The 40,926-nt window shown below is 64.1% G+C and carries 37 protein-coding genes and 2 pseudogenes; 13 read left to right on the top strand and 26 right to left on the bottom strand.

The window, feature by feature from the left end; translation table 11 throughout:
• Positions 1-190: 190 nt before the first annotated feature.
• From DER72_RS13545 to cadR, 3 genes and pseudogenes are all read right to left on the bottom strand, one after another.
• Entirely contained in the window at positions 191-520 is a 330-nt protein-coding gene (locus tag DER72_RS13545; RefSeq protein WP_110070514.1) for a hypothetical protein, read from the bottom strand.
• Between the two features lie 148 nt (positions 521-668).
• Positions 669-932: pseudogene (locus DER72_RS13540) on the bottom strand (GFA family protein); the annotation flags it as partial.
• Between the two features lie 98 nt (positions 933-1,030).
• Complete coding sequence (cadR, locus tag DER72_RS13535) at positions 1,031-1,438, bottom strand: Cd(II)/Pb(II)-responsive transcriptional regulator (protein WP_092593991.1); 408 nt, start codon at positions 1,436-1,438, stop codon at positions 1,031-1,033.
• A gap of 95 nt (positions 1,439-1,533) precedes the next feature.
• Between cadR and DER72_RS13530 the strand changes: the two genes are divergently transcribed.
• From DER72_RS13530 to DER72_RS13520, 3 genes are read left to right on the top strand one after another with little or no spacing between them, the layout of a single operon-like run.
• The gene (locus DER72_RS13530; RefSeq protein WP_110070512.1) at positions 1,534-2,430 is read left to right on the top strand and encodes a cation transporter; all 897 of its coding nucleotides are present in this window, start codon (positions 1,534-1,536) and stop codon (positions 2,428-2,430) included.
• 3 nt (positions 2,431-2,433) lie between these two features.
• Positions 2,434-2,946, top strand: a complete 513-nt coding sequence (lspA, locus tag DER72_RS13525) for a signal peptidase II (protein ID WP_004863699.1) — start codon at positions 2,434-2,436, stop codon at positions 2,944-2,946.
• 21 nt (positions 2,947-2,967) lie between these two features.
• Positions 2,968-4,257, top strand: a complete 1,290-nt coding sequence (locus tag DER72_RS13520; protein WP_110070511.1) for an ISL3-like element ISPpu12 family transposase — start codon at positions 2,968-2,970, stop codon at positions 4,255-4,257.
• Between the two features lie 316 nt (positions 4,258-4,573).
• Here the strand turns inward: DER72_RS13520 and DER72_RS13510 are convergent, their stop codons facing one another.
• The 4 genes from DER72_RS13510 to DER72_RS13500 form a co-directional block, all read right to left on the bottom strand.
• Positions 4,574-6,475 (bottom strand): UvrD-helicase domain-containing protein, encoded by a 1,902-nt coding sequence (locus DER72_RS13510; RefSeq protein WP_110070515.1) that lies wholly within the window; start codon positions 6,473-6,475, stop codon positions 4,574-4,576.
• Complete coding sequence (locus tag DER72_RS13505) at positions 6,457-8,604, bottom strand: ATP-dependent endonuclease (RefSeq protein ID WP_110070516.1); 2,148 nt, start codon at positions 8,602-8,604, stop codon at positions 6,457-6,459. The genes DER72_RS13510 and DER72_RS13505 overlap by 19 nt, the downstream gene beginning before the upstream one ends.
• 137 nt (positions 8,605-8,741) lie before the next feature.
• A complete protein-coding gene (locus DER72_RS16055; RefSeq protein ID WP_146209064.1) occupies positions 8,742-9,212 on the bottom strand; it encodes a hypothetical protein in 471 nt (156 codons plus the stop codon).
• Between the two features lie 3 nt (positions 9,213-9,215).
• Complete coding sequence (locus DER72_RS13500; protein ID WP_219983298.1) at positions 9,216-9,674, bottom strand: SHOCT domain-containing protein; 459 nt, start codon at positions 9,672-9,674, stop codon at positions 9,216-9,218.
• 354 nt (positions 9,675-10,028) lie between these two features.
• On the opposite strand from DER72_RS13500, the gene DER72_RS13495 reads away from it, so the two are divergent.
• A complete protein-coding gene (locus DER72_RS13495; protein ID WP_110070510.1) occupies positions 10,029-10,994 on the top strand; it encodes an integron integrase in 966 nt (321 codons plus the stop codon).
• Positions 10,995-11,138: 144 nt separating this feature from the next.
• Here the strand turns inward: DER72_RS13495 and DER72_RS13490 are convergent, their stop codons facing one another.
• The 4 genes and pseudogenes from DER72_RS13490 to DER72_RS13475 all read right to left on the bottom strand — a co-directional run bounded on the left by DER72_RS13490 (position 11,139) and on the right by DER72_RS13475 (position 15,780).
• Complete coding sequence (locus DER72_RS13490; protein ID WP_110070509.1) at positions 11,139-11,339, bottom strand: hypothetical protein; 201 nt, start codon at positions 11,337-11,339, stop codon at positions 11,139-11,141.
• Positions 11,340-11,411: 72 nt separating this feature from the next.
• Positions 11,412-11,609, bottom strand: a pseudogene (locus DER72_RS13485) (ABC transporter ATP-binding protein); the annotation flags it as partial.
• A 150-nt stretch (positions 11,610-11,759) separates the two neighbouring features.
• A complete protein-coding gene (locus DER72_RS13480; RefSeq protein WP_110070508.1) occupies positions 11,760-13,967 on the bottom strand; it encodes an OsmC domain/YcaO domain-containing protein in 2,208 nt (735 codons plus the stop codon).
• Positions 13,968-14,226: 259 nt separating this feature from the next.
• The gene (locus DER72_RS13475) at positions 14,227-15,780 is read right to left on the bottom strand and encodes a glutamate synthase-related protein (RefSeq protein ID WP_110070507.1); all 1,554 of its coding nucleotides are present in this window, start codon (positions 15,778-15,780) and stop codon (positions 14,227-14,229) included.
• 324 nt (positions 15,781-16,104) lie between these two features.
• On the opposite strand from DER72_RS13475, the gene DER72_RS13470 reads away from it, so the two are divergent.
• On the top strand, positions 16,105-17,010 hold the full coding sequence (locus tag DER72_RS13470) for a cation diffusion facilitator family transporter (RefSeq protein ID WP_110070506.1): 906 nt from the start codon (positions 16,105-16,107) through the stop codon (positions 17,008-17,010).
• A 33-nt stretch (positions 17,011-17,043) separates the two neighbouring features.
• Here DER72_RS13470 and DER72_RS16500 read toward each other — a convergent pair whose 3' ends face one another.
• The 8 genes from DER72_RS16500 to DER72_RS13430 form a co-directional block, all read right to left on the bottom strand.
• Positions 17,044-18,264, bottom strand: a complete 1,221-nt coding sequence (locus tag DER72_RS16500; RefSeq protein WP_258306307.1) for an MBL fold metallo-hydrolase — start codon at positions 18,262-18,264, stop codon at positions 17,044-17,046.
• A gap of 172 nt (positions 18,265-18,436) precedes the next feature.
• Positions 18,437-19,357: a metal ABC transporter permease gene (locus DER72_RS13460; protein ID WP_110070504.1), complete on the bottom strand. Its 921-nt coding sequence runs from the start codon at positions 19,355-19,357 to the stop codon at positions 18,437-18,439.
• Positions 19,354-20,565: a metal ABC transporter permease gene (locus DER72_RS13455; protein ID WP_110070503.1), complete on the bottom strand. Its 1,212-nt coding sequence runs from the start codon at positions 20,563-20,565 to the stop codon at positions 19,354-19,356. The genes DER72_RS13460 and DER72_RS13455 overlap by 4 nt, the downstream gene beginning before the upstream one ends.
• Positions 20,565-21,362 (bottom strand): metal ABC transporter ATP-binding protein, encoded by a 798-nt coding sequence (locus DER72_RS13450; protein WP_110070502.1) that lies wholly within the window; start codon positions 21,360-21,362, stop codon positions 20,565-20,567. Before DER72_RS13450 ends, DER72_RS13455 begins: the two co-directional genes overlap by 1 nt.
• Positions 21,362-22,360: a metal ABC transporter solute-binding protein, Zn/Mn family gene (locus DER72_RS13445; protein WP_219983296.1), complete on the bottom strand. Its 999-nt coding sequence runs from the start codon at positions 22,358-22,360 to the stop codon at positions 21,362-21,364. The genes DER72_RS13450 and DER72_RS13445 overlap by 1 nt, the downstream gene beginning before the upstream one ends.
• Positions 22,361-22,496: 136 nt before the next feature.
• The gene (locus tag DER72_RS13440) at positions 22,497-23,558 is read right to left on the bottom strand and encodes a serine hydrolase (RefSeq protein ID WP_110070500.1); all 1,062 of its coding nucleotides are present in this window, start codon (positions 23,556-23,558) and stop codon (positions 22,497-22,499) included.
• Positions 23,555-24,688 (bottom strand): acyltransferase family protein, encoded by a 1,134-nt coding sequence (locus tag DER72_RS13435; protein WP_110070499.1) that lies wholly within the window; start codon positions 24,686-24,688, stop codon positions 23,555-23,557. Before DER72_RS13435 ends, DER72_RS13440 begins: the two co-directional genes overlap by 4 nt.
• Positions 24,689-24,737: 49 nt before the next feature.
• Complete coding sequence (locus DER72_RS13430) at positions 24,738-25,085, bottom strand: hypothetical protein (RefSeq protein ID WP_110070498.1); 348 nt, start codon at positions 25,083-25,085, stop codon at positions 24,738-24,740.
• A gap of 206 nt (positions 25,086-25,291) precedes the next feature.
• Between DER72_RS13430 and DER72_RS13425 the strand changes: the two genes are divergently transcribed.
• The 4 genes from DER72_RS13425 (at position 25,292) to DER72_RS13410 (ending at position 29,506) form a co-directional block, all read left to right on the top strand.
• Positions 25,292-25,762, top strand: coding sequence for an aminoacyl-tRNA deacylase (locus DER72_RS13425; RefSeq protein WP_110070497.1), 471 nt, complete (start codon positions 25,292-25,294; stop codon positions 25,760-25,762).
• A gap of 126 nt (positions 25,763-25,888) precedes the next feature.
• A complete protein-coding gene (locus tag DER72_RS13420) occupies positions 25,889-27,049 on the top strand; it encodes a ChaN family lipoprotein (protein ID WP_110070496.1) in 1,161 nt (386 codons plus the stop codon).
• 4 nt (positions 27,050-27,053) lie between these two features.
• On the top strand, positions 27,054-29,033 hold the full coding sequence (locus DER72_RS13415) for a M1 family metallopeptidase (protein WP_110070495.1): 1,980 nt from the start codon (positions 27,054-27,056) through the stop codon (positions 29,031-29,033).
• Between the two features lie 80 nt (positions 29,034-29,113).
• On the top strand, positions 29,114-29,506 hold the full coding sequence (locus DER72_RS13410) for a glutaredoxin (RefSeq protein WP_110070494.1): 393 nt from the start codon (positions 29,114-29,116) through the stop codon (positions 29,504-29,506).
• Positions 29,507-29,564: 58 nt separating this feature from the next.
• Here DER72_RS13410 and DER72_RS13405 read toward each other — a convergent pair whose 3' ends face one another.
• From DER72_RS13405 to DER72_RS13380, 7 genes are all read right to left on the bottom strand, one after another.
• On the bottom strand, positions 29,565-30,587 hold the full coding sequence (locus DER72_RS13405) for an ABC transporter ATP-binding protein (RefSeq protein ID WP_110070493.1): 1,023 nt from the start codon (positions 30,585-30,587) through the stop codon (positions 29,565-29,567).
• Entirely contained in the window at positions 30,580-31,614 is a 1,035-nt protein-coding gene (locus DER72_RS13400) for an ABC transporter ATP-binding protein (protein WP_110070492.1), read from the bottom strand. The genes DER72_RS13405 and DER72_RS13400 overlap by 8 nt, the downstream gene beginning before the upstream one ends.
• Complete coding sequence (locus DER72_RS13395) at positions 31,614-32,954, bottom strand: ABC transporter permease (protein ID WP_110070491.1); 1,341 nt, start codon at positions 32,952-32,954, stop codon at positions 31,614-31,616. The genes DER72_RS13400 and DER72_RS13395 overlap by 1 nt, the downstream gene beginning before the upstream one ends.
• The gene (locus DER72_RS16495; protein WP_258306308.1) at positions 32,951-33,691 is read right to left on the bottom strand and encodes an ABC transporter permease; all 741 of its coding nucleotides are present in this window, start codon (positions 33,689-33,691) and stop codon (positions 32,951-32,953) included. Before DER72_RS16495 ends, DER72_RS13395 begins: the two co-directional genes overlap by 4 nt.
• A 38-nt stretch (positions 33,692-33,729) precedes the next feature.
• Positions 33,730-36,351: an ABC transporter substrate-binding protein gene (locus tag DER72_RS13390; protein ID WP_219983294.1), complete on the bottom strand. Its 2,622-nt coding sequence runs from the start codon at positions 36,349-36,351 to the stop codon at positions 33,730-33,732.
• A gap of 88 nt (positions 36,352-36,439) precedes the next feature.
• The gene (locus DER72_RS13385) at positions 36,440-37,645 is read right to left on the bottom strand and encodes a methyltransferase (protein WP_249322295.1); all 1,206 of its coding nucleotides are present in this window, start codon (positions 37,643-37,645) and stop codon (positions 36,440-36,442) included.
• A 10-nt stretch (positions 37,646-37,655) separates the two neighbouring features.
• Positions 37,656-38,624, bottom strand: a complete 969-nt coding sequence (locus DER72_RS13380) for a DUF523 and DUF1722 domain-containing protein (RefSeq protein WP_110070489.1) — start codon at positions 38,622-38,624, stop codon at positions 37,656-37,658.
• Positions 38,625-38,770: 146 nt separating this feature from the next.
• Here DER72_RS13380 and DER72_RS13375 point away from each other — a divergent pair, with 146 nt between their 5' ends.
• From DER72_RS13375 to DER72_RS13360, 4 genes are all read left to right on the top strand, one after another.
• On the top strand, positions 38,771-39,094 hold the full coding sequence (locus DER72_RS13375; RefSeq protein ID WP_110070488.1) for a hypothetical protein: 324 nt from the start codon (positions 38,771-38,773) through the stop codon (positions 39,092-39,094).
• 101 nt (positions 39,095-39,195) lie between these two features.
• Positions 39,196-39,474: a peptidylprolyl isomerase gene (locus tag DER72_RS13370; protein WP_110070487.1), complete on the top strand. Its 279-nt coding sequence runs from the start codon at positions 39,196-39,198 to the stop codon at positions 39,472-39,474.
• Between the two features lie 129 nt (positions 39,475-39,603).
• On the top strand, positions 39,604-40,545 hold the full coding sequence (locus tag DER72_RS13365; protein ID WP_110070486.1) for an ABC transporter ATP-binding protein: 942 nt from the start codon (positions 39,604-39,606) through the stop codon (positions 40,543-40,545).
• A partial coding sequence (locus DER72_RS13360; RefSeq protein WP_258306306.1) for an ABC transporter permease occupies positions 40,542-40,926 on the top strand: 385 nt, incomplete at its 3' end. The genes DER72_RS13365 and DER72_RS13360, both read left to right, overlap by 4 nt.

The following is a 40,926-nucleotide window of genomic DNA, read 5'->3' as shown; positions in this document are numbered from 1 at the left end:
TCTGGGTGCCGTCCATGCCATGCCTCCTGTCGTCGTGGAGGCCATATCCTGGCCCAGCTCAGGGGGCGAATTCCACACCCAACGACGAAGAGCCGTAAAAACACACCTGAGTATTTGTCCTCTTCAAGGTTGAACGAGCTAATCTTAAGATCACTCAATATCGTTGCGTAATCATTAAACAATGCATCCATTAAGAAAGCTCCGTAGAGCCATCAGGAAGCCACTCAATATTCAAGCTACCATCACCAAAACGAACGACACCTTCCTTCTTCGGTAGCTCATTACACCGCCCCCGATACTCAATAAAATTATCAAGCAATTCAATCAGGTGTACTTTAAATCCCGATTCAGTTGCCTGCTCAAAAATGCTATCTTCAACTTTCCAACGCGTACCGCTCAAACGATCTTCATTATCTTCCGCACAAAAAATCACTTCACCAGTTGCCTTCACAATCTCAGGGTATTGCTTGGCAAGCATAGTAAGGCGAGTTACTTCAAAGTTTTGATCAAAATTTGGCATATTTTTTCCTTTTGCTCGCTATTCTCTCAGCTTACGAAATCTGAGCGACAGACTGCGTCGTAGACGCGCATAACGCCCTGGCTTTGCGGCTGGCCGGAGCGCCAGCGAAGGTGCGTCCGCCAACAGCCACTGGTTATGTGATCTTAGCCTACTCTGGCAGGCCCTCGAACTCTGGCACGTCACCAATCGCCGCGTCCCAAACCGCTCTGCTCGATGTGAAGATGTGCGCAGTTGGCACCACAGAGACTTCAGTATCCAAACACCCTGCGGGAACAACGAGCAGGTCTGTAAGTTGGGTGCTTGGTAATGCTGAACCACACGATCTACAGAAGCTTTTATTGTGGCGAGTACCTGGAAGCGTAAAGGAAGTCACAGCATCTACACCCGCCAGCCAGGTCAGTTTAGTTGACTGCGAAAATAAATGGGTAAGCGGATTAAATGGTTGATCTTACCTTTGCATGAGAGTGAGACAGACCGGCATCTCATCGGATTATCTGGTTGATGCTTCACCTACTGCTGGTGCATGTTTCCTTCGCTAATTCCAGCAAGAACCCCACACGCCTCAACTTCCCGGTCATCGTTGCAACTCGCTCTCAGTGAAACGAGTTGTTTCTCAAGCGCTTGCAGAGCGGTTATCTGCGACCGCACATGAGAGATGTGATCATCGAGCAAGGCGTTGACGGCGGTACAAGGCTGATGAGGGTCGTCCTGATAGCTCTGTAGTTCGTGAATCTCAGCCAGTGACAGGCCCAGGATTCTGCAGCGACGGATGAAGGCCAGCCCCTCAACGTGTTTCTCGGTATAGACACGGTAACCGTTGTCCTGCCGATCAGGCGGCGGCAACAAGCCCTGCTGTTCATAGAAGCGGATCGTCTGTGTTTCGACCCCTACCAACTGCGCCAACTGACCAATGCGCATCAGCCTCCTCCCCAACGGATTCTTTACTCTATTGACCTTATAGTAGCTTTATAGTTTTAAATGGTACCACAACATTGTTCAAGTGGAGTCGTATCATGAGCAAATCCTGTGGTGGCGCCTGTGGCGGTGATGCAACGTCCGCAGCGGATACCGATATACAGGCCTCCTCCGAGGCGCCAGGGAGATGGGTCAGTGTTTATGCCGTGCCGAAGATGGACTGTCCATCAGAAGAACGAATGATTCGCCTAGCCCTGAACGGCTTTGAGGAGATTCGGGCGCTGTCCTTCGACTTGTCGAACCGCCGGCTGAAGGTCGTGCATGACGGCGAGGTCGAGCCCGTCACCTCGAAACTGAAGACCTTGGGGCTAGGCGCCTCGCTTCAGGAAACCGTCGCTGCAAATCCGGAGACCATCAAGGCCGCCGAGTTTTCGGCAGCTTCTGCTAAGCAAGAATCCGGGACCCTGCGCTGGTTGCTCGGCATCAATGCACTTCTGTTCGTGGTGGAAATGACTGCCGGTCTGATCGCCCAGTCCACCGGCCTGATTGGAGAATCCCTGGACAATTTTGCCGATGCGGCGGTGTACGGGCTTGCCCTTTATGCGGTTGGACATAGCGTGAAAAGGCAGGTACGTGCCGCGCATCTTGCTGGTGTACTGCAACTGATCTTGGCTGTGGGCGTGCTCGTAGAGGTGGTGAGACGCTTTGTATTCGGTAGTGAGCCTGAATCGCTGGTGATGATGGCTATCGCATTCGTCGCATTGATTGCCAATACCAGTTGTCTGCTGCTCATATCCAAACATCGGGAAGGCGGGGCGCACATGAAGGCAAGCTGGATATTTTCGGCCAACGACGTGGTGATCAACCTGGGGGTCATCACCGCCGGCGCCCTGGTCGCGTGGACCGGGTCCAATTATCCGGATCTGATTATCGGCACCATCGCGGGGGGCATTGTACTTAACGGTGCCAGACGCATTCTGGCGTTGAAGGGTTAAATAATGCTCATTATTGGCAAAAAGCTCTCGCCGTATGCCCTATTGTCCATATCGGGCCTGCTGGCAGCGTCTGATCAGGCTGTAAAGTGGCTGGTGCAGCAATCAATGGCCTATGGCGAGTATGTTTCGGTGACCCCGTTCTTTAACTGGGTGCACCTATGGAACACCGGTGCCGCATTCAGTCTTTTTGCGAATGGTGGAGGCTGGCAGCGCTACTTTTTTATCGGAATCGCGGTAGTGGTCTCGATTTTTCTGATCAAGCTGATCCTTGAAAATCGTCATAAAGGAGAAGCCATCGCTTACAGTCTTATCCTCGGTGGCGCCATGGGCAACCTGATTGACCGGGTCTTTCGCGGCTATGTTGTGGATTCCTTTGATTTCTATTGGCGAGACTGGCATTGGCCGGCCTTCAACCTGGCTGATATTGCAATTGTCCTCGGTGCCTTACTTTTCGTTTCCAGCAGCTTGTTGGGTAAAAAAGCAAACACCAATGCCGAGCCGGATGGATCTGACTGACACCTACGCCTATACAACACCATGACCGAACTTCCCGACAACATCCTTCACCTGCCGCAATACCAAGTACTGGGCTGCAAATCAACCGACGACGAAATGCACTTCCAGGTGGACGTGCCCGATCCCATCGCCTGCGAGGAATGCGGCGTGCAGGGTGAGTTCGTACGGTTCGGCAAGCGTGACGTTCCCTATCGTGATCTGCCCATCCACGGCAAGCGGGTCACTCTCTGGGTGGTCCGCCGCCGATACACCTGCCGGGCCTGCAAGACAACATTCAGGCCCCAGCTACCGGAGATGGTGGACGGATTCCGTATGACACTGCGGCTGCATGAGTACGTGGAGAAGGAATCCTTCAACCACCCCTACACCTTTGTGGCGGCACAGACCGGCCTGGACGAGAAGACGGTGCGCGACATCTTCAACGCCCGCGCCGAGTTCCTGGGGCGCTGGCACCGCTTCGAGACGCCCCGCATCCTGGGCATTGACGAGCTATACCTGAACAAGCGCTACCGCTGCATTCTGACCAACATTGAGGAGCGAACCCTGCTCGACCTGCTGGCCACCCGCCGCCAGGACGTGGTGACCAACTACCTGATGAAGCTGAAAGACCGGCAGAAGGTCGAGATCGTCAGCATGGACATGTGGAACCCCTACCGGGCAGCGGTCAAGGCTGTGCTGCCCCAGGCCCGTATCGTGGTCGATAAGTTCCATGTGGTGCGCATGGCCAACGATGCCCTAGAGAGAGTGCGCAAGGGCCTCAGAAAGGAGCCGAAACCGTCCCAGAGCCGGACTCTCAAGGGAGACCGGAAAATCCTGCTGAAACGCGCTCACGAAGTCTCAGACCGGGAGCGCCTCATCATGGAGACCTGGACAGGCGCGTTCCCGCAACTGCTGGCCGCCTACGAGCACAAGGAGCGCTTCTACGGCATCTGGGACGCCACCACACGGCTCCAGGCAGAAGCCGCCCTGGACGAGTGGATAGCCACCATCCCGAAGGGCCAAAAGGAAGTCTGGAGCGATCTGGTCAGGGCAGTGGGAAACTGGCGCGAAGAGACCATGACCTACTTCGAGACGGACATGCCCGTCACCAACGCTTACACGGAGTCCATCAACCGACTGGCCAAGGACAAGAACCGTGAAGGGCGCGGTTACTCCTTCGAGGTGATGCGGGCACGAATGCTCTACACCACGAAGCACAAGAAGAAGGCACCGACTGCGAAGGTCTCTCCTTTCTACAAGAAAACCATCGGTTACGGACTGCCGGACTTCGCAGAGGAACTCAACTACGGAGTCGATCTATCAACCATCTGAGGGTGGTATCAGATTGATGGGGTGAAGGTGCCCCATCAACCATTAAATCCGTATACCCAAATAAATTTGCCGCATGAGCAGATCCCGTATCTTTTTGGCAATACTCACAATGGCACAGATAAAAGCTGTCGAAGTCACCATGGACCTCAAATCTCACTGTGCCACACAGGCAAGAACCAACATGCTTAGTCATAGGATTCCCATCCATGGCCTGCAGGTGACGCACACATAACGCTTCGCTCTGCGGCAAACTTGGAGCGCAGCGGAAAGTTTGTCCGACAGCAGCGCCTTGTTAAATGCAAGCTTACTAAACCTTTCAAGCATCCAAATTAACTACATTATCCTCACCAAACCAACTAAGCGCTGTTTGAATGACTTGAGCACTTGGATTTGGAAAGAATACAGCCAACCTTTCTTTCGCACGAGTACAACACACATAAAATATTTTCTCTGACCTCTGGCGAACACTATCGGTGCCGTTTCGCTCAAACAGATAATTAAAGTTATATTGGTTCCACTTGCCATTATCCAGAACTACCAAAACATCAGGAAATTCGGCACCTTTAGTTTTATGCTGTGTCGAGAATGGCAAGTACCCTTCGAGATATTCAAAGACATTTCGGAACTCTTGATAATTGACTTCACACACCTGCTTGTATAAATAATATTTATCTTCTATGTATCTTGCCAGATTGTCATCCTTGACAACTAAACCTAACTCATGAGCGAGGTCAATAACCTCACCTATCTTAATGCCCACCTGTATTTCAAAAGACTGAATGGCTTTATTCAGCCTGATTTTATCTTGAACAGAAGTAAGGGAGTAATCAGTCGCTTTAATGAACTGATTGAATTTTTTAGATTGATAGAGTCGTATGCAATTTTCTATTTTAAACAGATGCTTGACTAAATCATCTCTATTAGATCCAGGTTTACTTTCATCACCAACGTTATTTTTCTTATCATCAAGCAGTTGTTCTTTGTCAACGTATAGCTTTGATATCTTATCGTAAGGCTGTTTTTTGGCTAAATCAAAATATCTTGGATGATTATCAATGTAATTACTCTGTGCAGGTGTTGGATCTGGATTTCCAACATGATCAATTACTTGAGCAAGTGTTTTTCCTGTAGAATCGTATTCTGGCTCATCTCTTTCAAGAGATTTTCTTATTTTAGTTCTAATATAATCAAGGATTTTATCTTTATCATAAATACGCATCAATTCAGGAAAATTAGCCTTATCTGCAATAAGGCTGTGAGTAAGATTAAGTTCCTTAACTAATTCATTATTATCGAATTCCCATCCAAGATGTTGCCTGACTGAGTCCAGACTATCGTTAGATGAGTATAAAAATTCAACAAGACCTTGCTTGACGTTGCCGTCCTCATCCATATTCGGAGCAGTTCTATCTCTCGAAGGCTCCTGAATAAGCCCATCAACTCTAAGCTGATTTGCCAAGTTGATTATTTTTAAAGGATTACGCCGGTTTTGCTTCTTGAATACCTCAATTACTTTTGGCGTTTCAGTTCTCGTATACTTATCTAAATTACCAACACTACCATCATAAATCGATTGCATTGCATCACCAAAAAAGCCAACAACATTGTCCTTGGTTGACTTTTCAAGATGCTCTAGCAATATATCTATAACTAAAGGATCAGTATCCTGATATTCGTCTACAAAAATAAACGGATATTTATCCTTTGTTATCGAGCATAGCTTTTCGTACTTTTCAAACATCTTAGAAGCCAAGACTATGACCTCATCGTGTGATATTATGCCTTTTGCTAGTTTTAAGTATTCTTTATATTGAATCGAGTCGCAGTCATAAAAAAAATCCTGAGAAACAACCTCATTATCTGGATGTTTGATTTTAGTTTGCTCAGGGTCATTTATAAGTTCAATCAACGTCTCCTTAATCTCCGATTGAAAACATTTAATATTTCCCCATAAGAAATCATGTATAGTCGAGACGTATAAATTTTCGTGTGAAATTCGATCTTCAATTTCATTAACTGCAGCATTGGTGTATGTAATGCACCCGATATTTAGTGAAGGGCTATCGCTAACTACAGCTTTTAACACTTCCACTAATGAATATGTTTTACCACTACCTGCACCGCCACTAAGTAGGAAGTGCTTTTTACTCTTGATCAAGTCAATGACATGCCTTGATTCCTCAGAAAGGTTTTCTAGGTCTAGTTTTTTTGAAGCCATAACAATCCTTCCTTGATATAGAGGGGGACGTGCCAGTTTGAAAACTCAACTCCTTCTTCTGTCGTCTCGCTATTAAGTAATATTTCAATGGCAAGAGATGGCTTACTATTAACTGCTTTTTCGGAAAATTCGAAAACATCAATATCGTTTGACAGATACAAATCTAAATATTTTTTTGTTAACGATGGGAATGCGCTATATCCGGCATTAAGCAGATCTTTATTTATACTGAAAAATGCGTCCTCATAGCTTCTACCATGATATCCATGCTCTGCTACCTGATATACAATCTTAAGAAATCCATTAGGATCTTGTTGCCAGGTTTCGCTTCCTGATGGTTTGGTTAAGCTCTTATTTTCAAAGTCTAAGCCTTTGTAGAATCCTAACTCTTCTTGTTGAAAGAAAAATTTTAGAGATGAGTTAGATGACTTTGAACCATTAGGATCTAAAGGAGTACATTGAACTTCTTCTATTTTATTTTTGCCATTCTTATACTTTTGCGGCGTTACTCCATCATCTTCGTATACGATCTTTTCGTAGTAGCTATCAATGTCAGTAATAATTAGTGACTTAAGTCCTACAAAATCAATGAATTTCTCAAATGTTTGAGAATGAGCTCCAACCTCTACTATTGAAATATTCTGCGACAACAACGGTTTTTCGTCCGGATTCTGAGCATCTTGGTCAATTTTCTTCATCATTGATGGCAAGATAATCCGCTCTGTATCACCTTCGATGAATATCGCTTTATCAGCAAAAAACAACTCCGCTCGATTTAGGGTTAAGTATTGCTTTAGAAATCGATACGCTTTTTTTAGCTCTTCGTCTTTTTCTGGATCTTCACTAGAAGCGTAGGCATGCTCTAAATCTTTTAGGTTTTTCGCCTGTACTTGATGATCTTGAGCGGATTTCTTAAGGTATTTAATATCCTCAAAACTGCTTTCTGATACTATGTGCGATGAATGCGTAGTAATAACTGATTGGAGGTGAATGACCACCCCATCTTCCCTTAAGCGGTTTTGCCTTAATAGCTCTTTGATATTTTTTATAAATACATATTGCATTTGCGGGTGAGTATGTGCTTCAGGCTCTTCAATAAATAGCAAGTTAATTGCCGCTGGCTTTTCCTTTATTGACCGTCTCAACCTACTCATTAGCATTTCAATTTCAAAAATCATACTAATTAAGTTCATATACCCTAAACCATTATAATGTTCGGGTAAGTCGTGACTCTGATGCGCATACATTACAGTAGTGTTGCCTTCTAAAAGCTCCCGATGCTGCAACGTAGACGTAATTTTGATATCCGTTTCATCTGGATTTATACCACCGAATTTGTTCACCTTTTCGATGATACCCTTAAACATGCTCTGATAGATGCCACTCAACCTATCATCGGTTTTACGCAGTTCTTTTTTAAATTCGTCAGACGCTTCTTCTTGTTCATCTGACTCATCAACTTGCCTGTACAAGCTTGACGTTTGATTAGACAAGGTTTTATCGTTTTTCTTATTAGTGACGCTTCGCTTCGCATTAATGAACTGAATTCCTAAGATATCTTTAAGGTTTATCCTTTCCTTGTGCAAATCCAAAAATTGATTCTCGTCATCATGCAAAAGACTCTTTTTAATAATTGGACCGAAATAATCAGACAACTTTTCCTTGAGGAAAAGATGGGGTCTATTATCAAACTTATTAGATTCTTCGATATAATTTAATTTAAGCTCATTTAGCTTGTCGAATGGGATTTTATATTCAAAAGAAAGAACTACGTTATCATCATCAGGATCTAAACTCATTATCAATGGACTGATCATAGAAAGATCGTCTGATTCACTGTATTTAATAAAAAGCTTTAGTTGAATTCCTAAAGGAACATATTGTTCGTGAGCACCTATCTCTTGGTCACCTAGAAGAATTTTCTCTAATGAAGACCTCAGTTCAATATTAAAGTCTTCATAGGACACTGCGTTTCTTTCCGATTGGACTACTAGTTTGTCTAGGCAAGCTAAAACAGATGTTTTACCAGTGTTATTTTTTCCTATAAGTAGAGATAGCTCATCTTCCAAATCTAAGACGAAGTTTTTTAGTAATCTGAAATTTGAAATTTCAATCCGTGCCAATTTCATGCTCTTCTTTTTACCTTTTTCTTGACCGACAGATATGGACTAACTCTACAAGCGACCCACCAGCATTTAACGCCTTGCTCACCGGAAAATTAGGAGCGCAGCGAGTAATTTTCCCAGGTGCAGCAACTTGTTATATTTCAATTGTAATGTTCCATGAATGAATCAGAGAAACGACGCCAAAGTGGCATTATTTTTTCTAAGTCTAACTTGTCATCTAAGAGGCTGGATTGATTCTTCCAGTGTTCCTTTAAATGTTCAGGCTTTTTCGGTGTTGGGTACCGCCCATCCCAAATAACATATTCAGATAGAACCTTTAGTATTTTATTTTCGTCTTTTGATGTAGATAAGCTTGCGGTGTTCGCCAATGCAACCAAATCATGAGTAGAGTTAAACCCTGTACCCGAACCAATGCAATGTGCCTTAAAAAGCAGTTCGAAAGACATACCCAAGAGCATCTTGTAGGTTGCCCAGCAATTAATTTCTAACTCTTTTTCGCTTTGCATTGCCTTCCATAAAGTGCGAGCAGACACCAAAAGATCATGTGATTTATTATGCCAATACGCTGGTGTTTCTTGACGTAGTTCGAATTTCTTGTTGTAAAGATCCATTTTTCAGTTTCGCTTCAGAAGCTTGATTCTGGCCTCGTTAAATTCCTCTTCAGAGATGTGACCATCTTCCTTTAGCTTTGCCCATTTTATTAGTTCGTCAGCTACAGAATATTGCTTTAACTTTTCTCCTTTGATTATGTCTACCTCTGACTGATTTACTGAGCTTTTGTCTGATTTTGGCTTTGTTGAAAATATTCCATTAACCTCTACCCACTCTCTGTGCCTGTTCATAGGAGAGTAAAATAACACCTGAACTACAATCAAATAAGCAAAAGCAATTCCAGCGAATATTAACGAAGCAAAGAACTCATCGTCGTAATACCAACCATCCTCTTCACTAAAATATTTATTGCCCCAATAGAGAGAGCTTAGGGCACAGCCAATGAGCGCTAGCCATGTATAGCCCTTAAAGTTTTTAACAGCAGTATCAATGCTGGAGAAGTCTTGATTCTTCTTCATCATATATATGCCAAAACCCAAAAATATGGCTGGGATTACACCGAATAGAAAATTATCGATGGAGCCATCAAGAGCGAGAAAATTAGCAGCTTACCTTGGTCGCCACTATTCATAGGTTAATTTTGCAATGTACTCTCCTTTTGAAATATAACAGGTATTAGATAGCGCGCTCGTTTATTGACTTGAACAAGCATGCGCGTTCAACAATCTTATCAGCGCACCCTTTCCTAAGCTAACCCTGTGATTTCATTAAAACCAAAGAAAACCTTGGCCACCTACCACAAAATTCGCGCGCTTGCGCGTTTTGCCAGTACCAATAATACTGTATGCACATCCATGCATCGGGAGGACGGGAGTATGGATACGCACAGCAAACCGCCGAAGCTGATGGACCGGGTCAGGGCCACCCTGCGGGTGAAACGCTACAGCCCGCGTACCGAAAAGACCTACTGCTACTGGATACGCTACTTCATTCGCTTCCACGGGGTCCGACATCCCGCCGACATGGGCGGCGCGGAGGTACGCGCCTTCCTGGAGCATTTGGCGGTGGAGCGCCGAGTGGCGGCGGCCACGCAGAATCAGGCGCTGAATGCGCTCGTGTTCCTCTATCGGCACGTACTCGACCAGCCCTTGGGAGATATCGGAGAATTCTCGCGTGCCAAGCGCCCACGCCGGCTTCCGATAGTGCTTTCTCACGAGGATGTCATGCGCGTGTTGAGCCATCTGTCCGGCCCCATGCACCTGATGGCCACCCTGATGTATGGCTCAGGGCTGCGGCTCCTCGAGACGTGCCGATTACGTGTCCGCGATATCGACCTCGACCGCCAGATCATCACAGTGAGAGCCGGCAAGGGCGACAAGGACAGAACTACTCTCCTCCCGGCGATCAGCATTCCCGCCCTACAGCAAAGTATCACCGTGGCCAAACATCAGCTTGACGATCGGCTGCAGCATGGCGTTGTGCCGGTAACACTGCCCCACGCACTCGATCGCAAGTACCCCAATGCCGGTATCTCGCTGTCCTGGCAATGGCTCTTTCCCGCCAGCCGACCTTGCTTCGATGATACCGGCAAGGTCGTGCTACATCATATCCATCCATCAGCGGTGCAAAGAGCGGTCAGACACGCCATGCGTGCTGCTTCGCTCACCCGTCCAGGCTCTTGCCATACCCTGCGGCACAGCTTCGCCACTCAGCTGCTGAACCAGGGCACGGATATCCGCACGGTACAGGAGTTGCTGGGCCATAAGAGCGTGGAAACGACACAGATCTATACCCATGTATTGGGCAAGGGCTTTGCAGGAGTCCGTAGCCCCCTCGGGTGAGCGGGGCTGTCTCAGTTTCCAAAGTCATCGAGCACGCTACCGCCCCTACCTGAGCATGTGCACGACCTGCAGCCATCCATGCGGTAGTCCTTGCGTGTCGCGCTGTGCCTTCCTGGCTTCCTGCTGGAGATTCATTAGCAGAGCCTATGTGAGCCAGTGCGGGGTTGCAAAGTAGAAGTTGGTCGCAAGGGCCGCTTCCACCACCTGTTCGTCGTGGATGGCAGTGGTGACAAAGAGGGGCACGTCCGTGTCGTCGGACTGGATCAGCAGCCCGCTCTCCGTGCAGCCGAGGATGACGCCCTGCCCGGCCAGCGAGGCCACGATCTCGAAGGCCGAGCACCGCAACCACTACCTCGACATCGCCGCGAGCAGGCCCCCGCGGACAGCCGCGCGCGGCACGCGTCTTGACCCGCCTGGTCAGATCGACTCGGCCTCGCCTTCCACGTCCACCCCGATAAAGCCACCGGACTGGCGCCGCCACAGGGCCGCGTAGAGGCCGTCTCGCGCCAGCAGCTCCTGGTGGGTGCCACTCTCGACGATCTGGCCTTCGTCGATCACCACCAGGCGGTCGAGCATGGCGATGGTGGAGAGCCGGTGGGCGATGGCCGCGACGCTGCCCAGCAGCAGGGAGTTGAGCAGGGTCACGGTGAGGCCGGTAGCCAGGCGCATCTGGCGGTGCACCGTGCCCATGAAGCCCTCCATGGCGTCCCGGGCGTAGGCCTCGGCGGGTGTTGGCCCAAGGTGGCGGCGCAACGCCGCCGTCGCTCAGGCCGCGCGCATCCCTGCCCGGCGGGCCCGGGCGGCGTGGAGCTTCCTGTAGCTCTCGATCAGGCGCTGGTGCTTTTCCAGCCCCTCCAGCGCCATGCTGGTGGGCGTCAGGCCGTGGAAGCGCACCCTGCCCAGCACCGAGCCGATCACCGCCTCGATGGTCGCCTCACCGAACATGCGGCCGAGGTTGTGGCGGAAGTCGTCGAGTTCGAGCTCGTCATCCAGGACGATCTCCAGCACCGCCTGCACCGCGCGGTAGAAGAGGTTGCGCTCGACGGTGTTGTCGTTGAACTGCAGGAACATCTCGACCCGCTCCAGGGCCTCCTCGTGCTGGCCCAGCGCCAGGTTGATCAAGAGCTTCAGCTCGAGGATGGTCAGCTGACCCCACTCGGTGTTCTCGTCGAACTCGATGCCGATCAGGGTGATGATTTCCATGTGCTCGTCGAGCTGGCTCTCCTCCAGGCGCTCGAGCAGGTCGGCAAGCCGCTCATCCTCCAGGCGGTGCAGGTTGAGGATCTCCTCACGGTACTGCAGCGCCACGTTGGTGTTGTCCCACACCAGATCCTCTACCGGGTAGACCTCGGAGAAGCCGGGCACCAGGATGCGGCAGGTCGGTGCGCCGAGCTCGTCGCGCACGGCCACATAGGCCTCGAGCTCCAGCTCCTCGAGGATGCCGAACAGGGTCGCCGCCTCCTGCTCGTTGCTGTTGGCGCCGCTGCCGGAGAAGTCCCAGTCGCAGAAATCGATATCCGAGCGGGCGCTGAAGAAGCGCCAGGAGATAACCCCGGAGGAGTCGATGAAGTGCTCGACGTAGTTGTTGGGCTCGGTCACCGCCATGGAGTTGAAGGTGGGCGGCAGAAAGTCGTTGAAGCCCTCGATGCTGCGCCCCTGCAGCAGCTCGGTGAAGGTGCGCTCCAGGGCCACGTGGAAGCTCGGGTGGGCGCCGAAAGAGGCGAAGACGCCGCCGGTCTTGGGGTTCATCAGGGTGACGCACATCACCGGGAACTGGCCGCCGAGCGAGGCATCCTTGACCAGCACCGGGAAGCCCTGGGCCTCCAGCGCCTCGATGCCCTCGACGATCTCCGGATAGCGCGCCAGCACCTCGGCCGGCACGTCGGGCAGCGCCAGCTCCTCCTCGATGATCTTGCGCTTCACCGCCCGCTCGAAGATCTCCGAGAGACACTGCACCTGGGCCTCGGCCAGGGTGTTCCCCGCGCTCATGCCGTTGCTGAGGTAGAGGTTCTCGATCAGGTTCGAGGGGAAGTAGACCGTCTCGCCGTCGGAGTGGCGCACGAAGGGCAGCGAAACGATGCCGCGATCCGCCCGGCCGGAGTTGGTGTCGATCAGGTGCGAGCCGCAGAGCTCCCCCTCCGGGTCGTAGATCTCCCGGGTGTAATCGTCGAGGATCTCCGCCGGCAGCGCGTCGCCCGGCCCGGGCTGGAACCACTTCTCGTCGGGGTAGTGGACGAACTCGGCGTCGGCGATCTCCTCACCGAAGAACTGGTCGTTGTAGAAGAAGTTGAAGTGGGTGCGCTCGATGAACTCGCCCAGCGCCGAGCAGAGCGCGCTCTCCTTGGTGGCGCCCTTGCCGTTGGTGAAGCACATCGGCGAGGCGGCATCGCGGATATGCAGCGACCACACATGAGGCACGATGTTGCGCCAGGAGGCGATCTCGATCTTCATGCCGAGCTCGGCCAGGATGCCGGTCATGTTGGCGATGGTCTGCTGAAGCGGCAGGTCCTTGCCCTCGATCCAGGTGAAGTCGTCGCCGTCAGGCTGGCCCATCAGCAGCGCCTGGGCGTCCTCGTCGATGTTCTCGACCACCTCGATCTGGAACTCGGGGCCCTCCTGCACCACCTTCTTCACCGTGCAGCGGTCGATGGAGCGCAGGATGCCCTGGCGGTCCTTCTCGGAGATATCCTCGGGCAGCTCGATCTGGATGCGGAAGATCTGCTTGTAGCGGTTCTCCGGGTCGACGATGTTGTTCTGCGACAGCCGGATGTTCTCGGTGGGGATGTCCCGGGCGTTGCAGTAGACCTTGACGAAGTAGGCCGCACACATCGCCGAGGAGGCCAGGAAGTAGTCGAAGGGCCCCGGCGCCGAGCCGTCGCCCTTGTAACGAATGGGCTGGTCGGAGATGACCGTGAAGTCGTCGAACTTGGCCTCCAGGCGGAGGTTGTCGAGATAGTTGACCTTGATTTCCATGGGGCACCGGGGGAGTTGGCGTGGGCAGCGGGGGCGGAAAACCCGCCATTATCCAGCTTTTCGCGCCGGGCGTCATGGTGGGTTACAAAATGGCACCGCAGACAGTGCCCGCCCACGCAGGCATGTTGGGTACCTGGCACAACGCGACCCCGGAGGCCCCCTTGTGCCGAGGCCCTCGTTCCCTGCAGCGTAATCCGCCGGGGGCTCCTCGCCAGTCGCAAGACGACGCAAGGGATGGGGAGGCCCTGACTGAGGGTCGTCAGCGCCCGGGGTCCATCACCCCCGCATAGCGCACCCCGCTGAGCAGCGCCATCTCGCGCTTCCAGGTGGCGAGGTCGTCGGAGTTGAAGCCAGCCAGGCTATCGTGGCCACAGGCGCGCGCCATCACCTGCATCAGCGCCGTGGAAGCACGCAGGAAGCGCTCCAGCTGGGCGGCGGACTTGTCGATATCCAGCCGCTGGCGCAGGTCCGCACGCTGGGTGGCGATGCCCGCCGGACAGTTGTTGGTGTGACAGATGCGTGCTGCCACGCAGCCGATGGACTGCATGGCGCTGTTGGCGATGGCCACCCCATCGGCGCCCAGCGCCAGGGCCTTGACGAAGTCGATGGGCAGCCGCAGGCCGCCGGTGACGATCAGGGTCACGCGCCCGCTGGCGCCCTGGGCGTCCAGGTGGCGCCTGGCCCGGGCCAGGGCGGGGATGGTCGGCACGCTGATATGGTCGCGGAACATGGTGGGGGCCGCCCCGGTGCCGCCGCCGCGGCCGTCGAGGATCAGGTAGTCGGCCCCGGCGTCCAGGGCGAACTGGATGTCGCGCTCGATATGGTTGGCGCTGAGCTTGAAGCCCACGGGAACGCCGCCGGTGATCTCGCGCACGCGATCGGCGAAGCGGCGAAAGTCTGCCACGCCGTGCAGATCCTCGAAGGTGGCCGGCGAGACGGCGGGCTGACCCTCCTCGAGCCCGCGCACCTCGGCGATCTTGCCCGTCACCTTGTTGCCCGGCAGGTGACCGCCGGTGCCGGTCTTGGCGCCCTGGCCGCCCTTGAAGTGGAAGGCCTGGACCTTCTCGAGCAGGCGCTCCTCATAGCCGAAGCGGGCGCTGGCCAGCTCGTAGAAGTAGCGGGAGTTCTCGGCCTGCTCCTCGGGCAGCATGCCGCCCTCACCGGAGCAGATCCCGGTGCCGGCCCGCTCCGCCCCGCGGGCGAGCGCCACCTTGGCCTCTTCGGAGAGGGCGCCGAAGCTCATGTCGGAGACCAGCAGCGGCATCTCCAGGGTCAGCGGCTTCTTCGCCTCGGGGCCCACCACCAGGCGGGTGGCCACCTCGGCGGCGTCGAGCAGCGGCTGGGTGGCCAGCTGCGCCACCATCAGCTGCAGGTCGTCCCACTGGGGTAGGCGATGGCGTGGCACCCCCATGGCGGCTATGGGCCCATGGTGCCCCACCCCCTCGAGTCCCTCTCGGGCCAGTTGATGGATGAACTCGACGGTGGGCTCCTCCTCGGTGGCCTCGGCCTTCGGGGCCCGGTCCTTGCCGCCCCCGTCGTCGGGTTCCGGCGCCTCCTGGCCCACCTGATCGCTGGCGAACTGCTTGTGGGTGCCGTCGCAGTAGGGGGCATCGCCGGTCTGCTTGCACTGGCAGAGGTACGCCTCGCCGTCCTTGTCGGCGGTGAACATCTGCGGGGTGAAACCGGTGCCCTTGTGGGAGCCGTCGCAGAAGGGCTGGTCGCCGGAGCGACCGCAGCGACAGAAGGCGTACTCCTTGCCCTTCTCCAGGGTGACTTTCTTCGGCTTGTTGGCGGCGATGACCGGCTGACTCATGGCAGGCTCCTGAGTGCGTGGGAAGATGGCATCGCCGTCAGTCTGGAAGAGCGAGGCAGCCCCCGCCAGCGGCGACGCGGGCGCTGAGTAAACGCAGGGCCCGGCCGGACGCATCCTCCCGGGCCAGCGCCCCCTTTCCGCGCGGTTTACTGCAGCCGCAGCCGCATACCGCGAAAGCACCGCCGCTGCCCCAAAGCGGCGAGGGGCTCGACACCATCTGGGGCCGCTTGGGCCCCAGCAGATGCCGCAGGGACGCCGGGCGAGCCCTAGTCCGGCGTTTTGGGCTCAGCTAGAATGAACGGTTTTCCCTATCCGAGAATCCTCATGCAAGCCACGCTGGAACAGCGCGCCCTCAAGGTCTCCATCGTCGTCACCCTCGTCGTCTCGAGCCTCGGGGTCACCTTCGGCCTGCTCGCCGGCTCCCAGTCGATCCTGTTCGACGGCGTCTTCTCCACCATCGACGCGGCCATGTCAGGGCTCTCGCTGGTGGTGGCACGGCTCGCCATCCGCGAGGCCAGCCAGCGCTTCCAGCACGGCTACTGGCACCTGGAGCCGCTGGTGGCGGCGCTCAACGGCGCCATCCTGATGCTGCTGTGCTTCTACGCCTTCCTCAATGCCATTCAGGGGCTGATGGAGGGCGGCCGCGAGCTCGACTTCGACCTCGCCATCGCCTATGCGGTGGTGGTGGCCATCGCCTGCTTCAGCATGGTGATCTACCAGAAGCGCCTCAACCGTCGCGCCGACTCTGAGTTCGTGCGCATCGACATCCAGGGCTGGCTGATGGCAGCGCTGATCACCACTGCCCTGCTGGCGGCCTTCGCCATCGCCCTGCTGCTGCAGGACACCGCCTGGGCCCACCTGACCCGCTACGTCGACTCCGCGCTGCTGATGGTGCTCACCGCCTGCTTCATACCGGTGCCGCTGGGCATCGTGCGCCGGGCGATGCGCGAGATCTTCCTGATCGCCCCGAGCGCTGTCGACCGCGAGGTGCACGCCGCCATGGCGCCGGTGATGGCCCGGGAAGGGGTGCTCACCTACTACAGCCACGTGGCCAAGGCCGGGCGCGGCCACTTCATCGAGATCCATATCGTCACCGTGCCCGAGTTCGGCGCCGGCCAGGGGGTGGCGGTGATGGACGAGATCCGCGAGCAGATCAGCGCCGGGCTCTCCATCCCGCCGGAGAGGCGCTGGTTCACCGTGGCCTTCACCGCCGACGAGCGCTGGGCCTGAGGCCCTGCGCGACCCTGCCTGCATGAGGCGCCCTCACGCTTCCAGGGAGGCCCACTCTCCCGAGCGCTGCTCGGCGCGCCCCTCCCCCTCCAGCTTGAGCAAGTGGGCCAGCGCCGAGCGCGCCGCCACCCCGAGCCGCGCCTCCGGCACGTCGTCATAGGCGTGGCGGGTCAGCGCCTCGAGGCTCGCCGGACCAAAGCGCACCAGGGCCCGGGCCACCTTGTGCTCCCGGGCCAGGCGGTGAGTGATCAGGAAGTCCAGGGCCGCATGGGCCTCGCCGATGAGGAAGCCGTGACCCGGAGCGATGGTATCGAACGCCTCCTGCCCCAGGGCGTGCAGGGCCGCGATATAGGCCGCCATGTCGCCATCCGGCGGGTTGATCACCACCGTGGAGCCCTGCATGACATGGTCGCCGGCAAACAGCAGCCGCTGGGATTCGAGCAGGAAGCAGAGGTGGTTGGAGGCGTGCCCCGGGGTGTGCAGCACCTTGAGGGGCCCCGCCGGCGTATCGATTCGCTCGCCATGGCCCGGCCGGTGGTCCGGCGCGAAGGTGGCGTCCTGGCTGGCGCCGGGCGGCGGCGGCAGGCCCACCAGCCGGGCGCCGGTTCGCGCCTTGAGCCAGGCGGCCCCCGGCGAGTGGTCGATATGGGTGTGGGTCACCAGCACCCGGGAGAGACGCCCGCCCGCCAGCGCCAGCAGCCGCTCCAGGTGCTCGGGATCTGCCGGGCCGGGGTCGATCACCACATGATCCCGGCCATCGCCCAGCAGGTAGCTGTTGGTGCCGGAGCCGGTCATCACCCCCGGGTTGGGCACGGTCACTCGGGTCACCCCGGGGGCCAGCGTCACCGCCCGGCCGGGCACGATCTCGGCGAGAGCCGTGCCGTGGCGGTGCGGGTCCAGGCGGCGCACCTCGGCGTAGGCCGGGGCGTCCGGCTCCACCTGCCAGTCGGCGCCCCCCTTGCGGGCGGGCCAGGAGCGGCTCGGGCGTGGCGTCGGCGGGTTGGCGTGGGCGTGGCGCAGCAGCGCCTCGGCATCGCGGAACTCGGCGAGCAGGCGCAGCGTGCGCAGGGTGGGGTAGCCCAGCGCCAGCCGGCCATGGCGGTGGTCGGCCAAGGCCTCGGCGGGGGTCAGCCAGGCATGGGCGATGGTCTCGCTGCCGTCGTGACTCGCGCGCTGCCCCGGCGGCGTCAGGGCCACGAAGAAGCGCGTATCGAAGCGCCGCGGCGCCCCCGGAGGCGTCACCCAGTGGCCCACGTAGGCCAGCCGGTCCAGCGGCAGCGAGAGGCCATGGCGCTCGCACAGCTCGCGGAAGCCGACCTCCTATAGGGTGGGGAGGACTCCATCCCATTGCTACCAGGCGCTGCCAAGAAACTCGTGGATGAGTCGCCACGGAAGAGGCAGGGAGCGGGAAGGTACGGCGGCCTCCTCAGGTCACCGCCGCCCCGGTGCGTCGGCGTCGGGGACCGGCCAGGCAGGCAGCCAGCAGGATCAGGCCCGCGACGCTGGCGATCATGCCGGCGGCGCTGACCGAGAGGTCATGGCCCAGCCAGCCGGGACCGTGGCCGGCGACAAGGTAGCCGAGCACCGCGGAGAGCACCGCGAAGAGCTGGCTCCAGGCGATCTGGCGCCCCAGGCGATTGGTCATCAGCCGCGCCGCGGCAGCCGGACAGATGAACATGGCGATGACGATGATCGAGCCCACCGCCTCGAAGGCAGCGATGGCGGCGATGGCCACCAGGGTCACCAGCAGCAGGTCGACCAGCGCCGGGCGGGCGTTGACGCTGGCGGCGAACTCCGGGTCGAAGCTGCCCAGCACCAGGTGGCGGCGCAGCACCACCAGCATGGCGACCACCAGCAGCCCCACCCAGGCGGCGCGGCCCAGCTGCGGGGGAAGGTCCGCCAGGGCCACCGGGTCGAGCAGCGCGGCGGGGCCGGTGCCCTCGAACCAGATCAGGCTCTCCAGGTTGCCGTAGAGAGCATGCTCCACGTCGAGGTGCACGCCGCTGGCACCGTGCCACTCCAGCAGCAGCACCCCGAAGGCGAACAGGCTGGTGAACACCACCCCCATGGCGGCGCTCGCCTCCACCCGCCCCAGGCGGCGGATCAGCTCGATCATCCCCACGGTGACCAGCGCCGAGACCCCGGCGCCCAGCATCATCGCCGAGGAGGCGAGCACCCCGGTGAGCAGGAAGCTGACCACGATGCCGGGCAGCGCCACGTGGCTGATGGCGTCGCCGATCAGGCTCTGCCGGCGCAGCACCAGGAAGTTGCCGAGCAGCGCGCAGGTCATGGAGATGATCACCGCCACGCCGAGCGGCACCAGGCTGAACATCATGAACTCGCTCATCGCGCGGCCTCCTGGTGCCCCAGCAGCTGCGCCTCCAGCGCCATGATCGCATCCGGCGAGAGCACCTCGTGGATCGGCACCAGCCCCGCGTGCTCGCGGTGCAGGGCGTCGTCGGGGTAGCGCGCCCGATAGAGCGCCCAGAGGCGCTCCTCATGCTCGGCGTCGCGGGCGGCGGCGAGCCCCGCCGGGGTCGCCACGCCGTCGCGGCGGATATGGCCGCGCCGGCGCAGCAGGGTCAGCGTCAGGTCGTCGAAGATCGGCTCCTCGCGGGCCAGCGCCAGCAGCCCCTGGCGCAGATGCACCCGGCGGCGCAGGCGGCGATAGGCCAGCAGCGAGGCCAGGACGCCGCGGCGCGGCGAGAAGAGGAAGGAAGCCATGAAGAGCGCGAAGGCAGAGAGCACGATCAGCGGACCGGTGGGCAGCCCCTCGCGCACGCTGGAAACGGTCACGCCCAGGTAGCCGGCCAGGGCCCCGAGCAGCGCGGCCAGGGCCACCATGCGCATGGGCTGGTCGGTCCAGAAGCGCGCCGCCACCGGCGGAATGATGGTCAGGGCCACGATCAGGATCAGCCCGGTGACCTTGAGGCCGATCACCACCACCGCCATCAGCAGCATCAGCAGCACGAGGTCCAGGCGGCCGGTATCGAGCCCCTGGGTGCGGGCGAAGTCGGTGTCGAAACAGATCAGCAGCAGGTCCCGGCGCAGCACCAGCACCGCCAGCAGCAGGCCCAGGGCCGAGCCGGCGATCAGCTTGGCCTCGGAGGCGAGCATCCCGGCGGTGGCGCCCACCAGGTAGCCGGTGAGCCCGGCCTGGCCGGCCACCGCCATGGACTGGATCACGGTGATCAGCACCACGCCGAACGCAAAGAAGGAGGAGAGCACCGCGCCGATGGCGGCATCCTCGCCGAGCCGAGTACGCGCGCTGATCGCCTGCACCGCCCACAGCCCGATGGCCGCGCTGCCGGCGGCACCGAGCAGCAGCGCCGGCAAGTAGCGCCCGTCGCCGGTGGCGAGCCCCACCAGGATGAAGGCCAGTGCCAGGCCGGGCAGGGTCGCGTGGCTGATGGCATCGCTGACCAGGGCCCGCTTGCGCAGCAGCACGAAGGTGCCGACCATGCCGGCGCCCGCCGCCAGCAGCATGGCCCCCAGGGTCACCACGCTGGTGTTGTAGCCGAGGGTGAAGGTGAGCGCGCGCCACCAGGTCTCCATCAGCGCCCCCGCTCCGCCAGGGCCGGCTCCACCAGCCGCGCCAGCTGCACCGGGCTCAGCCGGCCGCCGTAGGTGGCCTGCAGGTTGGCCTCGGTGAACACCTCGTCCACCGGCCCCGCGGCGATGCGCCGTACGTTGAGCAGCAGCACATGGTCGAAGTAGCCGCGCACCGTGGCCAGGTCGTGGTGCACGCAGAGCAGGGTGCGCCCCTCGTCGCGCAGCGACTTGAGCACCTCGACGATGGCGGTCTCGGTGGCCGCGTCGACCCCGGCGAACGGCTCATCGAGGATGGTCAGGTCGGCCTCCTGGACCAGCGCCCTGGCCAGGAAGACCCGCTGCTGCTGGCCGCCGGAGAGCTGGCCGATCTGGCGCTCGGCGAAGGCCTCCATGCCCACCCGGGCGAGGGCCTGCATGGCTCGGCGGCGCTGGCCGCCGCCGCCGAACTGCCACCAGCGCAGGTCGCGGAACAGCCCCATGGCCACCACGTCGATCACCCGGGCCGGGAAATCCCAGTCGACGCTGTTGCGTTGGGGTACATAGGCGACATGGCGGGCCATCTGGTCGAAGGGGCGGCCGAACACCCACACCTCGCCGGTCAGGCGCCGGGTAATGCCCAGCGCCGCCTTGAGCAGGGACGACTTGCCGGCCCCGTTGGGGCCGATGATGGCGGTCATGCTGCCCGGCGGCGTGACGAAGTCCACCGAGTGCACCACCGGGCGATGGTCATAGCTCACGGTCAGGCCCTGGATCGCGAGCGGGCTGGCGATCACCTCCTTGCCGAGGCGCGCATCGGGCATCAGGGGCGTTCCTCGAGGTGGCCGAGCCGGCCCAGGCGCCCGCCCTCGGGCACCTCGCCGCCCAGGGCCAGGGCGATCTGGCTGACGTTGTGGTCGAGCATGCCGAGCCAGGTGCCCTCGTAGCTGCCCTCGGGGCCCATGGCATCGGAGTAGAGTTCGCCGCCGATGCGCACCTCATGGCCGCGGGCGGCCGCCCCTTCCACCAGGGCGCGCACGTTGCGATCCGACACCGAGGTCTCGACGAACAGCGCTCCGATCTCGCGCTCTACCAGCATCCGCACCAGCGACTCGATGCGGGCCAGGCCCGCCTCGCTCTCGGTGGAGTAGCCCTGGATGCCGAGCACCTCGAAGCCGTAGGCATCGCCGAAGTAGCCAAAGGCGTCGTGGGCGGTGACCAGCACTCGCGCCTCCTCGGGCACGCTGGCCAGTACCTCCCGAGCATAGGCGTCCAGCGCCTCGAGCTCCTCGAGGTAGGCCTCGGCGCGCTCGGCGAAGCCGTCGGCGTGCGCCGGGGCCAGTTCGGTCAGGGCATCGCGCATCGCCTCCACGGCGTAGCGCCAGCGGCCAGGATCCATCCAGACGTGGGGGTCGGGCTGGTCGGGATACTCCTCGTCGGCCAGGCGCGCCTCGGCGGGCACCGCCTCCCCCACGGCGATCACCGGCTGGCGCTGGCCGAGGCGTTCGAGGAAGGACTCCAGCTGGGCCTCCAGGTAGAGGCCGTTCCAGAACACCGCGTCCGCACGGGTCATGGCGGTCACGTCGGTGCGGGTCTGGCGATAGAGGTGCGGGTCGACGCCGGGGCCCATCAGGCCGCGCACCTCGACGCGATCCCCCCCCACCTCGCGCAGCACATCGGCGATCATGCCGGTGGTAGCGACCAGCTGCAGGCGTTCATCGGCCGCGACGGCCGGTGCCGCGGCGGCCGTCGCCGCGACAAGACCAGCAACGGCGAGAGGCCGCGCGAAACAGGCAGGGATCAATTGACGCAGTCTCGACACGAGAGGCTCCTTCAGGCCAGAGGCATCCCCTTGCCACCAGGCGCAGGGAAGGAAATTGACCATAGGGTACCGCGAACCGCTCCCGATGCTAATCGAGCAGGGCTAGCCGCTTCATAGGCAGGATGCATGCCCCGCCTCAGGGCACGAGGAGGCCCGACTCGCGCAGCGCCCGGCCCACCTCGCTCAGGGTCGCCTCCGAGTGCTCGATATCGCGCTCGCCCCGGGTGCAGGCGACCACCACCCAGCGCCGCTCGACGGCGCCCTCGCCGTGGAAGGCGATGCCGGCGTCGCAGCTGCGCCGGTGCTGGGTGCCGGTCTTGTGGGCGAAACGGATATCGTCCCCCAGGCCCGCCTTGAGCCGCGCCTCGCCGCTGGTGGTGCGCGCCATGATCGCCAGCAGCTCGGCGGTGGCCGCGGGCCCCAGCGCCCGCCCCTCGCCGATGGCCGCGAGCAGCGCGCCGAAGGCGTCCAGGCGCCCGGCGTTGAGCCCGCTCGCGTAGTAGGCGTCGAAGGCGGCATCCAAGCTCGGCAGGGCAAACTCGCCTCGCGGCACGCCGAGGCGCTCGGCCAGGGCGTCGAGGCGGGCGTCATCCTCCTCGACCTGGCGCAGCCGGATGAAGTCCATCCCGGTGAGCGCCCGGGCCCCGGGATGCAGATACCCGTAAGCCTCGCGGCGCACCTCCAGCAGCGGGGTGATGGGGCCGAGCCCGCCACCGGAGAGCGCCTGGGCGCGGTCGTTCACCGCGGCGAGGCCCAGCCGGCCGATCAGCAGGTCGCTGGCGGTATTGTCGCTCTCGGTGAGCATCGGCTCGAGCAGCTCGCCAAGCGCCAGGGTCGTGCCCGGCTCCGCCCAGTTGATGGGCCCGGCGCCGTCCACGTAGTCGCGCTCCTTGAGCACCAGCGTCTCGTCGAGGGAGAGCGCGCCGGCCTCGCGCCGGGCGAGCAGCTCCACGGCCACCGGCACCTTGACCAGCGAGGCCAGGTACCAGGTCTCGTCGTCGCGCCAGCCGAACCGCTCGCCTCGGTCTACCGAGCCGTCCCTCGCCCCCAGTTCGCGCACGTGAAGGCCGATCTCGTCTTGCCCCTCGGCCTCCAGGGCGGCCAGCCGGGCCTCGAGCTCGGGCTCCCAAGCGCTGCCAGCCAGGGCCTGCGCGGCCATCACCAGGCTCGAGATGGCGACCGCGGTGAGCCACGTCATCCGCGCTTCTCCCGCAACCAGCCGGTCAGGGCGATCCAGCCGGCGGTGGCCAGCACCAGGGCCACCCCGATGCCCAGCACCTGGGGGTAGGAGTAGACCTGCCAGGCCTCCAGCAGGTAGCGGAAGACCCCGAAGATCACCACGATATGGAAGATGAAGGCCTTGAGGGCGTCGCCGCCGATCAGGGTCAGCGGGCGCAGCCAGCGCGCCGCCGCCGCGCCGCCCTGGAGGCAAAGCGCCAGGATCACCAGGGCCCCGCCCAGGCTGAAGAGCATGAAGGCAAGCTCCGGCGGGTGCTTGCCGACGTTGCGTGCCACCGCCATCAGGGCATCGTCGACCGTGGTCTCCGCCTTGCCCAGGGCCAGGGCGAAGAAGGCGAGCAGCATCAGCGCCCCGGCGCCGGCGATGGTCAGCAGCACCCGGGCGCGCCGGGGCGTCCAGTAGCCGCGCAGCAGCGCCTCGCCGATCAACAGGCCCAGCAGCACCAGCGGCAGCCGCGAGAGCTGGCCCCAGGTGTAGTGGTTGGCGTCCTCAACAAGGATCGCCTTGAGCGGCTCGATGCCCCAGAAGCTGGCGTGACGCTCCAGCCAGCCCGCGGCCAGGGCGATGGCCACCGGCAGCAGCAGCCGCGACCAGAGCGGCAGGCGGCTCCAGAGGGGCAGCACCCAGGGCAGCCAGAGCAGGGCGATGGCGTAGAAGCCGAGGATCTCGACCCAGATCGGGAAGCGCTGGTAGAGCAGCGCGTCGAGGATGTCCTCCCGCGGGAAGATGGCCATCATCTCCACCACGGTGAGCACCTTGTACCAGAAGAACACCTCCAGGCCGCGCAGCATCAGGCGCAGGCGACGCGCCGGCCAGTCCGCCTCGCCCAGCCGCGGCAGGAAGGCCACCGCCAAGGCGATGCCGAACACCACGATGAACAGCGACGAGGAGAACTTGGTGATCAGGTGGACCGGCACCAGGCCCCAGTCGGGCAGCTGGCGAATGCCGAAGAGCCCGCTTACCGCGTGGCTTATGATCATCAGCGCGATGGCGATGCCCCGGGCCAGGTCGATCGCCTCGATGCGCCCCTCGGGGCGCGGTAGCACCGGGCGCTCGACGAGCCGCTGTTGGATGGCCTTCCCTTGCATCAGTCGCTCTTCTCCTTGCTGTCAGTCGATTGGCTGTCAATCGACCGGCCTAGTCCGCTGTGGCGAGCACCTCGACCCGTTCCAGGGTGAGGCGGCGTCCCTCCTCCCGGGAGAAGGCGAACGCCCCCTCCACCCGAACCCGCTCGCCCAGGTGGGGCGCGATCGCCTCGTGGGGGAAGAGCTCCACCCGGTTGAGGTCCTCGTCCTCGATCCAGTAGTGCAGCGGCTCCTCGAAGTGGCGCACCACCCCTTCGGTGACCACCCGGCTGCCGTCGAGAGCCTCGCTGTCGGTGGCCAGCACCGCCAGAGGTGTCTCTCTGGGCCCCGAATCGCCACCGCAGCCGGCCAGCGCAATCGCAAGCGCCGCCAGCAGGATGCCGCTTCCGAACCGCTTCACCGTAACGCCTCTCGTGATTGCCTTTGACACATCGCTTCCTCGTCAACCTTGCCTCTCAGGAGTGTATCGACAATTCCCCCGGTGCGATGCCATTCCCACTCACGCGATGAAGAGGATCATGCTCGAGGAAGAGGCGGGATGGCTATGCTGAGAGTGAGGATGCCCCCGTCAACCCCCCGGCCCATGCGTCCGGAAGAGAGCACGCCATGACCATGCCCATGACCCTCAAGGAGTATCTCGAGGCCTGTGACATCGACTACGAGGAACTCCCCCATCCCCGGGAGATCACCGCCAGTCGCATCGCCGAGACATCGAAGATTGCCGGCGATCGCATGGCCAAGGCGGTGATGCTCCACAGCGACTCCGGGTATCGCCTCGCGGTGATCCCCAGCAGCTGCGACGCCGACCTCGACCAGCTCTCGCGGATGCTCCATGAGAAGGTCACCCTGGCCTCGGAGCAGCAGATCATGGAGCACTTCCGCGACTGCGACCCCGGCGCCACCTCCCCGGTCGGCCAGGCCTGGGGCCTGCAGGTCTATGTCGACGACATGCTCAGGCACCAGCCCGACGTCTACTTCGATGCCGGCGACCACGAGACCCTGGTGCACATGAGCGGGCGGGAGTTCGACCGCCTGATGCACGACAGCCCCCACGGGCGCTTCAGCCGCCACTACTGACCCCGGTGCACGGGGTGGGTACCTGCCGGGCCGCGATCCGCGTTGATCGCGGCCCTTTCCTGCTGGCGAGCCGACTGCGCTATGGTAGCGGCCTGAGGCCCGCCGACTCGCCCGTCAGGAGCTCCCATGCCGCAGCAGCGTTCCCCTTTCCGTGCCCCATGCATCGCCGCCCTCCCCTTCGCCCTGATCCTCGCCGGCCTCCCCGCCGCCCAGGCCAGCGACTGCCCGGCCCCCGGCCAGTGGCAGCGCGCGGGCGCGGTCGTGGATACCGCCACGCTGATGGCCGACCTGGCCGAGCACCGCGTGTTGCTGCTCGGCGAGCAGCACGAGCGACTGGCCCACCACCGCTGGCAGCTGCACACCCTGGCCGGCCTGCACGCCCGCGAGCCGCGGATGGTCATCGGCCTGGAGATGCTGCCCCGAGAGGCCCAGCCAGCGCTGGACGCCTGGGTGGCCGGCGAGCTCGACGAGGCCGCCTTCCTGGCCGAGAGCGACTGGCTGGGTGCCTGGGGCTATGACCCCGACGCCTACCTGCCGATCCTGCACTTCGCGCGCATGCAGCGCATCCCGCTGCGGGCGCTCAACGTCACCCCGGCGCTGCGCCAGCGCATCGCCGAAGAGGGGTGGGAGGCCATTCCCCCGCAGGAGCGACACGCCATCACCCCGCCCGTCCCCGCCTCCGAGGGATACCGCGAGGCGCTGGCCGAGGTCTATGCCAACCACCCCAGCGCCGTGGACCCCGAGGCGGGCCTCGAGCGCTTCATCGATGCCCAGCTGGTGTGGGATCGCGCCATGGCCCAGGCCCTGGCCGAGGCCGCCGAAGAGGCGGCGCTGGTGGTGGGGCTGATGGGCCAGGGCCATGTCAGCTACGGCCACGGCGTGCCCCACCAGCTGGCCGACCTGGGGATCGACGCCGCCGGGCTGCTGGCCTGGCAGCGGAACGACGGCTGCACGCCGCCGACGGGGCTGGCCGATGCGCTCTTTACCCTCGGCGACGAGGCCGCCTTCGAGCCCCCCGAGCCCCAGCGCCTTGGGATCCTGATCGCGGCAGACGAGGGCGGCGTGCGGGTGGTCAGGGTGATGGAGGAGAGCCTGGCCGAAACGCTGGGTCTGCAGCGTGATGATCTGATCGTCGAGGTCGCCGGCCGGCCAGTGCGCCGCCCCGGCGAACTCACCGACCTGGTACGCCGCCAGACGCCAGGCACCCTGCTGCCCCTCACCGTGACGCGCAATGGCAGCACCGAGGAGCTGCTGGCCCGCTTCCCGCTTCGCGACGGGGTGCGCTGAATCCATGGCGACAACGGGCCTGCCCCGCTGCCGCTCGCCTCTGGCCTGGGCCCTGCTCGGCGCGCTGCTGGCCGGTCCCGCCTGGGGGGAGGCGCTCGGTCCCGAGCGCCGGCTGACACTGCACCTCGATCCCGCCGAGCGAAGCCTCGCCGGCGAACTGGTGCAGCCGCTGCCCGACGGCGGGCGCTTCGCGCTGCTCGACGGGCTCGATGTCCGCGAGGCCCACTGCGGCGAGCGGACGCTCCCGCTGGCGCGGGACCGCGAGGGCCGCTGGGTGGTACCGGCCTGTTCGGCGCCGATGCTCACCCTGCGCTGGCAGGGGACGCTGCCCGAGGCGGGACGGGAGACGCGCCACGCCATCGCCGAGGCCGGCACCTTCCTGCCCACCCGGGGCGGCTGGTATCCCCACCTGGTGGAGGAGGCCGGGCCGCTCTCCTTCGAGGTGCATACCCCGGCCGGGCAGCGGGCGCTGGGCAGCGGCTCCCTGGTGGAGGAGCGGGCCACGCCTGAGGGTAGGCTCGCCCGCTTCCACCACCCGCGGACCCGCGAGGTGGAGCTCGCCGCCGGCCCCTGGGCCCTGCGCGAGCGCGACGTGGGCGGGGTGACCCTGCGGGTGCTCTTCCCCGAGGCGCTGGACGCCGCCTTCGGTGCGACCTACCTGGAGCGGGCGGCGCACCACCTGGCCGCCTTCCAGGCCCGGCTGGGGCGCCTGCCCTTTGCGAGCTTCAGCATCGCCGCCTCGCCGGCGCCGGTGGGGGTCGCCTTTCCCGGCTTCACGCTGCTCGGCGAGCGGGTAATCCCGCTGCCCTTCATTCCCGACACCTCGCTGCCCCACGAGATCATGCACGCCTGGTGGGGGGCCGGCGCGCTGGTGGACTACGCCGAGGGCAACTGGGCCGAGGCGCTGACCACCTACCTGGCCGACCACGCCGTGGCCGAGGCGGCCGGCGAGGATGCCGAGCTGCGCCGGGGCTGGCTGCGCGACCTCGCTGCGCTGCCCGCCGTCCACGAGCCGACCCTGCGCGACTTCCGCGGCGGCCCGGACCCCGCCGGCCGACTGATCGGCTACCAGCACGGCGCCCTGCTCTTTCACATGCTGCGAAAGCGCCTGGGCGACGCCGCCTTCGACGCCGCCCTGGTCGCCTTCGCCGGGCGCTGGATGCACCGCACCGCCGACTGGCAGGCCCTGGAGGCCGCCTTCAGCGAGGCGGCGGGCGAGGAGCTCGCCCCCTTCTTCGCCGCCTGGCGCGACCGCCCCGGCCGCCCGGCGCTGGCCCTGGAGGAGGTACGCTTCGAGGCCGAACCGGACGGCGGCTGGCTGCATGGCGTGCTGGTCCAGCGGGGCGAGCACGCCCCCTGGCCGATGAGCGTGCCCCTGGTGGTGGACACGGACGCGGGGCCGGTGACCCTGACCCAGCGCATGGAGAGCGCGCGCCAGCCCTTCGCCCTGCCGCTGGCGGGGCCCCCGCGGGCGCTCGAGATGGACCCCGACGCCGAGCTGCTGCGCCACCCCGGCGCGCTGCCCAGCGTGCTGCGCCGGTTGCTGCTCGACCCCGACACCCGGCTGGTGGCGCTGACGCCCGGCCGCACGGCGGAGCTGGAGGCGCTGGCCAGCCGGGCCCTGGGCCGCCGGCTCGCGTCGCTGCCCGCCGAGGAGGCACTGGATGGCGAGTGGGAGACCCTCGCGCCGCTGCTGGTGGTGGGCACCACCGACGAGGTCGTCGCATGGCGCCGGGAGCGCGGCCTCGCCGCCCCGCCCCGGGAGGGGCTGGAAGAGGCCGGTCGCGCAAGGGTCTGGATGCATCCGGGGCACCCCATCGGCCTGCTCAGCGGAGACGACGCCGAGGGCCTGGCCATGCTCGCCGCCCGACTGCGCCACCATGGCCAGCGCAGCCACCTGGTGCTGGGCGAGGACGGCGAGACCCGTGACGCCGACACCTGGCCGGCAGAGGAAAATCCGCTGCGCATCGAGTGGGAGGAGTAGCCGTCGGGGATGGCCAGCCGCCGCCCAGACAGGCATCATGGGCGCCGTTTCCTTCACCATTCCCGAGGTCACTTCCCCCGATGCGTATCATCATCCGCACCTTCTTCCGCGGCCTGCGCCTGGTGCTGGCGCCGGTCGTGCTGATCGCCGAGAAGCTCTCCACCCCGAAGTCCATCGAGCGCAGCCCGGAGGCCCAGGCCGAGGTCGACAGCGCCTGCGAGAACCTCGCGCTCTACCAGTTCCGCACCTGCCCCTTCTGCGTCAAGGTGCGCAAGGAGATCGCCCGCCTGGGCCTGCCCATCGAGGTGCGCGACGCCCAGCTCGACCCCGATCACCGCAAGGCCCTGGCCGAGGGCGGCGGGCGCATCAAGGTGCCCTGCCTGAAGATCGCCCACGACGACGGCCGCGAGGAGTGGCTCTACGAGTCCGACGCCATCAACGCCTGGCTGCACCAGCGCTTCGGCGCCGCCTGACCCATGTCGCCGGCCCCCAGCGCCTGATGACCACCATCTGATGACCATCGCCTGGACGCTATCGTCCAGGCCCTGCCGCCTGCGCCTCTCCCTCGCCGCCCGGCTGATGCAGCCAGCAGGCGGCGCCGTGGTCCGGGCGCGGCATGAACTCCGGGGGCACCTCCCGGTCGCATAGCCCCGCCATGGCCTGGGGGCAGCGCGGATGGAAGCGACACCCGGCCGGCGGGTCGATCAGGCTTGGCGGCTCGCCGGCAGGCACCTCGCGCAGGCGGGTGGCGTTGGCGGCGTCCGGGTCGGAGAGCGCGGCCAAAAGGGCCCGAGTGTAGGGGTGCTGGGGGGCGTCGAGCAGGTCGTCCACCGGAGCGCTCTCCACTACCTTGCCGGCATAGAGCACGAAGATGCGCTCGGCATAGTGACGCACCGTGGCCAGGTCGTGGGTCACGAAGGCCAGCGTCAGCCCCCGCTCGCGCTGGATGCCGCGCAGCAGCTCCAGGATCTCCACCCGCACCGAAGCGTCGAGCATCGACACCGGCTCGTCGGCGATCACCAGCGCCGGCTCGAGGATCAGCGCCCGGGCGATCACCACCCGCTGCTGCTGGCCGCCGCTGAGCATATGCGGGAACTTGCCGAGGAACTCCTCCACCGGCGTCAGCCGCACCTCCGCGAGCGCCGCGCGAATGCGCCGCTCGCGCTCGGCGCGATCCGTCACGCCGTGGATCTTGAGCGGCTCGGCGAGGATGCGCCGCACGTCCAGGAAGGGCGGCAGCGCCCCGAAGGGGTCCTGCTGCACATAGCCCACCCGGGCCCGCCACGCCTTGAGCGCCGCCCCCTTGAGGCCGGCCAGCGATTCCCCCTCGAAGCGCACCTCGCCCTGGGTCGGCCGGTGCAGGCCCAGCAGGGTTCGTACCAGGGAGCTCTTGCCGCAGCCCGACTCGCCGACGAAGGCCACCGCCTCGCCGCGGGCCAGGGTGAAGCTGACATCGTCGACCGCCCGCACCGCCCCCACCCGCAGGAAGCCCCACTGACGCAGCTCGAACCAGGTGTGCAGGCCATGGGCCTCCACCAGCGGCGTCTCAGCCATGCTCACCTCCCCCGCTCGGCGCATGCAGCCAGCAGCGCACCCGATGGCGGCTTTCGCTCGCCCCTTCACCCGCTGCCTCCCGTGCGCCCCCTCCCGGAACAAACGCCGAGGGCGACGCGTCGCAGCGGGCGAAGCGCTCGGGGCAGCGCGCGGCGAAGCGGCAGCCGGTTGGCGGGTCGAGCAGGCTCGGCGGCTGGCCGGGAATGGCCCGCGGGCGCTCGCGCTCGTGGAGCCGCGGCACGCTTTTCATCAGCAGGCGCGAATAGGGGTGGGCCGGCTCGGCGAAAAAGCGCGCCGCGCTGCACGCCTCCACCAGCTCGCCGGCATACATCAGCGCCACCCGATCGGCCAGCTCGCTGGAGGTGGCCACGTCGTGGGTGATCAGGATGAAACTGGTGCCCTGCTGCGCCTTGATCTCCTTCAGCACGTTCATGATCGCCGCCTGGGTCAGCACGTCCAGCGCCGAGGTGGGCTCGTCGAGGATCACCAGCTCCGGCTCCGCCACCAGCGCCATGGCCAGCACCGCCCGCTGGCGCATGCCGCCGGAGAGCTCGAAGGGGTAGCGGGCCATGAAGTCCAGCGGCAGCCCCACCCGCTGGAACACCTCGGCGGCACGCTCGAGCGCCCGGCGCCGAGGCCAGCGCTTCAGCTCGCGCAGCGGCTCGGCCACCTGCTCGCCCACCTTCACCACCGGGTTCAGGGCGTTCATGGAGGCCTGCATCACCAGCGCCATGCGCGACCACTGCACCTCGCGGCGAAAGCGCTCGTCGGAGAGCTCGCTGATCGGGGCATCGCCCAGGCTAACCCGGCCGCTGTGGTGGGCCAGGTTGCGCGGCAGCAGGCGCATCAGCGCCCTGGCCAGCGAGCTCTTGCCGCAGCCCGACTCGCCGAGGATCACCAGCGCCTCACCGCGCTTCACGTCGAAGCTCACCCCGTCCACGGCGCGCACCGCGCCGCCGCGGGTACGGTAGTGCAGCGCCAGCTCCTCGACGCGAAGCAGGGTCTCGCCTGCCGTCGTCCCTGCCATCACAGGCTCCTCAGTCGTGGATTGAAGACCCGGTCCAGGGCGAAGCCGAGCATGGCGAAGCCGAGGCCGGTGAGCATCAGCAGGATCGCCGGGGCCACCACCCAGTAGACGTAGCCGTTGTAGAGCGCGCTCTGGGACTGGGCGTCGTTGAGCACCTTGCCCCAGGTGGGCAGCTCGGGGTCGCCCAGCCCCAGCACCGCCAGCGACGCCTCCAGGAAGACGAAGGTGGGGATCAGGGTCACGAAGGTGGGGATCAGCACCGGCAGGATGCGCGGCAGCATGTAGCGCATGACGATGCGCAGGTCCGAGGCCCCGTAGGCGAGTGCGGCCTCGATGTAGGGCGCCTCGCGGATTGGCAGCAGCATGGCGCGGTAGGTCTTGATGCCGGCGCTGAAGATGCCGAGCAGCACCACCACCCCGAGCATCAGCCAGATGCTGGTGGAGTAGAGGGTGCCCACCATCACCAGGATCGGCAGCACCGGCAGGATCATGTTGACCTCGGTGAGGCGCTGGATCACCGCGTCCACCCAGCCGCGGTACCAGACCCCCACGGCGGCGATCACCAGGGTGGTCAGGGTGGTGCCCACCGCGGCGATCAGCCCGAAGGCAAGCGCCACCGGGGTGCCCCACAGCAGCGCCAGGCTGAGGTCGCGGCGCTGGTGGTCGGTGCCGGCGATGCCGTGGACCCGGCCGTAGAGCACCAACTCGGCCTCGAGCCCGGCCTGCTCGTCGAACACCACCGCATCGAGCAGCAGCCGATAGCTGCCCTTCAGCACCTCGGGCTCCCCCTCCACCAGGGGGGCGCTCAGCAGGCCGATATGGGGCGCCAGGCCACCCAGCCGCCGCTCGAGGCCGCGGTCCTGGGAGATCGAGACGCGCTCCTGGCGGCCGACCCGATAGCCGCCCAGGGCCACCTCGCGGCCGTCCGGGGCCTCCCAGGTGAGCCGCACGAAGGGCGCGCGAGCGTGCCCCTCTGCGGCGAGGAAGAGATTGATCTCGCTGGGAAAGCCCCCGTAGGCGTAGTCGAATTCCAGCGGGATCTGCAGCCGCCGCCCGCCCGGAAAGGGCACCTCCTCGACCTCGGCGGCATGGCTGGCCACCGTCAGGGTGCGGGCAGCGTTGCCGCCGCGCAGGCGGTCGACCCAGGCCGGCGAGGCGTTGACCGGGTGACGCTGCCACATCTCGCTGCCCCGCCAGCGCTCCAGGGCCTCGCCGTAGGGAATCACCAGCGGCGTGGCGAGGGCCACGGCGCCGAGCAGCAGAATGATCAGGACGCCCAGCAGCGCCGAGGGGTAGCGGGCCAGCTCCCGCCAGCCCCTGCGCTCTGTCGCGGCACTCATCGGCGGCCTCCCTTTACCCGCACCCGCGGGTCGAGCAGCGCATAGAGGATATCGAGCAGGAACACGGTCGCCGCCAGCAGGTAGGCGAAGATCACCACCCCGCCGATGATCACCGGCGTATCGCGGTGGCCGATGGCCTGGAACAGCAGCGAGCCGAGCCCGGGCCAGTTGAACACCTGCTCGAGGATGATCGCCCCGCTCCACAGGCCGATCAGCATCAGCATGAAGCTGGTGATGATGGGCGACAGCGCCGGGCGCAATATGTAGCGACGCTCGATGCGCCGCGACGAGAGCCCCTTGGCGCGGGCCATCTCCACGTAGTCCTCGCTGGAGTGGATCAGGAAGAAGGTGCGCCAGGAGTAGATGGAGACGAAGATCGAGGAGAGGAACATGGCGGCCACCGGCAGCAGCATGTGGCGCGCAAGGCTCGCCGCGTACGCGAGCCGGCCCTCCGGCGGCGGCGCGGTGACCATGCCCCCGGCGGGCAGCAACGGGAACAGGAAGGCCAGCAGCAGGATCAGGAAGATGCCGTAGAACCAGCCCGGTGCCGCCGAGCTCGGCGCCAGCGCGATCACCGTACGGTCCAGGGCGCTGCCGTAGCGCCGAGACAGCGAGAGGGCGGCGAACACCGCGGTGAAGAAGACCAGCAGGTTGGCGGTGCCGAACAGCAGCAGGGTCGCCGGCAGCCGCTCGGTGATGATGTCGCGCACCTCCCGGGAGCCGCGATCGCTGTGCATCTGCTCGGCGCGCCCCAGGTCCAGGCTCATGGCCCGCTTCAGGTAGTCGAGGCTGCGCACCACGAAGGGCTGGTCGAGGCGCAGCCGCTCCACCTCCAGGGCCACCTGGCGTGCCACCAGGGCGTTGCGCTCCTCGCCGGGCATGTCGAAGAAGGCCGGGTCGGCGCGCACCGTCTCGACCAGGCTGTTGGCGCCGCTGCCGAGGGCCGCCAGGGCCTCGGCGTCCAGCAGCACCCGCCACTCGCCGTCGCCCAGCGGCCTGGCCTGGCCTGGCCGCGATGGGCAAGCGCCCCCTGGCCGTCGAACAGCAGGTAGCTCACCTCCTGGACGTCGGCCTCGGGATAGGGCTCGCCCTCCACGGTCAGGCTGAGGCGAAACTCGGCGGCCTCGTGCCCCTCCGCGCCGCCGGCCGCCAGGCCATTGCGAGCCCTCGGGCCTACCGCCTCCACCACCAGGGGACCATCGAGCACCAGCTCCGGAATGGGCGCCGTGCTCAGGCCGAGCCAGCGGTCGGCGGGGTCGCGATACCCCTCGAAGCGGCGCAGCACCACGCTGCCCTCCACGGGATGCACCGAGTGCAGCCGATAGGGTCCGCTGCCCACCCAGAAGTGGCCGAAGGCCCCGTGCCAGGCCGCGAGGGCCTCCAGGCGCCGCTCGCGCTCGCCCGGCGCGATCCACTCGCCCATGGCCACCTCGTGGGGCAGCTCGCTGGCCTCCCTGGCCTGCTCCAGCAACCGTGCCAGTGCCGGCAGGCTGGGGCCGGCCACCAGACTCAGCCAGTCGACCCGGTGGCGATCGGCCTTGTTGGAGGAGAAGGCCAGCTCGCCGCGGCGCTCGCCGAGAATGCCCAGCATCAGCACGTGCCAGGGCAGCGGGCTCGGCGCCCGGGCGGCGACGATGCTCTCGGCATCGGGGAAGATCTGGTCGCTGTAGACCTCGATCACCAGGGGCTCGGTGGAGAGGATCCGCCAGCCGCGGAAGTGACGGCGGAAGGCCTCGAAGGTGGCCAGGTGGGCCGGGTCGAAGAGCGGGCTCGTCTCGCTTGCGCGCTCGAAGTCGAGAATCCAGGGCAGCACGAAGTCCGCGGGCGTCAGCCAGGAGCCGTCATGCCAGCGATGTGCGAACAGATCATCGTCGTAGTGGACCCGCACCCGGGTGCGGGCGGTGAGCCCCTCGGGGTGGGCCTCCTCGGCGGTGATGAAGCGTCCGTAGAGCACATCCCAGTCGACCCAGGCGTCATCGGGCACCGGGATCTGCGCTTCGCGGGTCACTGTCAGCCAGTCGAGGGTCTGCTCCACCGGCACGCCCTGCTCCACCGCCACCTCGGCGCGGGCGATGCGCTGGGGGTGGTAGAGCCCGGTGTAGGGGTCGGGCAGCACCACGGGGTCCTGGGTGGCGCGGGTGATCATGCGGTCGAAGGCCCAGTTGCTGCCGGCCACCGGGTTCCAGGGCTCGCCCAGCAGCCCCGGTAGCCCCACCACCATGCGCCCGCCGAGGCGGTCGGTGTAGCGCAGGGTGTAGGGCCACAGCGCGGAGCCGGAGACACCGCCGGCCAGATCCGCGGCCACCTCGACGTTGGCGGCCCGCGCCGAGGCGTTGAGCTGGTCCACCAGCCACACCCGGGAGGAGTCCGCCAGGGCCAGCGCCAGGGCCTCGGCCATCATCGCCTGGCGCTCCTCCCAGCTTCGATAGTCGCGCCGGGAGAGCCGATCGGCGAGCGCATCGAACTCGGGCGCAGGGCGGTAGGCCTGCCACAGCGGCTCGGCGCGCCCGCGGGGGGTGTAGTAGAAGCTGAAGTTGTCGGCCTGGTCGCGCTGGATCACGATGGAGATCCAGGCGCCGGTATAGAGGTGCCAGTGGCCGGCGGCGGGATCCGTGGCGATCCACAGCCGCGAGGCCTCCTCGGCGGTGCGGTAGCGCCGTTCCACCTCGAAGCCGAGTTCCTGCAGCAGGTTGGCGAGGTAGTCCCCCACCCGGCGGCGCTCGTCCTCGGTGCGGATCAGCAGGCGCAGGCGCACCCGTTCGCCGCGCCAGGTCCAGCGCCCACCCTCGCGCTCGGCGCCCAGCTCCCGCATGCCGGCATCGATGGCGGCGCGGGCCCGCTCGGGGTCGTGGGCATAGTAGAGCTCCAGCGCCCGGGCCACCTCGGCGAGCCGCGAGTAGTCGGGAAAGGCGGTGGAGAGCGGCAGGGTGCGCGGCACGGCCAGGCCGCCATAGAGCTCCTCGGCCACGTGGCGACGGTCGATCAGCCAGTTGAGCGCCTCGCGGATCTCGGGCAGGGCGAAGGGGTTGAGGCTGCCGTCGGCAAGGACCGGCCCGGCGGGGTTGAGGGTCAGCTCGCTGGAGGTGCCGAAGGCCAGGTCATGATCGGCATGGACGGAGTCGCGCAGCCGGTTGACCACCGTGGGGCTCGAGATCCCCTGGCTGAAGAGCTGGTGACTGCCCGACTCGATCAGCCCGGTGACCCGGCCGATATCGGTCTCGCGCAGGAAGACGATCTCGTCGAGCAGTGCCCCGCGCCGCCCGGCCAAGGCCTCGCGGTCGAGCTCGACGTCCAGGCGCGGCGGCTCCCGCCCGGGCCTGTCCCCCGCTGGCCACAGCGCCACCCCCACTGCCGCGGCCAACAGCAGCGCGCTGATGCCGAGTCCCACGCCTCTCATGATGTCATCCCTGCTTCCGACCAGGCCTCAGGGCTACACTTTGACCGAGCCGGGGCAGCGAGGAAACCGCGCCGCAGCGGTCGGCGTTTCAACGCTTGCGCCCGCGCAGCACCAGGTTGCGAGGGGTGAGCTCCCGGGGACAGAAGGTGCCGAGCTCCACCGCATAGCCGGCCTCCTCCAGGAAGGCCGCACGATCCAGCGCCAGCCACACCTCCAGGGGGCGGCGGAAGAGGTGGCGGGCGAGTTCCAGGCGGGCGACCTCCCGCTGGCGCCGCCAGCCGGCGTCCTCGTGGGCGCGCCAGTCGACCCCCGCGGGCAGCGCGATGCCCTTCTGCTGCGCCGCCCAGTGGCAGAAGCCCTCGAAGGTCTCGGGCATCTGGCCGTAGGCGAGGCTCGGCACCGGCAGGTAGGCATCGACACCTCGCACCTCCCGCTGCAGCCGATCGAAGCCGAGGCGCCAGGCGCCGGCCCGCTCCCGGTGGCGCTGCACGCCACGGGGGGCGGTGACCGTCTCCTGCACGGCCAGAGCCAGGTCATCCCGTTCGAGCACCAGGCCCCGGGCCTCGGCGAGGGCGCGCCCCCTGGTGGAAAGCGGCCGGTAGCGGTCGTCCGCGGTGCGCTGGTAGCAGCAGGGCGCCAGGGTCACGGCACTGCCCGCCGCCGCGGCGAGCGTGAGCAGCCGACGATGCAGGTCGCCGCAGGCGTGCAGCGCCGCCACCCGTGTCCGGTCGTCCAGCCACGCCGCGGCGTTCTCGGCCATGACGTCCTGCTCCCGCAGCGTCACCCGAGCGCCCTGCCGCTGGGCCAGGGCGCGGCCCGCCTCGCACAGCGCCGGCTGCCACTCCAGGGCGGTCACCTCGATGCCATGATGCCGCGACAGGGCCCGGGCCAGGTGCCCCTTGCCGGCGCACCACTCCACCAGCGACTCGGCCTGGGCGACCTCGACCTGGGGCAGAAAGGCCTGTACCTGGCGCCACTTGCGCCCCCCCACCTGTTCTCCCCAGGCCTCGGGCAGTTCCTCGGCCAGTACCCCGCCCTGCTCCGCCATCGCCGGCAGGGCCACCAGCCAAGCCAGCTCATCCACGGGCAGCCAGGCGGCCAGGGGGGAGTCCGTGAAGGGGTCCTCCTGCAGACGCGCCACCTCGGCGTCAGTGAGCGCCAGCAGCGCCTCGGCAAGCCCCGGCCAGCGCGCCTGCCAGGGCAGCCGCGGGTGCTGGAAGGGCAGGCAGCGCCACAGCGACTGCCATTCGGCCAACCGTTCGGCCAGGCCGGTGAAGCGTTCGAGGTGCGTCATGGGCAAGGGGTCAGATGGCATTGCGGAGCCCCAGCTCATAGGGGTGCGGGTCCAGGTAGGTCTGGCGGCGGATATACTCCGAGCCGTGGCGCTTCAGGTAGTGCGCCAGCAGGCGGATCGGCACCGCCAGGGCCACATGCCCCTGGCGATACTCCTCGATGGCGGCGAGCAGGTCCTGGCGTGTCTCGCCGTCCAGGGCCTCCTTGAGGTAGCCGAAGACGTGCATCAGGGCGTTGGTGTGGGTCTTGCGGGTGGCGGGGCGGGCCAGGGCCGCCATGAAGCGCTGCAGGTAGTGGTCCATCGCCTCCGCCAGGGGGCGGGCGTGGGCCTCGGCCAGGTAGCGACCGAGCTCGCGATAGGCCTCCACGTGATGGGCCATCAGCAGGTATTTCTGGCGGCTGTGGAACTGCAGCAGCTGGTGGTAGCTGGGGTGCGCCTCCACGTGGCGCTTCCAGTCGTCGAGGGCGTAGACCCGGGTGATGAAGTTCTCGCGCAGCACGGCGTCGTTCATGCGCGCCTCCTCCTCCAGCGGCAGCGTCGGGAAGTGGCGTTTCAGCGCCCGCACGAAGGCGCCGGCGTCGGAGTGACTGGGCATGCCGTTGGCGCCATAGACCTTGACCCGCTCGAGCCCGCAGCTCGGGGAGCCCTTCATCAGGATGAAGCCTCGCAGGTGACGATGGCGCGCGATGAACTCATCGCTCACCGCCGCCAGCCTGTCGGTGACGTCGAGGCTGGGGTCCACGGTACCCACCACCCGGGGCGCCTCGCCGGGCGCGCCCACCAGGCGGATGGGCTCCCGGGGCACGCCGAGCCCCGCCGCCAGCTCCGGACAGAAGGGCTCGAAGGCGAAGCGCTCACCGAGCACCTCCAGGCAGTAGCGCGACCGCTTGTGGCCGCCGTTGTAACGCACCTGCTCGCCCATCAGGCAGGCACTGATCCCCACCGGAATGCCCGCCCCGTTCGACACCGCCTCGCTCATGCTCGCCTCCCTCGATCATCGCTGCGGGGGGTGACGCCCCGCCATTGAGACATGATTGTGACACGACGGCCGCCGCCCGGCATGGTGCCCGGCGGTGTGATATAACGCGCAATCGGGATTCCATCGTTGCCCACAGGGAGGATGCCATGGGCCGCTTCGTCTTCACTCTCGCCATGCTCGCCGGCCTGGCCTACGCCGGCCTTTATGTCTATTACGGCCATGCCGCCCGGCAGGCCATCGAGGAGCAGCTGGAGGCCCGCGGGCTGACGGCCATCGAGGTGCAGAGCCTCGACTACGGGCTGCTCGCGCCGGTGAGCCAGGCGGCACAGGTCGCCGTCGGCATCCGCTATCGCGGCGCCGAGGCCACCCTCGACGTTCGCGTGCTCGGCCATCCGCTCTTCTCGGACGAGGTCCGCCTGGAACTGGATGGCCTGCAGGCCCTGCGACTCAGCATCGGGCTGGGGGGCTGAGCCGGGGTTGCGGCCTGCCCCCGGGGCAGGGTCATGCTATCCTCGCCGTGACCGGCCGGCGCCCCCGCTGGCCCCCGAGAGCCAACCTTCAGGAGACTTCCATGGCCAAGGCAACCGCGCGTCATATTCTGGTGAACAGCAAGGAGAAGTGCGAGGCCCTCAAGGCCGAGATCGAGGGCGGTCGCGACTTCGCCGAGGTGGCCCGCGAGAACTCCACCTGCCCCTCCAGCCGCCAGGGCGGCGACCTCGGCAGCTTCGGCCCGGGCCAGATGGTCCGCGAGTTCGACGAGGTGGTCTTCTCCGGCGAGCTGAACAAGGTGCACGGCCCGGTGAAGACCCAGTTCGGCTACCACCTGCTGGAGATCACCAGCCGCAGCTGATCGCCTGCCGTGCTGGATGACGCCGCGCATGGGCCACCCTGCGCGGCTTTTTTCTTGTACAAGCCCTGTATCATACGGAGAGTCGCGCTAGGATGGAGAGCATCATCGAACCCGCCACAGGAGCCAGGCATGAGTGATTCCCCGGTCATCGCGGTCGAGCGGCTCTCGAAGGCCTATGCCGGCGGCTTCGAGGCCCTCAGGGAGGTCAACCTCGAGATCCGGCGGGGCGAGATCTTCGCCCTGCTGGGCCCCAACGGGGCGGGCAAGACCACCCTGATCAGCGTGATCTGCGGCCTGGTCAATGCCACCTCGGGGCGGGTGCTGGTGGACGGACACGACAACGTCCGCGACTTCCGCGCCGCCCGGCAGCGGATCGGCCTGGTGCCCCAGGAGCTGACCAACGAGGCCTTCGTCACCGTGTGGGACACCGTCAGCTTCAGCCGCGGGCTCTTCGGCAAGGGCAAGGACCCGGCCCATATCGAGGCGGTGCTGCGCTCGCTGTCGCTGTGGGAGAAGCGCCACAACCGCCTGATCACCCTCTCCGGCGGCATGAAGCGCCGGGTGCTGATCGCCAAGGCCCTGGCCCACGAGCCGGAGATCCTGTTCCTGGACGAGCCCACCGCCGGGGTCGACGTGGAGCTGCGCCGCGACATGTGGGAGGTGGTGCGCCAGCTGCGCGACAGCGGCGTGACCATCATCCTCACCACCCACTACATCGAGGAGGCCGAGGAGATGGCCGACCGCATCGGCGTGATCCGCCGCGGCGAACTGGTGCTGGTGGAGGAGAAGCACGCCCTGATGCGCAAGCTCGGCAGCAAGGAGCTGACCCTGCACCTGCGCGAGCCCCTGGCGACGCTGCCCGACGCCCTCGCCCGCCACGGGCTGGCCCTGGCCGAGGAGGGCCACGCCCTGGTCTACACCTACGATGCCAACGAACCCGACGAGGACCAGGCCGGCATCGCCGAGCTGCTCGCCGACCTGGAGGCCGCCGGCATCGGCTTCAAGGACCTGCACACCCGCCAGAGCTCCCTGGAGGAGATCTTCGTCAGCCTGGTCAAGGAGACGGCATGAACCTGCAGTCCGTGAAGACCCTCTATCTCGCCGAGATGGCGCGCAGCCTGCGCACCGTACTGCAGAGCATCGTCTCGCCGGTGATCTCCACCTCGCTCTACTTCGTGGTGTTCGGCGCGGCCATCGGCACGCGGATCAGCGAGGTCAACGGCGTGAGCTACGGCGCCTTCATCGTGCCCGGGCTGATCATGCTGATGCTGCTGACCCAGAGCGTCTCCAACGCCTCCTTCGGGATCTTCTTCCCGCGCTTCTCGGGATCGATCTACGAAATCCTCTCGGCGCCCATCTCCTGGTATGGATTGACCTGTCAAGGGGTCGGTTGCCTCTGTCGAATATGGTCGTCCTCAATGCCTTCGGATCAGGAAGCGAGGGGCTATCAGC

Origin of the sequence: Halomonas sp. A11-A (assembly GCF_003182195.1) — a bacterium.
Taxonomy (GTDB): domain Bacteria; phylum Pseudomonadota; class Gammaproteobacteria; order Pseudomonadales; family Halomonadaceae; genus Halomonas; species Halomonas alkalicola.
Note: the sequence above shows the minus strand (reverse complement) of the source record. Positions and strands in the feature narration are given on the sequence as shown.

What these genes read in the sequence shown, in the direction of transcription:
- DER72_RS13545 (WP_110070514.1), bottom strand. Translation starts at nt 520, where the DNA reads ATGCCAAATTTTGATCAAAACTTTGAAGTAACTCGCCTTACTATGCTT.
- cadR (WP_092593991.1), bottom strand. Translation starts at nt 1,438, where the DNA reads ATGCGCATTGGTCAGTTGGCGCAGTTGGTAGGGGTCGAAACACAGACG.
- DER72_RS13530 (WP_110070512.1), top strand. Translation starts at nt 1,534, where the DNA reads ATGAGCAAATCCTGTGGTGGCGCCTGTGGCGGTGATGCAACGTCCGCA.
- lspA (WP_004863699.1), top strand. Translation starts at nt 2,434, where the DNA reads ATGCTCATTATTGGCAAAAAGCTCTCGCCGTATGCCCTATTGTCCATA.
- DER72_RS13520 (WP_110070511.1), top strand. Translation starts at nt 2,968, where the DNA reads ATGACCGAACTTCCCGACAACATCCTTCACCTGCCGCAATACCAAGTA.
- DER72_RS13510 (WP_110070515.1), bottom strand. Translation starts at nt 6,475, where the DNA reads ATGGCTTCAAAAAAACTAGACCTAGAAAACCTTTCTGAGGAATCAAGG.
- DER72_RS13505 (WP_110070516.1), bottom strand. Translation starts at nt 8,604, where the DNA reads ATGAAATTGGCACGGATTGAAATTTCAAATTTCAGATTACTAAAAAAC.
- DER72_RS16055 (WP_146209064.1), bottom strand. Translation starts at nt 9,212, where the DNA reads ATGGATCTTTACAACAAGAAATTCGAACTACGTCAAGAAACACCAGCG.
- DER72_RS13500 (WP_219983298.1), bottom strand. Translation starts at nt 9,674, where the DNA reads ATGATGAAGAAGAATCAAGACTTCTCCAGCATTGATACTGCTGTTAAA.
- DER72_RS13495 (WP_110070510.1), top strand. Translation starts at nt 10,029, where the DNA reads ATGGATACGCACAGCAAACCGCCGAAGCTGATGGACCGGGTCAGGGCC.
- DER72_RS13480 (WP_110070508.1), bottom strand. Translation starts at nt 13,967, where the DNA reads ATGGAAATCAAGGTCAACTATCTCGACAACCTCCGCCTGGAGGCCAAG.
- DER72_RS13475 (WP_110070507.1), bottom strand. Translation starts at nt 15,780, where the DNA reads ATGAGTCAGCCGGTCATCGCCGCCAACAAGCCGAAGAAAGTCACCCTG.
- DER72_RS13470 (WP_110070506.1), top strand. Translation starts at nt 16,105, where the DNA reads ATGCAAGCCACGCTGGAACAGCGCGCCCTCAAGGTCTCCATCGTCGTC.
- DER72_RS13460 (WP_110070504.1), bottom strand. Translation starts at nt 19,357, where the DNA reads ATGAGCGAGTTCATGATGTTCAGCCTGGTGCCGCTCGGCGTGGCGGTG.
- DER72_RS13455 (WP_110070503.1), bottom strand. Translation starts at nt 20,565, where the DNA reads ATGGAGACCTGGTGGCGCGCGCTCACCTTCACCCTCGGCTACAACACC.
- DER72_RS13450 (WP_110070502.1), bottom strand. Translation starts at nt 21,362, where the DNA reads ATGCCCGATGCGCGCCTCGGCAAGGAGGTGATCGCCAGCCCGCTCGCG.
- DER72_RS13440 (WP_110070500.1), bottom strand. Translation starts at nt 23,558, where the DNA reads ATGACGTGGCTCACCGCGGTCGCCATCTCGAGCCTGGTGATGGCCGCG.
- DER72_RS13435 (WP_110070499.1), bottom strand. Translation starts at nt 24,688, where the DNA reads ATGCAAGGGAAGGCCATCCAACAGCGGCTCGTCGAGCGCCCGGTGCTA.
- DER72_RS13425 (WP_110070497.1), top strand. Translation starts at nt 25,292, where the DNA reads ATGACCATGCCCATGACCCTCAAGGAGTATCTCGAGGCCTGTGACATC.
- DER72_RS13420 (WP_110070496.1), top strand. Translation starts at nt 25,889, where the DNA reads ATGCCGCAGCAGCGTTCCCCTTTCCGTGCCCCATGCATCGCCGCCCTC.
- DER72_RS13415 (WP_110070495.1), top strand. Translation starts at nt 27,054, where the DNA reads ATGGCGACAACGGGCCTGCCCCGCTGCCGCTCGCCTCTGGCCTGGGCC.
- DER72_RS13410 (WP_110070494.1), top strand. Translation starts at nt 29,114, where the DNA reads ATGCGTATCATCATCCGCACCTTCTTCCGCGGCCTGCGCCTGGTGCTG.
- DER72_RS13405 (WP_110070493.1), bottom strand. Translation starts at nt 30,587, where the DNA reads ATGGCTGAGACGCCGCTGGTGGAGGCCCATGGCCTGCACACCTGGTTC.
- DER72_RS13400 (WP_110070492.1), bottom strand. Translation starts at nt 31,614, where the DNA reads ATGGCAGGGACGACGGCAGGCGAGACCCTGCTTCGCGTCGAGGAGCTG.
- DER72_RS13395 (WP_110070491.1), bottom strand. Translation starts at nt 32,954, where the DNA reads ATGAGTGCCGCGACAGAGCGCAGGGGCTGGCGGGAGCTGGCCCGCTAC.
- DER72_RS16495 (WP_258306308.1), bottom strand. Translation starts at nt 33,691, where the DNA reads ATGCACAGCGATCGCGGCTCCCGGGAGGTGCGCGACATCATCACCGAG.
- DER72_RS13390 (WP_219983294.1), bottom strand. Translation starts at nt 36,351, where the DNA reads ATGAGAGGCGTGGGACTCGGCATCAGCGCGCTGCTGTTGGCCGCGGCA.
- DER72_RS13385 (WP_249322295.1), bottom strand. Translation starts at nt 37,645, where the DNA reads ATGACGCACCTCGAACGCTTCACCGGCCTGGCCGAACGGTTGGCCGAA.
- DER72_RS13380 (WP_110070489.1), bottom strand. Translation starts at nt 38,624, where the DNA reads ATGAGCGAGGCGGTGTCGAACGGGGCGGGCATTCCGGTGGGGATCAGT.
- DER72_RS13375 (WP_110070488.1), top strand. Translation starts at nt 38,771, where the DNA reads ATGGGCCGCTTCGTCTTCACTCTCGCCATGCTCGCCGGCCTGGCCTAC.
- DER72_RS13370 (WP_110070487.1), top strand. Translation starts at nt 39,196, where the DNA reads ATGGCCAAGGCAACCGCGCGTCATATTCTGGTGAACAGCAAGGAGAAG.
- DER72_RS13365 (WP_110070486.1), top strand. Translation starts at nt 39,604, where the DNA reads ATGAGTGATTCCCCGGTCATCGCGGTCGAGCGGCTCTCGAAGGCCTAT.